The organism is Nonomuraea sp. LPB2021202275-12-8 (genome assembly GCF_037044575.1).
Classification (GTDB): Bacteria; Actinomycetota; Actinomycetes; order Streptosporangiales; family Streptosporangiaceae; genus Nonomuraea.
The window spans coordinates 1-57,671 of the sequence record NZ_JBAHWD010000041.1; the positions used below are offsets into that span (position 1 = coordinate 1).

A 57,671-nucleotide genomic window follows, 5' to 3' on the forward strand; every position below is an offset into this window, starting at 1 on the left:
TCCCAACTCCGGCTCTTGTCGAATCGGACTCCCGCGGACATGAACATCCGCGGAACGGAAGTGGTTGGAGGAGGCGCCCTGGCGAGACCGGCGATCAAGCCGCCCTCGCGGGACTGGTGAACTCTATGTACGCCTCCGGGAACCGTCAAATCGACCCACCCGTGCGCTGCGAACCCGCAGGCAGGGGTACGTACCTCCCGTGAATGATCAATCCTTGCCAAGAGCGCTCATCGTCCTGGTAGGGATCTCCGGCGCGGTGGTCGTGCTCTTCGGACTCCGCGAGGTCTCGTCCATCGCCGGGCCGTTCATTCTCGCCCTGGTGCTCGTCATCGCCGTGTCCCCGGTGCGGGCCTGGCTGGCGGCCCGGAGAGCGCCCGTCTGGGTGCAGGTCACGGTGCCGTTCCTGATCCTGGTGCTGGTGCTGCTGGCCATGGCCGGAGTGCTGACGGTGTCGGTGGTGCAGCTCGGCTCGCTCGTGCCCGCCTACACCCGGGAGTTCGAGGCGCTGCTCGTCGACGCCCAGAACTTCGCCGTCAGCCACGGCATCAGCAACGAGCAGATCGACAGGGCACTGGAGAGCTTCGATCCCGAGCGGGTGATCGGGATCGCGCAGAGCCTGCTGGGCGGCGCCATCGGAGTCCTGTCCGGACTGTTCCTCATCGTGATCCTGCTCCTGGCGATGTGCCTGGACGCGCCCAACACGTCCAGGGTTCTCGCCACCAGCGAGAGCAGGAAACCGCGGGTGGTCACCGCTCTGGACGTCTTCGCGCACAAGACCCGGCGCTATCTGATCGTCTCCACCGTCTTCGGGCTGATCAGCGCGGTCCTGGACGTCGTGGCCCTCACGTTGATCGGAGTCCCTCTCCCGCTCCTGTGGGGCGTCCTGGCCGTGATCGCCAACTACATCCCCAACATCGGCTTCGTGCTCAGCCTGCTCCCGCCGGCGACCCTGGCCCTCCTCGACGGAGGCGTACAGGAGATGTTTCTGGTGATCGCCGCCTACAGCGTCATCAACGTCGTCACCCAGTCCTTCATCCTGCCCAAGTTTCTGGGCGACGCCGTGGGCCTGTCGACCACGATGACCTTCATCTCGCTCATCGTCTGGACCTTCGTGCTCGGCCCGCTGGGAGCCATCCTCGCCATCCCCCTCAGCCTGCTGACGAAGGCCCTGCTGATAGACAGCGACCCTGCCGCGAAGTGGGCCGGGGCGCTCGTCTCCAACAGGCCGCCACCCTCGTGACGCAGCTACGCGCCGTGCACCAGGTGGCGCAGGGTGACTCCGCTCAGGCGCTTGACGTCGTGTGACAAGTGCGCCTGGTCGGTGTAGCCCGCCGCCGCCGCGACGTCCGCCGACGCGATGCCCGAGCGGGCCAGCCGCAGGGCCCGCTGGAACCGGACCACGCGCTGCAGGGTCTTCGGCGCGTAGCCGAAAGCGGCCACGGTCCTGCGGTGCAGGTGCCGCTCGCTGAACCCCAGCTCCCGCGCCACCTCCCGCACGGCGCGCCCCGCACGCAGGGCGGTGACGATGGCGGGTGCGGCCGGGTCGGGGGCGGGGATCCGCCCCAGCCGGGCCTCGACCGCCGCCCGCATGGTGTCCAGCGGATCGGCCGGAGACTCCGACGCGAGCACCGCCAGGAGCGGAACGGCGTCGAAGGACGCGAGGGGGACACGCTGGTCTCGCAGGTCGGCGAGCGGGACGCCGAAGAACTCGCCCACGGCTCCCGGTCTGAAGCGGACGCCGGACAGGACTTCTCCGGCGCGGACCCTGCTCGGAACGGGACCGGTGTCGGGGCCGGCGACGAAGGGGCCCTCCGGCCCCCAGATCAGGTCGACGCAGCCGTCGGGAACCACGAGCTGGGTGCGGTCGGACTCGCCGACCCGCCGCCACAGGCAGGCCACGCGCCCGGCCAGTGCCGGATCCGGCGACCACTCCGCATACACACTTCCACGCTACGCCCCGCCCCCGACAGAACTGGCCGGCGGAACCGGCCAGGCGGAACGCCGCAGGTCAGCCCGGCAGGCGACCGTACGCGCGCAGGGTCCTGAGCCGATGCACGGTCAAGTAGCCGCCCCATTCGTGCTCCACGACCGGCGTCCACATGCCCCAGTTGGCCTGCCAGCCGCCCTCCGGCGACTGTGACGCCACCTGCGCGTCCAGGTGGCGGTCGAGCACCTCGTCGTCGAACAGCGGCAGGCGCAGCGGCTCCGGCGCGAAATCCAGCGGGAAGTGCGCGTCCCCGGGCGCGTCCGGGTCGAGCGAGACGTTCGCCAGGATCGCCTCCTTCAGCCGGGAGAACTCGGCCTGTGCCCGCTCCCGGTCCGGGACCAGGTTCAGGAAGGTCACCACGGCCCGTGCCTCGTACGGGCCGGTCTTGTCGATCGCCGCGATGGCGGTCCAGCAGAAGTCCGTGGCGGGTCCGAGCCAGGGGTGCTCGACGCCGTGCTTGTGCAGCAGGCCCGCGATGGAGGCCGTCGGGACGAGGCTGCCCGGCGGGTCGTCGGCGGTCTCCCACCAGGGCGCTCTCGGGGTGTCACGGACGCTGGGCAGGACGAACGGCACGCCGCCGTCCGCGGTCGTGACGCCCGCGAGATAGTCGCAGGCGGCGGTCACCATGGGGCCGGAAAGGGCGTCGAGCTCGTCCAGGATCCAGAACGCCACCTCGACCGGCTCCGGCTGGCTGCCCGTCCCGCGCAGGTCGGGTTCGAGCGCGTTGCCGAACCCTCCGTCGGGGTTCTGGTAGCAGCGGAGCAGGTCGAGGACCCGGTCACGCGAGCCGCCGGCGAACAGCGCCTCGAACCTGAGCCTGTCGATCAGCCGCGCGTGCAACTGCAGGTATTGGTGTGCTCGGTGAAGAACGTCCATGCGCACGACGGTACGCGGGTGCCCGCGCCGTCCTCTTGTAAGAATCGGACGTGTACGACGCGGGCACCTCGCTGCCGGGTCACGTCGCGGCCAGCGCCTCCGTGGGAGACATACGCGCGGCCCGCACGGCCGGATAGAAGCCGGCGATGCCACCGATGACGAGAGTGGCCAGCACGCCGCCGGCCATCGCCCACACGGGGACGATCGCGGGCCAGCCCTGGAAACTCGCGTACGCGGCCGTGACGCCGATGCCGAGCGCCACCCCGCCGATGCCCCCGATGGCCGACAGCAGCAGCGACTCGGCCAGGAACTGCAGCCTGATCTGGCCCCGGGTGGCGCCGAGCGAGCGGCGCAGGCCGATCTCGGCCCGCCGTTCCAGCACCGAGATCACCATGGTGTTGGCCACGCCGACGCCGCCGACCAGCAGGGCGACGCCGCCGAGGCCGAGCAGGAGCGCGTTGAGCGTGGCATCGGTGGCCTGCTTGGCGGACAGCACGTCCGACGGCCTGGAGACCTCGACCTCGTTGGCCGCCTCCGGGTTGGCGGTGGCGGCGAGCACGTCACGGACCGCGATCACCGACTCCTCCTCCGCCCTGGTGTAGACGGTCGTGGGGTAGCCGTCGAAGCCGAGCCGTTCCTCGGCGACGGGCCAGCCGACCAGGGCGGCGGTGTCGAGCTCCGGGGCGAGCGGCACCGGGGCGAGCACGCCGACGACGGTGAACCACCGCTCGCCCAGCCAGACACGCTGCTCGGGGCCGGCCCGCACGACGCCGAGCCGGTCGGCGGCCTTGGCGCCGAGCACTACGGCTGGATAGCGGTGGGTGGCCCCGTTCAGCCAGGCGCCGCTGGCGACCTGCGCGCCCACGTCCCGCGGCAGGTCGAGCCGGGCGGCCAGGACCGCGATGCTGCCGGATTCGGCTTCGGGGATGTGGTCGTTGCGGTAGACCTTCGCCGAGGTGGCCCCGGTCGCGGTGACCGCGGTGACCGGGGCGATCTGGCCGATCATCCCTTCGGCCTCGCTGGGCAGGTGCGAGTCCTCGCCGAAGAGGGTGTGGCCGGGCGCGACGGTGAGCAGGTTGGTGCCGAGCGCTTCGAGCTGCCGGTTCAGGTCCTCCTGGCTGGAGGCGGAGATGCCGACCACGCCGAGCATGGCGGCGATGCCGATGGCGATGCCGAGCGCCGACAGGAACACCCGCAGCGGCCTGGCACGCAGGCCCGAGCCGCCGGCCCTGACGACGTCGCGGGGCCGCATCCGGGCGCTTTCCAGGACGGTCACAGCCGCGCCCCTTCCACTACCCGGCCGTCGAGCATCTCCACCTGCCGGGACAGGGAGGCGGCGATGTCGCGGTCGTGGGTGATGATGACGACGGTGGTGCCGGCGGTGTTGAGCTCGCGCAGCAGGTCCATCACGCCGGCTCCGGATCGGGAGTCGAGGTTCCCGGTCGGCTCGTCGGCCAGCAGCAGGTGCGGATCGCCGACGACGGCTCGGGCGATCGCCACCCGCTGCCGCTCGCCCCCGGACAGCTCGTGGGGGCGGTGGTCGAGCCGGTGCCCGAGGCCGACCCGTTCCAGCGCAGCGGCGGCGCGTTCGCGCCGCTCGCGCAGTGCCGGCCCGGCATACAGCAGGCCGTCGGCCACGTTGTCCAGCGCCGGCACTCCCGCGGCCAGGTGGAACTGCTGGAAGACGAAGCCGATGACGTTCGCGCGCAGGGCGGAGAGCTGTTTGTCGCTGAGCGAGCTCACGTCGTGCCCGGCGATGCGTACGGTGCCGCCGGACGGGCGGTCCAGGGTGCCGATCATGTTCAGCATGGTCGACTTGCCGGAGCCGGAGGGGCCCACGATGCCGACGAGCTCGCCGTACCTGATGGTCATGGAGGCGCCGCGCAGCGCGGCGACGTCTCCGTACTCCTTGCTCACGTCCCGGAGCTCGACGATCACTTGGGCACCGCCACGGTCGTGCCTTCGTCGAGGCCGGTGATCTCGACCTGGCCGTCGGCGAACATGCCGGTCTCGACCGCGGCGTAGCCGGTGGTGCCGCCCTGGACGACCTGCACTCCGTAGCCGCCTTCGGCCAGGGCGAGCAGTGCGCCGACGGGCACGGCGAGCACGTCCTCGCGCCGCTGGGAGACGACGGTGACGTCCACGGGGGCCGCGTCGAAGGACTTCTTCACGCCGCTCACCGAGATCCTGACCTCGACCGTGGTGGCGGTCTCCTCGCCTGCGCCGGTCTCGGTCGCGACCTTGCCGACGCCGGTGACCTTGCCCTTCACCTCGGTGCCGTCGGGCAGCTCGACCGTGGCGTTCATGCCCTTGCGCACGAGGTGGCCGTCGGCCACGTCGAGGTCGACGAGCACCTGGCGGGTGGTGCCGGTCGCGGTCAGGACCGGGCCGGTGGCCGAGGCGCCGAGCGTGGTCTTGAGTTCGGCGACCCGGATCTGCCCGTCGGCCACGACCACGTCGGCCGGCTGCACCTTGCCGGTGACGTCCAGGCCGAGGTCCTCCTGCCAGTCCTCGACGGCCTCTCTGGTTGCCCAGGTGTAGGCCTCGTCGACGTCGAAACCGGTGTAGCCGAGCTTGGCCAGGTTCCGCTCCAGGAGTTCGACGTCCTTGCCCTCGACGCCGTCCTGGAGGGTGCGGTAGAGCGGCATGCCGCCGTACAGCAGGGGGCGGCGGTCGGCGTCGACGCTGTAGACGGCCTTGCCTCTGGTGATGGTGGCGCCTTCGGCGGGCAGCCAGGTGATCGTGCCCTGGGCCTTGGCGGAGACGGTGACCGTCTGGCCGTAGCCGAGGGTGCCGTCGACGGTCTTCGTCTCGATGAGCGTCGTCCTGGTCACCTTGGCGGTGGCCGGGGGCGTGCGGGTGGCGGTGGCGGTGCCCGAGCCGCCGCCCCCGAAGCCCACCGCGGCGGCCGCCACGGCGGCGGCGAGCAGGGCTGCGCCGCCCGTCCACGCGGCCAGGCGCAGGGGCCGGCGTCTGCGTGGCGGCAGGGCCCGGCCCTGGAGCGTGCTCTCCTCCTTCAGCTGGGTCACTTCTTCCCACCTCTTCCGGGCATCTTGTCCTCGCACGCCTTGAGGGCCTCCTGCAGCTTGGGGTCGTCGCGCCGCACGGCGCTCTTGCCCCCGATCTTCAGTGCGCCGTTCGGTTCGGGGTCGGGCATGTCGATGCCGTTGTCCCGCATGCACTGGGCGAACTGGCGCATCTTCTCCTGGTCCTCCGGGCTGGCCGGCCCGCGGTCCTTGAACGGGGCGAGGGACTGGCAGGCCTTCATCGCCTTCTCGACCTTGTCCTTGTCGGCCGGTCCCTTGCTCATGATCCGGACGTTGCCCTCGGGGCCGGGGTCCGGCATGTCGACGCCGTTGTCCCGCATGCACCGGGCGAACTTCCTGCCCTGTTCCTCCGGGTCCACGGTGCCGGTGGGCGAGGCGGACGCGGTCGGCGCGTTCGAGGTCTTCGCCACCGAGGCGACGCCGGTGGCGCTCGGCTGGGCTCCGCACGCCGCGACCGTGACGAACGTCGCGGCGGCCAGCAGGATTCGTTTCATGCTCCGACTGTGGCCAGCCCCGATCAGAGCGAGCTGGGAGCCGCCTAGGAGCCGGGTAGGAGTACGCGGAAGGTCGCTCCGTTGCCGGGCTCGGTGTCGAGCTCGACCTTGCCGCCGTGGGCGTGCACGATGGCGGCCACGATCGCCAGGCCGAGCCCGGCGCCGCCGACGCTTCTGGACCTGCCGGGGCTGACCCGGTAGAGGCGGTCGAAGATGTACGGGACGTGCTCCGGCGACAGGCCCGGCCCGGTGTCGGCCACCTCCAGCACGGCCAGGCCCGCCCGCCTGCCCACCCTGACCGTGACGGCGGCGTCCGGCGGGGTGTGCGCGAGCGCGTTGCCGACGAGGTTGGCGGCGACCTGGCGCAGGCGGGCCTCGTCGCCCACGACCGAGACGGGGACGAGTGTGTCTTCGAGGCCGGAGAGCCGCACCTGCCGGTCGGGGACGCGGACGCGAGCGTCGCGGATCGAATCGGCGGCCACCTCCAGCAGGTCGACCGCCTGGCGGTCCAGGGGGCGCTCCTCGTCGAGCTGGGCCAGCGTCATCAGGTCGTTGACCAGGACGCCCATCCTGGCGGCCTCGTCCTCGATCCGGCCCATCATCTCGCCGGTGTCGCCGCCGCCCCTGCGGTAGAGCTCGGCGAAGCCGCGTACGGAGGTGAGCGGGGTGCGCAGCTCGTGGGAGGCGTCGGCCAGGAAGCGCCGCATCCGTGACTCGGAGGCGGTCCTGGCGGCGATCTCCGACTCGACGCGGTCGAGCATGACGTTCATCGCCGCGCCCAGGCGTCCCGCCTCGGTGTGCCGGTCGGGTGCGGGCACGCGGCTGGCGAAGTCACCTCTGGCGATGTGACCCGCCGTACGCTCCATCCGGGTCAGCGGGCGCAGGCCGAGCCGTACCACGGCGTCGGCCGCCAGCCCGAGCAGGAGCAGCATCAGCAGGCTCACCGAGGTGGCGATGGCGACGTTCGAGTTCTGGGTCTGCTCGACCTCGGCCAGCGACTGCGCGAACATCCACGTGGCGCCGTCGACGGCGGGCACGGCGAGGACACGCCAGGAAGGTCCCTCGGAGCCGGGGACGGTGTACGGGGTCCCGTAGCGGACGTCGTCGAGCACCGGACCGGGTCCGTCCGGCCTCGGGACGGCGCTGACGACGCTGCCGTCCGGCCCGAAGACGTAGATCCTGATCACGGAGGCGATGCGCTTCTCCAGCACGCCGCCCATCGCCCCGGGCTCCGGAGGGTCGGGGCGGATCGCCATGACCCGCTGCTTGGTCACCTTCGTCAGGCTCGTCAGCTGGTCGTCCACCCGCTGGATCATGTTGTCGCGCAGCAGCGCGATGCCGAACACGTTGGCCAGGGTCAGCGCGAGCGTGGTGAGCCCGAGTATGGCCATGACCAGGCGGGTGCGCAGCGTCCAGGTGGCGGGCCTCAACGCGGGATCCTGAGCGTGTAGCCGACGCCGCGCACGGTGTGGATGAGCTGCGGCTCCCACTTGTCGATCTTCTTGCGTAGGTAGTAGACGTACGACTCGACGATGCTGGAGTCGCCGTCGAAGTCGTAGCGCCAGACGCTGTCGAGGATCTGCGCCTTGCTGACCACCCGTCCGGCGTTCGTCAGCAGGTACGCGAGCAGGTTGAACTCGGTCGGCGACAGGTCTACGGGCACGCCGCCGCGGCGCACCTCGTGCGCCGCCTCGTCCAGCTCCAGGTCGGCGTAGCGCATGACGTCCTCGCGCCGGCCTCCGCCGTGGCTGCGCCGCAGGATGGCGCGGATGCGCAGCACCACCTCTTCCAGGCTGAACGGCTTGGCCACGTAGTCGTCGGCGCCGAGCGACAGCCCCTGCACGCGGTCCTCGACGGCGTCGCGGGCCGTCAGGAAGAGCACCGGGACGCGCTCGCCGAGCCGCTTGGCCACCTCGAACCCGTCGATGTCGTCGAGCATGACGTCGAGCACCACGATGTCGGGGGCGAACTCCCTGGCGGCCGACACCGCCTCCGCCCCGGTCTCGGCGGTCCTGACCTCGAAAGAGACCAGTCGCAGGGTCTGCGAGAGCAGGGCGCGGATGTTGGGCTCGTCGTCGACGACGAGCACCCTGGCCGGTCGGTCCATGCCTCAAGGATTACCTAGCCACCTCAAGGCCAGCTCAAAGCGCTTTTAATCGGTTGCCGCCGCCGGACGTCTGCGCCTAGCGTCGGCGGCATGTGTTCCTGCTTCTACGCGGTACGCATCCGTCACGGCCGGCCTCTGGCCCGCCTGCGGACGCGATGACATCCGGATGACCGTCTGAGCTAGTCCGCGGCGCGCCCGGGGCCTTCGAGATCTCCATCGACTCGAGGACCCGGAAGGGCAGCTGTGGCGCAGAACTTCGCGCACGGAAACTATTCACACACCCAGAAGAAGGCCGGCGGTCGCACGCCCAAGGACAGGGCCAGGCGCGTCCTGTCGCAGAACTTCCTGGCCGACGGCCATGCCGTGGAGCTGGTGGTCAAGGCCGCCCGCCCTGAAGGGCTGGTGCTGGAGCCCGGTGCGGGCCAGGGGGTGCTCACCAGGGCGCTGGCCGAGGCCGGGGCCCACGTCACCGGCTACGAGATCGACCCGCGCCTGGCCGGCCGGCTGGCGTCCATGACCCGCGACGATCCCCGGATCGACGTGGTGCGGGGCGACTTCACCACCGCCCGGCCGCCGCGCGAGCCGTTCGCGGTGGTGGGCAACATCCCCTACTCGATCACGTCGAAGATCGTGAGCTGGTGCCTGCGGGCGCCGTCTCTCACCTCGGCGACCCTGCTCACGCAGCTCGAGTACGCCCGCAAGAGGTCGGGCGACTACGGGCGCTGGAGCCTGGTCACCGTGGAGTCCTGGCCGTGGTTCCGCTGGCGGCTCGGCGACAGGATCGGCAGGCACAGCTTCCGGCCGGTCCCGTCGGTCGACTCGGCGATCCTGCGCGTCGAGCGCAGGCCGGAGCCGCTGATCCGGTCCGGGCGGCACTATCAGCAGCTGGTCGAGCTGGGGTTCAGCGGAGTGGGCGGGTCGCTGCGCGCCTCGCTGTGGACCCGCTACGACGGAGTGGACGCGGCGCTGGCGGCAGCGGGCGTCGCTCGCGACACGGTGGTCGGCCACGTGCATCCCGACCAGTGGATCACGGTGTTCGATCGGCTACACCACTGAGTTGAGGCGCGCCGGGCCCGTCGGGTTGACCGGCTCGGCGAGCTCCGGCACCCGCGGGTCGCGCCGCTCCCACGGCATCGCCAGGAACAGCACCGGCAGCAGCACGATCGAGGCCCGCGACCAGTAGGTGTGCTGCAGGAACCAGCCGGTCTGGTCGTACTGGGTCATGTAGACGTAGCCGTAGGCCGCCCAGAAGGAGGTGCCCAGGATCGCCGGCCAGGCGAACCTGGTGGGCCGGGCGATCAGGAACGGCATGAACCACAGCAGATACTGGGCGCCCAGCCGCGGCGTGACCACCATGAAGATCAGCAGGATGGCGAGGGTCATGTCGATCGGGTCGGCCCGCCGCCAGATCAGCACGGCCAGCACCACGCAGACGTAGATCAGGTTGGTGCCGAACGTGGCCAGCTCCGGCCGCAGATCCCAGTTGCCCTCGGTGAACCAGGGAGTCCAGCCCCACTCGCCGACGATCGGCCTGATGTCCTGGATGACCCGGATGACCTCGGGGATCTGGTCGAGCGCGGTGCCGGCGAAGACGGGCAGCGTCACCAGGAAGAACAGCGGCACCGCGCCCGTCACGAACAGCGCCACGATCCTGGCCCGCAGGTGCGGCAGGAGCAGCAGGAAGCCGGGGATCAGCCAGATCGGCCAGCTCTTGGCGCACAACGCCAGGCCCATGAGCAGCCCGGCCAGCGCGGCCCGCTTGAAGTCGGCCCGGTCGCCGGGCACCGGCTTGAGTGCCTGGAGCAGCAGGGCGAGCGCCCGTGCCGGGAGTGCCCGCCAGCCGTGGGCGGCCAGGCCCTGACGCGCCTTGGCGACGAAGTCCGTCGTGATGCCCGCCCGCTCCGGCGAGCCGGGACCGCGGGCGACGACGAACGCGGCCACGCCGAACACCAGCGCCACCGGCTCGACCTGGCCGTGGATGGAGGCGACCAGCAGGGCCAGCGGGCTGAGGGCGTACTGGAAGGCGCGCAGCGACGCCTTCGGGCCGCCTGCGAGCTTGGCGACCAGCGGGATCAGCACGATGTCGGCGACCACGGTGACCAGCCGGCCGGAGTACTCCCAGGGGATGCCGAGCCACAGCAGGATCCCGTACACGTAGGGGATCGTCGGCAGGAAGTGCCAGCCGCCCTCGCTGGCCAGGACCGGGTCCTCGCCGCGCAGCACGGCCTCACCCGCGGGCTTGAAACTGTGGATGAAGTCGACCGGCTGCCAGGCGTCGTCCGCCGCGGTGAAGAGCAGCAGCACGCGCACCGCGATGCCCACGAGGACGGCTACGTACAGCGGGGGTCGCCAGTCGCGCCACTGGGCGATCAGAGCGAGTGCGACACCGGTGACGAGGACTATCCCCGTGAGGACTGCGTATTCCATGGCGGCATCTAGATTGCCGTACGGGAATGAGTGCCGCCACTTGGGCTGCCGATTCTTATCTCGACATGCGGGGTCGTAACGCGCCAGAACATGACCGTCTGTGCTGAACTCTTCGCATGGGGGGATCGCAAGTCAACCAGGCGCTGGTCAGGCTCTACTTCGAGGTGCGTGAGGGAATGCGCGACCCGGTAGCCGCCTGGGCGAAACTCACAGCCAACTCGGAGGTGTACCGCCAGGCGCGGGGTGGCCGGCGGGTCCCCCTCGACGACGGCACAGCGGCCGAGCTGGCCGCCGCCGCGATCGTGCACACCGCGGCCGAGCACGGCGCGGACCAGGTGGCCGCGCTGGCGACCTCGCCGCTGGCCGGGCTGGTCGGCGGGATGGGCGGCGCGGTGCTGACCGAGCAGTCCAGCGCGTCCGAGCAGGTGCTCGGCCCGCGCTTCCGCGGGCCGCGGACCGAGGACTGGGCTCAGGCGGCCTACGTGCTGCTGTGGGGCGAGAACAACCGGACCGTACGGGCTCCCGGCACGCCGTGGGTGATCGCCGGGCGTTACAAGGGTCAGAAGGTGGTGGCGATCGGGCCGCATCCGACACGGCTGTCGGACGAGACGCTCGTGGTGCGTCCCGGCGCCGACGGCGCGCTCGCCATGGCGGTCGGGCACGTGCTGCTGAAGGAGTTCTACCTGGACAGGCCCGCCTTCGCCGGGCACGCGATGGAGTGGACCGATCTGCCGTTCCTGGTGCGGCTGCACGATCGCGCCGGCGCGCTGGTGCCCGGCGGGCTGCACGGGGCGGCCGCGGACCGGCTCAGCATGTACGGCGCCGACGGCTGCGAGGAGGCCGAGGTGCTGCTGCCGCGCTTCGACGACGGGCCCGGCGTGCTGCGCCGTGGCGTGCCGGCGATCCGTGACGGCGAGCACCTGGTGACGACCGTCTTCGACCTGCTGCTCGCGGCGTACGGGGTGGCCAGGCCGGGGCTGCCTGGCCGCTGGCCGACCGGCTACGACGACCGGGCCGAGCCGTACACGCCCGCCTGGCAGGAGGCGTACACGGGGGTCGCGGCGTCACGGACGCTGAAGATCGCGCGGGAGCTGGGCGTGACGGCCGAGAAGACCGGCGGGCGCTGCATGGTCGTGCCGGGGTGGCTGGACACGCCGCACGCCGACACCGCCTACCGGGCGATGCTGGCGCTGCTGGTGCTGACCGGCTGCCGCCAGGGATGGGCGCAGGCGTCGGCCGGATCGGACATCCCGCTGGTGCCGTACCTGTGCCTGCACGCCTGCGGCGAGGACCGCTCCGACGTGGGCGCGCTGAGCTGGGCGCTCGGCGAGGGGCTGTTCGAGCACCGGACGTCGCGGTCGGTGCTGCTGGAGGCGGTGCGTGGCGGGCTGCCGATGGCGCCGCCGCCCAGGGTGCTGGCGCTGCCGAGGTGGATCTACCCGCTGCCGCCCGAGGTGGACCTGCTCATCGGGCCCGACGACCGGTGCGACCTGGCCCCGCCGGACGCGCACCTGGTCGCCGACGCGGTCGCCAAGCTGTCGGCCGCGCACGTCGAGCCGGCCTTCGCCGAGCCCGAGCCGGGCGAGCGGCGGATGCGGATGCTGATCGACCACGCCTGGATGCACGAGTACGGCGAGGCGCTGCCGGTCTACCGGCCGCCGGGCGTCGGCATCCCGCTGAAGCCCACCCAGCTCGTGCGGGTGCCGTGAGGCCCGGGGCGGCGACGCCACCGCCCCGGGCCGCTCACCGCTAGAAGCCCGCGGTGATCCTGGTGAACTCCCACTCGGCCTGTGCGATGCCGCTGCAGTGGGAGACCACTCCGCCGCCGGGGCAGGGACGGTCACGGTTGACGCCCCAGTAGGCGAGCCTGGTCAGGCCCCTGGCCTTGGCCCAGTCGCGGATCTGCGTCCACGTCTGCGGGGTGGTCAGCTCCTGCTGGTCGGAAAGTCCGTTCATGCCGGAGATGCCCATGCGCGCGTACGCCTGCGCGTCCGACCAGCCGTACGCGTTCTTGAGGGCGTTCTTCAGGCCCTCGGCGGCGTTGACGGTGTCGGTGTAGATGTTGGAGCTACCGAAGTCGAACGGCATGATGGTGAAGTTGTCGATCGGCACGCCGAGCGCCCTGGCCTGGTTGATCAGCCGGACGCCGTGCGCGTTCGGGCCCGTGGTGGAGGTGCCGAAGGTGACGACGACCTTGACGTTCGGGTTGTTCTGCTTGACGATCTTGAGGCCGTTCAGGATCCGATCCTGGACGGTGTAGTTCTCGAACTCGTCGTAGTTCTCGATGTCGAAGTCCACCACTGCCGGGCCGACGGCGTTGATGACCTGCTGCACCGCGCCGGCGAAGGCGGCCGGACCGGAGCAGTTCGGGCCGAGCTTGTTGCCCTGCCAGCCGCCGAACGAGATCTGCACGCTGCCGCCCTTGGACTTGATCGTGTTGATCGCCTGGGCGTCGGCGCCGCCGGTCAGCGGGCGCTGGCCGTCCCACGCCGGGTTGCAGCCGCCGCTGGACAGGATGAACGCCATGGTGAACGACCTGACGCCGGTGGCGTCCATGACGGGCCCGGGGTTGGGCGGGCTTCCCCAGCCCATCCAGAGGTAGGGCGCGCCCGGCATCCTGGACGGGTTCGGGTCCGGGCCGGGGCCGCTGCCCGAGGTGGCGGCGGTGACGGAGTTGCTGACTCCCGACAGGTTGCCGGCGGCGTCGCGGGCCCGGGCCGTGTAGGTGTAGGCGGTGCCGGCGGCCCGGCCGGTGTCGGTGTAGGAGGTGCCGGGGACGGTGGTCACCAGGGCCGAGCCTCTGTAGACGTTGTAGCCGGTGACGCCCACGTTGTCGGTGGAGGCGTTCCAGGCCAGCGAGACGCTGCTGGAGGTGACGCCGGTCGAGCGGAGGTTGCCGGGCACCGTGGGGGCGCTGGTGTCTCCGCCGCCTCCGCCGCCGGCCACCTTCCACAGGGCCGGGACGACCGACGGCTCCCAGCCGGGCTGGGAGGTGTGGCTCTGGAGGCACTCGTAGTCGACGCCGTTGTGGGTGACGCGGGTGCCGGCCGTGTAGGAGGTCCACGCCGTCCACGCCGGGTAGGCGGCGCTCACCGTGCCGTGGGCGGCCGGCGCGACGGTGGCGAGCCCGGAGCCGGCCAGGGCGAAGGAGGCGAGCAAGGCAAGGAACATTCGACGTAATTTCATGACATTCCCTGGAGGTGCGGCTTGATGGTCCGGGAGAAGTTCCAGTTGTTGCTGGCGTCCCAGTTGATGGACCACGTCATCGCGCCCCGGATGTCCGGGTAGGCGCGCGGTGGCACGAAGGTCCCGCAGCGGGTCCGCTTGGCCAGGCAGTCCAGCGCCTGGGTGACGAGTGCGGGCGTGACGACTCCGCCGCCCGCGGCCCCCGGCCCGGCAGGCAGGCCCAGGGCCACCTGGTCGGGACGCAGGCCGTTCTCCAGCTGGATGCAGGCCAGCGCGGTCATGAAGTCGACCGTTCCCTGCGAGTAGGCCCACGTCCGGTCGCAGCCGAGCATGGAGCCGGAGTTGTAGAACTGCATGTGGACGACGGTGAGGATGTCCTTGATGCTCAGCGCGAGCTTGAAGTACTCCATCTGCGTCGACTGCATGTCGATGGTCTGGGGCGCCATCGTGATGATCAGGCCGGCGCCCGCCTTGGCGCGCAGCGATCTGAGCGCCTGGGCCATGTAGGTGGCGTTGAGCCCGTTCTCCAGGTCGATGTCCACGCCGTCGAAGCCGTAGCTCCGCATCAGCGCGTGCACCGTGTCGGCGAACCTGGTGGCGGCGGCGCTGTCCGCCACCTGCACCCGCCCGGCCTCGCCGCCGACCGACAGGATGACCTTCTTGCCGCGGGCGTGCAGGGCCTGCACGTCGGCCCTGAACTGGGCGTCGGTGTAGCCGCCGAGCGCGCTCGCCAGGCCCGGGTCGACCCCGAAGACGACCTCGCCAGGCGTCCCGGTGGCCTCGCCGAACGCGATCGCCACCAGGTCGTACTCGGCGGGCACCGCCGAAAGCCTCAGCTCGGTCGCGGCGTTGACGAAGTTGTGCCAGTAGCCGGTGAGGAAGTGCTTGGGCAGCTGCCCGCCGGGCTCGCCGGGGTCGCAGCCGGTGGTGGTCGCCGTGACCGGGTCGCCGGCCGGTGACTCCCCCACCGCGTTGTAGGCCCGGACCGTGTAGGTGTGGGTCTCGCAGGCGCCGAGCCCGGCGATGGTCGCGCCGGTCGTGCTGACCGTGGCCTTGACAACCGAGCCCTCGTAGACCCGATAGCCCGTGACGGTGCCACCGGCGGCGCCCCACGACAGCGCGATGGCGCCGCTCGAGGGATCGGCCGTCGCCGGCCCCGGCTTGCCGGGGACGCCGGGGCCAGGGTCGGAGCCGCCTCCGCAGGACGCTCCGTTGAGCGTGCAGTTGGAGATGCCGGGGAAGTTGCCCGGACTGCCGTTGAAGCCGAAGCTCGCGCTGGCTCCGGGTGCGAGCGGGCTCGCCCAGCCGGGGTTGGTGAAGGTGTACTGCTGGCCGTTCCTGGACAGGACGGCGTCCCACGCGGAGGGGATCGTGAAACCGGACGGGATGTCGAACCGGACGTTCCAGCCGGTCATCGGGGTGGACGTGGCGTTGGTGACGGTGACCTTGCCTTCGAAGCCGGTGCCCCAGTCGCTGACCTTGACGAAGGTCGCGGTGGCGGAGGCGGCCTGAGCGGGGAGCGCGATGAGGCTGAGGGCGAGGGTCGCGAGCGTTACTAAGATCACGCGAACTTTCACATTTCATCCTTTGCTGGGCGCGCCGTACGGCTTGCGCCTGGGGGGCGGAGCGCAAGCCGCACGGCACGGCCCGCGGAGGCGACGCGGGCGCTGGGGGGTCAGCAGAGATCTGTTAGGAAAGTTTCCTAAGAGTTGTCGCGATCGTAGCCTTGACACCCAGGGCTTACAAGGCCCAATAACGCCGGGACGCTTTCACCCGCGCGAGCCCGCCTCCAGTGCCCCGCCGTACGACGACGGCGGGGCACGAGTCGTTACGGCTGCTGGGTGATACGGACGTCGTCGACCCCGGCCTCGACCAGCGAGGCGCCGGAAGCGTCGGCTGCGTCGACGAGGATGCGCACCGTCTGCCCCGCGAAGGAGCTCAGGTTCGCCGTGGCCACGCTCCACGCGCCGTTGCGGTTGGACGCCGCGCCCGGCTGCTGGAAGACGGTGGTCGTGGTGGCGCCCACCACCCTGACCCTGAAGTAGTCCGCGCTGGAGGCGTTGGAGCCGTGCGCGAGGTACCACGACAGCGACAGGCTGAGGTTGCCGGAGGCGGGCAGCGTGATGGGCGGCGACTGGATCGAGGTGATGCCGCCGTCGATGTCGTACGCGCCGGCCGCGCTGCCCGCCAGCCTGCCGGTCACCAGGTCGTTGACGCCGCTGACCGTGGTGCCGAGCTGCTTGGCGCCCGACGAGGTGGTGGCCGCGGGATCGCCGCGCTCCCACTGCCCGAGCGTGGCCGTGTCGGTGCCGTTCGGGTTGACCGTCCAGCCGGTGGCGGTCTCGAAGGTGTCGGAGTAGACGGTCACCGGCGGCGTGCCCGTGCCGCAGTACTGGGACTCCTTGCCGATGGCCCGGTAGACGCAGTCGGAGTATTCGAGGAAGCGGAGCACGGCCTCCCTGTTACGGGTCGTCTGCGGCACGATCTGCTCGTCCGGCGGGTAGAAGCCCGGGTTGGAGCCCACCGGATACATCTCGAAGGTGTAGCTGAAGATCTTGTAGGCGCCCCACATCCAGTCGTCGATGGTGCCGTCGGTGATGTACAGGTCACTGGCCTGCTCAGGGGTGTAGCCGTTGGTGGAGGCCATGTTCTGCCCCAGCGTGGCGTGCGCGTCCCGGTCGTCCTGCGTCAGGCCGGGCGCGGTGTCGTTGAACGTGAACCCGTACGGCCAAAGGATCAGCTGACCGTAGGTGTGCCAGTCGATGTGCGCCTTGAGCTGCTGCACGCCGCCGACGACGCGGCTTCGCACCCAGTTCGCGGCGGCACTGACCTCCGGCGCCGACTCGGCGGACGGGCCCCGGTAGGTCTCACTGGACGTCGTGCCCGACGAGCCGCCGCAGCAGCCCCAGTTGTAGGCCCAGTTGCGATTCAGGTCCGTGCCGACGGCCGACGAGCCGCTGTTCGGCTGCCTGTTCTTCCGCCAGGACCGGTAGCTGCCGGTGGCGATGTCGTACTCGCCGCCGTCGGGGTTGAGGTCAGGCATGATCCAGATCTCCCTGGAGTTCACCAGGTTCGTGATCCGGGAGTCGGTACCGTGGCCGTCGGTGAGCAGGTCCATGATGTACAGGGCCATCTCGACGGTGAGGTGCTCGCGGGCGTGCTGGTGCGCGGTGAAGAGCACCTCCGTCTCCGCCTCGTCCGCCCCCACGTTGTCGCTGATCTTGACTCCGATCAGCGGCCTGCCCTCGTGTGAGGCGCCGTACGTGAACTTACTGGCGATCGCCGGATGATCGGCGACCAGGTCGTCCACGTACGCGGTCATCTCCGCGTAGTTGTGATAGCCCGAGTCCGATGGCGGGAAGTCAGCTGCCGCGACACCGGACGGGGGCAACGGGCGCGGGACCTCCACCACCCGGTAGCCGAGCTTCCTGATCGCGGAGACCTCGGCTTCCGTGGCGGTGATCAGGACCGAGTCCTGAGTCACCTCGTCGATGGCGGCACCGGTCGAGGCGACCGCACTGCGTTCCTGCGCGTTCGCCGGGCCCTGCACGCGATACTGCTTGTTCGCCGGCGGCTCCGCGCTGGCCCCCGCCCCGGTCATGCCGGTCAGGCAGATCAATCCCAGGACGGCGAGCAGGATGACTAATCGGCGTTTCACCATGTCCTCCCAGACGCGCGGGCTCGGTGTTGACGCGCGCCTGAACTGAGAGTGAAGACGCGAGCGGGCCTCGGAAAGACCCAAATATTCGGCTACTCCGTCAGGGGCCAGCCCTGATGCATCGAGCAGGGGTTGGGCTCGCGATACCGTGATATGTCATCACGTTTCATCTGGAGCGAGCCGGCATGTTCTTCGGGATCACCGACATCTGGACCTACGTCATCGGTGCCTTCTTCATCATTCTCCTGCCAGGGCCCAACTCCCTGTACGTCCTGGCCCTCTCCGCTCAGCGCGGGGTGCGGCAGGGGTATCGGGCCGCCGCGGGGGTGTTCGTCGGCGACACCGTGCTGATGGCGCTGGCCGCCGCTGGGGCCGCGTCCCTGCTGCAGTCGTCACTGCTGCTGTTCTCGATCGTGAAGTACGCGGGTGCGGCGTACCTCGCCTGGATCGGGTTCCAGATGTTGCGCGGCGCCTGGCGGGCGTGGCGGGAGCGGCCCGACGGCGAGATCGGCGAGATCGGCGAGGCGGCCGCCGCGCCGGTGGCCGATTCCGGCAGGGCTCCGCGGCCCTTCCGGAAGGCGCTGGGGATCAGCCTGCTCAACCCGAAGGCGATCCTCTTCTTCGTCTCGTTCTTCGTCCAGTTCGTGGACCCGGGCTACGGCACGCCGGCGCTGTCGTTCCTCATTCTTGGGGCGATCATCCAGGTCTTCAGCCTCCTGTACCTGACGGCGCTGATCTTCGGCGGGAGTTTCCTGGCCTCCCAGTTCCGGACGCGCAGACGGCTCGGCGCCGGGCTCACCTCGGGGGTGGGAGTGCTGTTCCTGGGGTTCGGGGCGAAGCTGGCCACCACATCGCTGGGCTGACGGAAAAGTTATAGCGGCCTCGACGTGGGCGAACGCCGCCGCCCGGCGGAGGGGCGCCGGCGGAACGTGTCAAAAGAGGCAGTCACCATCCAGAGGGTCAGGTACGGTAAGCCACCGGTAAGCGACCGGCAACTACCCGATGCGATCGTCATAGGCGTCAGGGTGGCCGCCAGGTGACATCGAGCGGCCCATCTGGCAAGCCTGCCAGCCCGAAGCCCGGGTAGTGCCCGGCCGATGGCCTAACTGCGGAGCAAGCCTTGAATCATCCTCCTGTGACCCTGCCCAGACTCACCGCCCTGGCTCGCCAGGCGGCGCCCCGGTTGCTCGAAGCCGTGGTGGCGCCGATGGCGGTGTTCTATCTCGCGATGGTGGTGCTGGGGCTCCAGTGGGCGCTCATCCTGACCTGCTCCTGGGTGTACGTCGGGGTGGCCTGGCGGTTGATCAGGGGTATTCCGGTGCCGGCGACGATGCTGCTGGCCGCGGCGGCGATCACGCTGCGGACGATCGTGGGCCTGTGGACGGGGACCTGGATGTGGTACTTCATCCAGCCGGAGCTCGGCACGATCTGCATCAGCATGGCCTTCCTCGCCTCGGTCCGGCTCAACAGGCCGCTCGTGCAGAAGCTCACCCTCGACTACATCCATCTGCCGAACGCGGTGCTCAAGCACGAGCGGGTGCGCAGGTTCTTCGCCAGGATCACGCTGCTGTGGGCGTTCGTGCTGCTGGCCAACTCGACGCTGAGCATCGCGCTGGCCGTGTACGAGTCGCTCGCCGGGACGCTCGGCGGATACATGGTGCTGCGTACGTCAGCGGTGGCCCTGATAAGCGGCCTGGCGATCGCCGTGTCCATCTTCGCTTTCAAGCGGGTCCTGCGCAGGCTGCACGTCGCGCACGGCTGAGCGCTCGGTGAGCAGGAACGCTCCACACATCGCCATCACGAGCCCGGTCAGCAGGCCGAACAGCTCCACGAGACTCGGCCCGCCGGAGGGGCCCCTGCTGAGCGGCCCGGCGGTGAGCGTGACGATCATCGCGTAGAGGCCCCATCCGAACATGACGCCCGAGCCGAGCCAGCCCACGACCAGCGGCCGCCAGAACGGGACGCGCCCGCGGGCCCGCACCAGCACCACGAGCGCCAGCCCGGCGGCGATGGTCAGCAGTCCCTTGAACCCCTCCTGCAGCGCGGCGACCGGCGACATCGTCGCGGCCACTTCCGGGGGCAGCCCGGCCGTGCCGCCCGCCGCCCAGTAGAGGCGGGCGCCGCCGAGCAGCGCGGTGACGAGCAGCGCTCCCCGGGCGACGACGGTCTGAAAGGATCGCGTCGGCGAGTCCGGACCGGAGCCGGTGGCGGTGGTGAAGACCGCCGGCCAGCGGTCACGGGCGTAGAGGACGAACGCCACCATGAGGCCGACGCCCTGCCCGATGAACCCCCCGTAGACGGCGCCGTACACCCACGGCTCGATCGGGCCGCCGGTGTCGAACAGGGACAGGCCCTCCAGCAGCACGCCGAGCGGCGCCATGACCATGATCACTAACAGCAGCCCGGTGCCGACCCAGAGGGGCAGCAGCACCGCCCAGGCCGGTAGGCGCATCCCCCAGCGCATGGTGAACGCCAGCGCCAGCACGAGCGCGACCGCGTCCATGCCGAACGTCATCGCGTTCATCGCGACCATCACCGAGCCGGTCATGAGGTCGGGGTCGCTGACCCCGATCGAGCTTCCGGTCAGCCAGAGCACCTTGAGAGTGAGGTAGGGCAGCATGGCGGCGATGGCCACGATCGCCGCGGTGATTCGGCCGATTCCGGCCTTCTGATCGTCCATGCTCCGAGCCTGCTCCCGCCGGCGCGGCGTGGCCTCCCGCGTCGAGGGGATCCGTCTCCCCCGCCCGGGGGAGCCTCAGGGCAGGTCGACGGCCAGCTCGAACCCGTCCGCGACGGGCCCCGCCCGCAGCGTGCCGCCTTCGAGCCGTACCCGCTCCTTGAGGCCTGCCAGCCCGAGGCCGCCGGTCAGCGCCACCGGCCGGGAGCGCGCGGCGGGCCCGTTGGCGACGGCGACGCGGTGCGGCGAGACGGTGACGGCGACCTCGGCGCCGGGCGCGTGCTTGGCCGCGTTGGTGAGCCCTTCCTGCACCACGGCGTGCGCCAGGCCCGGCACCGGCCCCGCCAGGTTCACCACGATCGTCATGCCGGAGGCGCGGGCCCGGTCGACCAGCGCGGTCACGTCCTCGTGCACCGGCAGCAGCGGGGCGGCGTCGGCGTCGTCGCGGAGCACGCCGATGATCTGGCGCAGCCGCTCGGTGGCGTCCGCCGCGGCCTCCCGCAGCTCGCCGGCCGCCTTGACCTGCGCGGGCTCCAGGGTGGGCGCCAGCTCCAGTCCGGCGGCCCGGACCGCGATGAGGGCCAGGTCGTGGCCGAGCGAGTCGTGCATGTCCCTGGCGATCCTGGCCCGCTCGCGCAGCCTCGCCTGTGCCTCGGCCGAGTGCCTCGCCTGCTCCCGCTGCAGCAGCAGCCTCCTGCGGAGCACGCCCAGCAGGTACGGCACCGCGTAGGTGCCCACGAGACCGGTGATCATGGTGGTCCACAGGGCGACCGTGCCGCCTTCCGACAGCACCAGGCGCACTCCGATGAGCGAGGTCAAGCAGGCCAGCACCAGGACCGGCCAGAGCTTGCGCGACCTCCGCCCGGACAGGTAGGCGTACCAGATCACGAACGGCGTGGTCACCGGGAAGGGGAAGATCTTCACCTCGGCGGCGGGCGGGGAGAGCCAGGTCAGGTCGGAGGTGGCGAGGCCCTCGCTGAAGTCCCACGGACCGAGTGGCAGCAGCAACGCCACCGCCGCCAGCGGCCACTCCCTGCCGACGAACACGGCCAGCCCGGCCAGCGCGACGCGGGGCACGGTGACCCACGCGAAGGCGGCCGGGTCATCGAGCGGATCGGGACCGATGGCGGACACCGCTATGGACAGCAGGACCCACAGCAGCACGTCCTTGACCACCTGGCGGCGGTTCTCGCGGCGCGGACGTCTCACGTACACGACGGTATAGGCCCCGCCCGGCACCCCGGAGCGGCCGAACGTCGATCACCGACCCTGACGAAAGTCGGGGTGGGGCACGCTCCCCCGCCGGGGTAGTGCTGGCTCCACCGCAAAGGCGGATATCTGCACTCCTGTGCTGGGCGTCGCCGGCCGCTTTGATCGAAGGGTGGCAGATGGGAGTCGTAGGCCCCCTGACGAAAGTCGGGGGTGCCGCGTGCCGATCGACCGATGTGCCATGACCTGCGGGGTTCGAAGCTGGAGACGGTACGGGCCCTGACCCCGCTAGGGGGAGGGTCCGCGTTCGACCGGGGAAATCCCCGATGTCTCGTGGCACCTCTCGCCGACAGGCTGTGAGGGCGCCCCAACGATCGGAGTACACGCTGATGTCGCACGCCGTCCTGGAGTTACTCCAGCAGGTGATGTCGTCCCCATGGCTGTATCTGGCGCTGTTCGGGCTCGCGGTGCTCGACGGGTTCTTCCCCGTCGTGCCCGCGGAGACCTCGGTGATCACCGCAGGGGTGTTCGCGGCGACCGGGCAGACGAACCTGGCGCTGGTGATCCTGGTCGCCGCGCTGGGCGCGTTCGCCGGTGACCACATCTCCTACCTGATCGGCTACAAGGCCGGTGGCAGGCTCCGCCGGCGCAAGGCGTTCGTGTGGGCGCAGAGCGCACTGGCCGAGCGCGGCGGGCTGGTCCTGGTCGTGGCCCGCTACATCCCCGGCGGCCGGACCGCGACGACGCTCACCATGGGCGCCGTCCGCCATCCGCTGCGCTCGTTCACCTTCTTCGACGCGATCGCGGCGGTCTCCTGGGGCGTCTATTCGGGCCTGATCGGGTTCTTCGGCGGGATGGCGTTCGAGAACGACCCGATCAAGGGCCTGCTGCTCGGGCTCGGCATCGCGCTGTCCGTCACCGCGATCGTCGAGATCGTCCGGTGGGCCAGGAAGCGACGCGCCATCAAGGCTTCTCCCCCGCGCCTTCCGGTGGACACATCCGTTTGACCCTGCCCGGTGACCATCCAGCTTGAAAGGAGTCGGCATGACTGTGCTGGCCGCGGCGATCGCCCTCATCGGCTCGCTGTTCTTCGCGCTCGGTGCCGCGTTGCAGCAGTTCGAGGCGTTCGGCACGGCCAAGCCGGGCCTGCTGGCCCTGCTGCGCAGGCCGCGCTGGCTGCTCGGGGGGCTGTCCATCCTGGCGGGTGGCGGTCTGCACATCGTCGCGCTCGGCCTCGGCCCGCTGACCGTCGTGCAGCCGATGGGCGTGGCCAGCCTGCTGTTCGCGCTGCCGATCGCCGCCACGCTGCACGGCCGCAGGCCCGCGCGGGGCGAGCTGGCCGCGGCGGGCGTGGTCGCGGCCGGGCTGATCTGCCTGGTGCTGATGGTGCCCGCGTCGGCCGGGCCGACCCGTCTGAGCCCGGACGGGGTGCTCCTCCTGCTCGGCGTGGCCGGGATCGCGGCGGTGCTGCTGTGGGCCGGCTCGAAGGCGGCCTCCCCGGCAGGCCGGGCCGCCCTCCTGGCGACCAGTTCGGGCGTGCTGTACGGCGCCACCGCCACGCTCGTGCGGGTCCTGGTGGACGGCGGCTGGAACTGGTGGTACCTGCTGGCGCTGCCCGTCCCGGCGCTGCTGGCGCTGGTGATGCTCCAGCGCGCCTACGCCGTCGGCCACTTCGGCGTCTCCTTCGCCTCCCTGCAGATCGCCGACCCGCTCACCGCGGTCGCCTTCGGCGCGCTGCTACTCGGTGAGCCGCTGCCCACCGGCGTGCTGCCGATCGCGGCGGCGGCGCTCACCGCGGTGGGCACGGTCGCCCTGGCGCGCACCACCCCGCTGGAGGCGCGGCACTGACCTTCCGCTGACCGCTGCCACCGCTCATCTCTCGAACACGGAGTCACCACCATGGCCATGCCGATGCGCACCATCGAAGCCCCCGCCGAACTCGCCCCCGTCCCGAACCGCCCCCGGCGGATCATGATCTCCAGCGACACCTACCCACCCGACGTGAACGGCGCCGCCTACTTCACCCACAGGCTGGCCACGGGCCTGGCCGCACGCGGCAACGAGGTGCACGTGGTCTGCCAGTCGGACCTGGGCCCGGCCACGGCCGACGTGGTCGACGGCGTCATCGTGCACCGGCTGCGCTCGGCGCCCCTGCTGGTCCACCCGACCATGCGCGTCACCGTTCCCGCCCGGCTGGACCGGCTGGTGGCCGCCATCGACCCGGACGTGCTGCACACCCAGGGCCACTTCGTCGTCGGCAGGTCCGCCATCGCCGCGGCCCGCCGCCGTGGCGTGCCGGTGGTGGCGACCAACCACTTCATGCCTGACAACCTCTTCCAGTTCGGCCACATCCCGGCCCGGCTGCGGGAGAAGGCCGGGCGGCTGGCCTGGCGCGACTTCGGTCGCGTCTTCGCCAAGGCCGACCGCATCACCACGCCCACCCCGCTGGCCGCCGGGCTGCTGGCCGCCCAGGGCTTCGGCCACGAGGTCGAGCCGGTCTCCTGCGGCATCGACCTGACCCGCTTCCACCCTCACGCCGAGCCGAAGGCCTGGGCCCGCAAGCGGTTCGAGCTGCCCGACCGCCCCACGGTGCTGTTCGTCGGCCGGCTGGACGAGGAGAAGCGGCTGGACGAGATCGTGCGGGCGCTGCCGTACGTGCTCAACGAGACCGACGCGCAGGTCGCGCTCGTCGGCAAGGGTAACCAGCGCGGTGAGCTGGAGAAGCTGGCCAGGCGCATCGGCGTGGCCGAGCGGGTGTTCTTCCTCGGGTTCGTGCCCGACGAGAGCATGCCGCAGGCGTTCGCCGCCGCCGACGTGTTCGCCATGCCGGGAGTCGCGGAGCTGCAGAGCATCGCGACGCTGGAGGCGATGGCCAGCGGGCTGCCCGTGGTCGCGGCCGACGCGATGGCGCTGCCGCACCTGGTCGACGGCAACGGCTACCTGTTCGAGCCGGGCGACGTGATCTCCCTGGCCGGACATCTGACCCGCGTGCTCACCGACGACGCCCTGCGCGAGCGCCTCGGCCGGGCCAGCCGCGAGCTGGCCCTCACCCATGACGACCAGAACTCGCTGGCCCGTTTCGAGCAGATCTACGATGAGGTGACGCGATGACCGAGAAGGCGACGGGCGCCGTGACCGTCACGGGCGCGCTGGTCGCCGTCCTGGCGCTCGGCTACGCGCAGCTCGCGCTGCCCGCGCAGCCGCTGCTCAGCGACTACGCGCTGGTCTCCGGCGGGCTGCTGCCCGTGCTGCTCGGCATGCTCGCCCTCGCGGTGGCGTGCCTGTCCCTCGCGTACGGTCTCGCCGCGGCCGGTGATCCGGGACGCACCGCGGCGACCAGGGTGCTGCTGGTGGCCGCGGCCGGCGGTCTGATGATGAGCGCGATGTTCCCCACCGACCCGGGCAACTCCCCGATCGACTCGCTGTCCGGCGAGATCCACCGCTGGGCGGCGGCGGTCGTCTTCACCACCCTGCCCGTCGCCGGGTGGACCCTGGCGCGCGGGCGCGCGGCGCTGCCTCGCTGGAACGCCGTCAGGGCCATGAGCGTGACCTCCGTGCTGGCCCTGGCCGTCTACCTGGCCGCGCATCCGGCCTCCTTCACCTCGCCGTGGATCGGCGGCGACGCCTACTACGGGCTGCTCGAGCGCGCCCTGGTGCTGGCCGAGATCGCGCTGATCGTCACCATGGCCCTGGCCTGCCGGCAGCGTCCGGCCGCGACCGCCTCGACGACGGTGACCGAGTCGTCCGCCCGCGACGAACGCCTGGCCGCCTGAGGCGCGGGCATGCTTCGACGCCCGGCGAACGGAAGCCGTTCTAACGTGAACCCATGCTCATCACCCGCCACGCCGAAGCCCGCGCGCTGCTCGCGGACCCCCGCTACGTCCCGCCGCCGGTGCGCCAGGACGCCGAGGCCGGAACGCTCGCCTGGCTCCGCGCGCAGGTGTCGCGCTTCAGCTCCGGGCAAGTCCACGCCGAGCGGCGGCGGCTGCTGACCGCGCTCCTGGCGACGCTCGACGCGGGCACGCTGCGAGCGGCGGCCAGGGCGCTGACGCTGGAGCGGGAGGGCGCGTGGCGGGGAGTCCCCGCGACGGTCCTCGGTGTGGCGCTCGGCTTCGACGGCGACCGCCGCCTGGCCGAGGCGGTGCGGGCCGCCGCGACCGGATACCTGTCCGGCGAGGAGAGCCCGGAGGCGGACGCCGCGGTCACCGAGCTGGTCCGCCTGGCCGCTGCGGCCCCGCCCGGCCCCGTCGCGCGGATCTCACTGCTCCTGCAGGCGCACGCCGCCACCGAGGGCCTGATCGCGGGCGCGCTCGCGCACGCCGGACCCGGCGGCGGGGTGGACGCCCTGCTGCACGAGACGCTCCGGCACGATCCGCCGCTGACGGCCACCCGCAGGGTCCATCGGGAGACCGGGGCCGAGGTGGTGATCGATCTCGTGGCGGCCAACCGCGACCCGGACGTGTTCGGCGCGCCCGAGGCGTTCGACGCGTCGCGGGGCGAGACGCCGCATCTGACGTTCGGGGCCGGGGTAAGGCCCTGCCCGGCGTCCCGGCACGGGCTCGCGCTCGCCGCGGGCGTGCTGGAGGCCCTGCTGACCTTGGAGGAACGATGAGCGTGGCCTTCCGCGAGCTGCACCGGCCCGGCGACCCCCTGCTCCTGCCCAACGCCTGGGACTACGGCTCGGCGGCGATGCTCGCCCGGCAGGGCTTCGCCGCCATCGGCACCACCAGCCTGGGCGTCGCCGCCGTGCACGGCAAGCCGGACGCCGCCGGCACCACCGAGGCCGAGACGGTGGCGCTCGCCAGGGCGGTCCGGGATCTCGGCGTGCTGGTGACCGTGGACGTCGAGGGTGGCTTCAGCGACGACCCGGCGCAGGTGTCGGAGCTCGTCGCGACGCTGAGCCGACTCGGGGTCGTGGGAGTCAACCTGGAGGACGGCCGCGCTGACGGCACGCTACGCCCCGTCGAGGCCCACCAGGCGATCATCGAGGCGGCGAAGGGCCACGGCGTGTTCGTGAACGCCAGGACCGACACCCGCTGGCTCGGGACGGGCGACACCTTCGAGCGGGTGCGCGCCTACGGGCACGCGGACGGCATCTTCGTGCCGGGGCTCAGCGATCTGGACGAGATCGCGCGGCTGGTGGAGAGCACGCCGCTGCCGGTGAACGTGCTCTACCAGCCGGGCGGCGCGACTCTGGCCGAGCTCGCCGCGGCCGGCGTGGCCAGGGTGAGCACCGGGTCGCTGCTCTATCGGGCGAGCCTTCGGGGCGCGCTGGCGGCACTGCCCGGCGTAACCGGAGAACCCGGACTGCCCAGCTACGCCGACATCGCCGACATGCTGCCCAAGCCGTGATAATCGAGGCATGCGCTTCGAGATTCTTGGGCCCACCGAAGTGCTGGGCGACGGCGGAGCACCGGTGCCGCTCGGCGGCCCCCGGGTGCGCGCGCTGCTCGCCCTGCTCGCCCTGGAGGCCGGGCGGATCGTCGGCGCCGAGCCACTCGTCGACGGCCTGTACGGGCCGCGGCCTCCCGACGGCGTGGCCAACGCGCTGCAGTCGCAGGTGTCCAGGCTGCGCAGGGCGCTGGGGCGCGACCGGGTGGAGTTCCACCCCTCGGGTTACCGGCTGGTGGCCGATCCGCTCGACGTGGACGCGCACCGGTTCGAGCGGTTGGCCGCCGAGGGCAGGCAGGCGCTGACCGGCGGCGATCCCCGGCGTGCCGCCGGGCTCCTGCGCGAGGGCCTGGAGCTGTGGCGGGGCGCGCCGCTCGCCGACGCCCCGCACGCGGAGGCCGCCGCCGCCCGGCTGACCGAGCTGCGCCTGGCCGCCATCGAGGACCGTGTCCAGGCCGATCTCGACCTGGGCCGCCACCGCGAGCTCGTCGCCGAGCTGAGCCAGCTCACCGCCGCCCACCCGCTGCGCGAGCGGCCACGCGCCCAGCTCATGCGGGCGCTCTACGGCAGCGGCCGGCAGGCCGAGGCGCTGTCCGCCTACGAGGACGGGCGGCGCGTCCTGGACGAGGAGCTCGGCGTCGAGCCGGGAGCGGAGCTGGCCGCCGCCCACCTCGCGGTGCTGCGAGCCGACCCGGCGCTCGGCGCGCCGGCCGCGAGCGCGGTCCGGCAGGGCATGCGCGCCCAGCTCACCAGCTTCGTGGGCAGGGCGGAGGAGCTCCGCCAGGTGCGCGCCGAGCTGGCACGGGCCAGGCTGGTCACGCTGATCGGCCCGGGCGGCGCCGGAAAGACCCGGTTGTCCGTCGAGGTCGCCGAGCGGACCGAAGGTGACGTGTGCCTCGTGCAGCTCGCGCCCGTCACCGACGGCTCGGAGGTGGCGCTGGCCGTGCTGGCCGCGCTCGACATCCGCGACCGGACGCACGCCAGGGACCTGCCGACCGCGGAGCCGGCAGCGCGCCTGGCGACCGCACTCGCCGACCGCGAACTGCTGCTGGTGCTGGACAACTGCGAGCACCTCATCGAGGAGACCGCGGCCCTGGCGGACACGCTGCTGGCCGCCTGCCCCGACCTGCGCGTGCTGACGACCAGCCGCGAGGCGCTCGGCATCACCGGCGAGTCCATCGTTCCCGTCTCCCCGCTGCCGCTGCCGCCGCCCGACGCCGCCGACCCGCTGGACTACCCCGCCGTCCGGCTGTTCGCCGACCGGGCGGCCGCGGTACGGCCGTCGTTCGAGGTCGGACCGGACAACGCGGCGGAGGTCAGCCGCATCTGCCGCGCGCTCGACGGGCTGCCGCTGGCCATCGAGCTCGCGGCGGCCAGGCTGCGCACGCTGTCCGTGTCGGAGGTGGCGGCCCGGCTGGACGACCGCTTCAGGCTCCTGGCCCGCGGCAGCCGCACGGCGCTGCCCAGACACCAGACGCTGCGCGCGGTGGTCGCCTGGAGCTGGGACCTGCTGGACGACAGCGAGCAGCGGCTGGCCAGGCGGCTGACGGTGTTCGCGGGCGGCGCGACGGCGCAGGCGGCCGAGCGGGTGTGCGGGCTGCCTGAGGAGGTGCTGTTCTCGCTGGCGGAGAAGTCGCTGGTCGAGAGCGTCGACGGGCGCTACCGGATGCTGCGGACGATCCGGGCGTTCTGCGCCGAGCAGCTCGATGCGGCGGACGAGGGCGAGGCGATCCGGCACGCGCACGCCGCCTACTACCTGGATTTCGTACGCACCGCCGATCCGCACCTGCGCAGCGCCGAGCAGCTCGACTGGCTGGCCCGTCTGGACGAGGAGAGCGACGACGTCAGCGCGGCCGTGCGCTGGGCCACCGAGTCGGGCCCGAGGGAGCTGGCGCTGCGGCTGCTCGCCCAGGCGGCCTGCTACTGGTGGATGCGCGGCCACCGCGTCGCCAGCGCCAACCTGGCCGCCGACCTGCTGGCGCGGCTCGACGGCTCGCCGCCGGACGGCCTGGACGAGGAGTACGTCATGTGCGTGCTGGTCGCCGCGTGGGCCGGCCACGTCGGCGAGGAGCTCGCGACCCGCCTGCGCACCCTCCAAGGGCTGCTGCCCGAGGAGTATCTGCCGACGCGGCTGGAGGTTCTGACGCTGCTCCTTCCCATGTTCACCGGCCCTCCCTCCAACTACATGGTGATGGAGGACACGCGCGCGATCATCGACGCCCTGCCGCCGTGGCCGAGGGCGCTCACCCACTGCGGCACGGCGTTCGTCCACCAGATCGAAGGCAGGCCGGAGGACGCCAGAGTCGAGTTCGAGCTGTCGCTGGCCGCGTTCCGGGCGATGGGCGAGCGCTGGGGGAGCATGATCGTCCTGGCCGGGCTCGGCGACCTCGCCTTCGAACAGGACGACTACGCCGCCGCCCACGCGATGGCCGACGAGGCGCTGAGACTGTCGCGTGAGCTGGGCGCGATGGCCGACATCGCCGAGAACCTGTGCCGCCGAGCCGACGCGGTCGCCCGCACCGGCGACCCGGCCGAGGCGCGGGAGGACTACCGGGTCGCCGCCGAGCTGTCCCGCCGGATCGGCTCACCCGACACCCTGGCCAGGGCGGACTGCGGGCTGGGCGAGGTGGCGCTGTCCGAGGGCGACTTCGGTGAGGCGCGCCGCCGGCTGGAGCAGGCCCGCGCCGAGTGCCCCGACCAGTGGTACAGCACCGGCGAACTCGCCGACCGCATCCAGGCCGGGCTGACACGGCTGGGAGCGCTCGTCAGCGGGCGGTAGGCCACCGGTCAGCGCCCGCCTCGAAGGTGGTCGCATGACAAAGAAATGGTCCAGCCTGGCCATCGCCTGCGTGGCCACCCTCCTGCTGTCACTGGATCTCACGGTGCTGCACCTCGCGTTGCCGAGGCTGGTCGCCGACCTCGGCGCCAGCTCCACCCAACTGCTGTGGATCGGCGACATCTACGGCTTCGCGCTCGCCGGCCTGCTCATCACCATGGGCAACCTCGGTGACCGCATCGGGCGCAAGCGGCTGCTGCTCATCGGCGCGGTGGCGTTCGGCGCGGCCTCCGCGGTCACCGCGTACGCGCCCACGCCGGAGTTGCTCATCGCGGCCAGGGCGCTGCTGGGGGTGGCCGGCGCGACGATCATGCCGTCGACGCTGTCGATCATCCGCAACGTGTTCACCGACCCGGGCGAGCGGACCGCGGCCATCGGCATCTGGAGCGGAATGAGCGCGGCCGGGTTCGCCGTGGGGCCGGTGGTCGGCGGGCTGCTGCTGGACCACTTCTGGTGGGGGTCGGTGTTCCTGATCAACGTGCCGATCATGGCGATCGTGCTGGTGGGCGGCATCCTCGTGCTGCCCGAGTCCCGCAACCCGGACGCGGGCCGCATCGACCTGCCGAGCGTGGCGCTGTCCTTCACCGGCATCATCGCGGTCATCTACGCCATCAAGGAGGCGGCGCACGACGGCCTGGGGCACGCCGACGTGGCGGTGGCCGCGGTGCTGGGGATCGCCTGCCTGGTGGTCTTCGGCCTGCGGCAGACCCGGCTGGCCGAGCCGCTGATCGACGTGCGGCTCTTCAGGCGTCGGGCGTTCAGCGCGTCGATCGGCACCAACCTGCTGGCGATCTTCACGATGATGGCCATGTCGCTGATCTTCGCGTGGTACTTCCAGCTCGTGCTCGGCTGGTCGCCGCTGCAGGCAGGGCTGGCCGGCCTGCCCGGAGGGCTGAGCGGCGCCGTCGGCGGGATCCTCGCGGCCAAGCTCATCAACCCCCTCGGCAGGAACGGGGTCGTGGCACTCGGGCTCGCCCTGAACGCCGCCGCGTTCCTCTACTACAGCACGCTCGGCCTCGATCTCAACTATCTGACCATGGTGGGCGCCATGATGATCGGCGGCATGGGCATCGGGCTGGCGTTCACCGTCAACAACGACAACGTGCTCGCCACGGTCCCCGCCCAGCGGGCGGGGGCGGCGGCCGCGGTGTCGGAGACGTCGTTCGAGCTGGGCGGGGCGCTCGGCATCGCCATCCTGGGCACCCTGCTGAACAGCACCTACAGCAGTGCCCTCCAGCTACCCGCCGGGATCCCGGGCGAGGCGGCCAGGGAGTCGATCGCCGGAGCGCTGAACACGGCCGAGTCGCTGCCCCCCGAGCAGGCCGGGCAGCTCATGGGGGCGGCCCGGTTGGCCTTCGTCGAGGCCGTGCACGTCACCTCGCTGACCACGGCCGCGATGCTGGCCGTCGTCGCCGTGCTCGCTCTGGTGGGGCTGCGCGGCGTGCCCAAGGTCATCCCCGAGGAGGTGCTGGCACGCGCGCACTCGTGACAGCAACGGCGTCCCGGCGGCGCCGCGTCATCGCCGGCTCGCGCAGGGGGCGGCGCGCCTGCACGGCTCGGCGCTCATGGCGGCCTGCATCCGGCCCGCAGCCTGGGAGCCGATCGGCGCCGACTACCGCAGCGACCTGGTGGTGCTCCGGCGGATGAGCCCCTGATCCTCAGGTGGTGGGATGGGCGGCACAGGGGCGGGTCCGCGACGGCGAGAGCTCGCCGAGGCGGGTGCCGATGAGCCGTGACAGACCCTCGATCGCCTGGATGCCCCGGCCGTGGCTCGGCTGCTGGTCGGTCTGCACCGACAGCAGCAGGTCCCTGCCGGGGCCGGCGATGCGGCCGTAGCTGGTCACCGCCCAGGTGTTGTGTACGAACGGCCGGGGCGTCCAGCCGTTCTTGAGCGCCACCCGGTCGCCTCGCCGTGCGGCGGCGCTGACGCCCCAGGCCTGCTCGCGCTGGACACGTCCCATCAGTCCGAGCACCAGGTTCCGATCAGCCTCGCCCAGCCCTCTGCCACCGCTGACCAGGAGCTTCAGCAGCCGGACCCGGTCGGCGGGGCTGGTGCTGGTGCCGCCCCAGTAGCGGCTCGGCCCCGGCGTCGTCTCCCGCAGCCCGATCTTCCGGTAGAAGGCGGCCATCCCGGCTCCCGCGCCGACCCGCCCCCACAGCGCGTCGGCGGCGCGGTTGTCACTCTCGCGGATCATGCGGGAGGCGAGGTCCCGCTCCCCCGCGCTCAGCCGTTCACGGCGCGCCAGCAGCGCCAGGAGGATGTCGACCTTGGCGCCGCTGGCCGTGATAATCGCGTTCTCGTGCTCCGCGTGCCCCAGTCTCACCCCGCTGACCAGGTCGAGCGCGCTGTAGGCGAGCCGCCCCGGCTGCCTGCCCAGATAGCGGTCGGCCTCCCGCGACAGGCGGGCCCGCGCCACGGCGGCGGCCTTCACGTCGGGCAGGGTCAGCAAGCAGCGGGCCGCGACGGCGGGCAGTCGCGCCACCTCGGGGACGCTCCTGGCCGCCTCGCTCTCGCAACCGCCCATGAGCACCAGGGCCAGCCCTGCCCACCATCTCCCACGCACGCGCCAACCCCCGTGTTCTCACTGGGGGTATGACGCTTTCCTGCCCAACCGCCTCACTTGTCACACATGCCCCGGCAGCAGCACCAGCTTGCCCACCGTGCGCCGTTCGGCCAGGTCGGTCAGCGCGCGGGCGGCCTCCGACAGCGGGTAGGTGCCGCCGGTCAGTGGCCGGATCCGGCCCGACTCGGTCAGCTCGATGAGCTCGCGCATCGGGTGCCCGGCGATGCCGTGCTCGACGATCAGCGGTTTGAGCCAGAACCCGACGACGCCCGCGTTGATCGCGGTCAGCATGCCGGGGTCGACCGGCTGCGCCGGCTCCCCCGAGGACGTGCCGTACGTCACCAGCCGGCCGAAGGCCGCCAGCGTGCCGAGGGCGGCCTCGAAGACGGCGCCGCCCACCGCGTCCAGCACGATGTCCACCGGCCGCCCGCCGTTGGCCTCGAGGACCCGCTCGGTGTAACCCGTCGCCGCGCCGTCCACCGCCTCGTCGGCGCCCAGCTCGACGGCCAGTTCCCGCTTGTCCGCGGTGGAGGCGGTGGCGATCACCCGGCCGGCGCCGAACACCTTGGCGAGCTGGACGGCCAGGCTGCCCACCCCGCCCGCCGCCGAGTTGACCACCACGCTCTCGCCCTCGCCCAGCCGGGCCGCCGACCGGAGCAGGTGCCAGGCGGTCAGCCCCTGCACAAGCAGCGCCAGTGCCTCACCGGGCGGGAGGTCGTCGGGCACGCCCACCAGATGATCCCGTGCCAGCACCGCCTTGGAGGCGAAGCCGCCCGCGGTGAACGCCATCACCCGCCGCCCGTCCGCCGCCCGGCCGAGCACCTCGTTGCCGGGGATGAACGGCAGCCGGTCAGGAGCGGAGTAGACGCCCGCGATCTGGCGCACGTCGGCGAAGTTCACCCCCGCCGCCTCGACCTCCACGAGCACCTGTCCCGGCCCCACCACGGGATCCGGCACCTCGACCTCTTCGAGCACCTCCGGCCCGCCGAAGCGGGCGAACTGGACGGCACGCATGACTCCCCCAAGTCTCGAAGCCCTCCCACCGCTCACGATAGCGGTGAGCGACCGAGACCTGACTAGAGGTGCTCGCCCAGGAACTCGGCGGTCGCGTCGACGGCCTGCGTGACGTACGGCTCGCGGTCGTACAGGTCGATGTGCTGCTTGGCGTCCAGCCACACGATCCGCTTCGGCTCGTCCAGCCGCTTGTAGGCCTCCTCGGCGCCCTCGGGCGAGCAGAACCGGTCGACGACCCCGTGCACGATCAGGGCCGGCCGGGGCGACAGGAAGTCCGCGCCCATCATGTTGTCCATCGTGATCAGCTCGCGCACGCTGGCCCGGGTGACCTGGTTGGCCCAGTGCGGGGAGGCCGACCTGTCGGTGCCGTAGTAGGCGTACGGCTCGTCTCCCGGCATGGCGGCCTCGCCCCCCTCCGCCACGGCCGGCAGGTATTCGACCGGCCCGCCCTGGTCCTGCCGCTCCAGCACCTCGGTGAACGAGCCGAGCGCCGCCTGGTAGTCCATGCCCGACCGCATGCTGTAGGGGTTGTTGTAGGCCCCCGCGATGCCCGCGAACGCCTTCACCCGGGGGTCGAAGGCGGCGAACTTCAGCGCGTAGCCGCCGCCCAGGCAGATGCCGATCGCGCCGATCCGGTCCCCGTCGACCTCCGGCCTGGCGCGCAGGAACGACACCGCGGCCCGCAGGTCACGCAGCTTGCCCTCCGGGTCCTCGTGGCAGCGCGGCTGCCCGCCGGACTCGCCCCAGTTGCGGTGGTCGATGGCCAGGGTGACGTATCCGCGCGCGGCGAGCCGCTCCGCGTAGAGCCCCGTGACCTGGTCGCGCACCCCCGTGAACGGTCCGGTGAACACCAGCGCGGGACGCGCCCCGGAGCCTTCGGGCACCCGCAGATCTCCCACCAGCGTGACGCCGTCAGCGGCGAACTCAACCTTCATGGCCCTAGTCTGCGCGAAACGCCCGCGGCACGGTATACCGCGGGCGTTCCCGATCAGGAGTCGAAGCCGAGGCCCATCCGGTCCAGGGCGCGCAGCCACAGGTTGCGCCTGCCCTGGTGCTGGTCGGCCTGGGCGATCGACCAGCGGGTGAACTGGATGACCCCCGAGCGCACCGGCTCCGGCGGGAAGGGGACGGGCTTCTCCTTCACCATGCGCAGCTCCGTCCGCTCCGTGGGCTCGCCCGAGAGCAGGTCGAGCATCACGTTGGCGCCGAAGCGGGTGGCGCCGACGCCCATGCCGGTGTAGCCGACGGCGTAGGCCAGCCGCCCGCCGTGCGCCTGCCCGTAGAAGGCGCTGAACCGGCTGCAGGTGTCGATCACGCCGCCCCAGCGGTGCGTGAACCGCACCGGCTCCAGCTGCGGGAAGGTGTCGTAGAAGTGCCCGGCCAGCTTGACGAAGGTCTCGTCGCGCTGGTCGTACTCCGGCTTGACGTGGCCGCCGTTGTAGTAGACGGCGTCGTAGCCGCCCCACAGGATGCGGTTGTCGTCGGTCAGCCGGTAGTAGTGGAACTGGTTGGCCGAGTCGCCCACGCCCTGCCTGTTGTGCCAGCCCACCTCGGCGAGCTGCGTGTCGCTGAGCGGCTCGGTCATCAGGGCGTAGTCGTACACCGGCACCACGAAGTGCCGCAGGCGCCGCAGCAGCGGCGGGAACACGCCGGTGCCGAGCGCCACCCGGCGGGCTGTGACGGACCCCTGCGGGGTGCGCAGGCCGATCGTGACGCCGTCGTCGTGCAGCGAGCGGACCGGGGTGCGCTCGTGGACCCGCACGCCGAGCCGGACGCACGCCTCGCGCAGGCCCCAGGCCAGCCTGGCGGGGTCCAGCATGGCGCAGCCGCTGCGCTCCCACAGCCCGCCCAGATAGGTGGGCGAGTTGACCTCGGCCCGCACCTGGTCCTGGTCGAGCGGCAGGTAGTCGAGGCCGAGCTGCTCGATCAGGTCGAGGTGCTCGTGCAGCGCGTCGAGCTGCCACGGCTCGGTGGCGACGTTCAGCTCTCCGGTGCGCTCGAAGGAGCAGTCGACGCCGTAGCGCTCCAGCGTCCGCTCGATCTCGTCCAGGTTCTCGACACCCATGCGCTCCAGCCGGTCGATCTCGTCCGGCCAGCGCTCCAGCCCGTTGGCCAGGCCATGGGTGAGGGTCGCCATGCAGAATCCGCCGTTGCGGCCGGACGCCGCCCAGCCGATCCTGCGCCCCTCCAGCAGGATCACGTCCTGCGACGGGTCGCGTTCCTTGGCCATCAGGGCGGTCCACAGCCCCGAGAAGCCGCCGCCGACGACCACCAGGTCGGCGCTGGTGTTTCCGACGAGCCGTGGTCGCGGCTCTGGCCTGGCCGGACTGTCCAGCCAGTACGGCTTGCGCTCCGCGTCAGCAAGCGCCTTCAGCGGATCCACAAATCCCACATCCCTTACGGTGACTGTTTTTCGAAAATCGCGGGACCAAAATGGTGATCACGCGCGGGTTCCCCCCGCCGGAATCCGATCTCGCCTCCCTGTTCTTTGCCGGACGACACCGAGCCCCCGCTCGCGCGGGGGGTCTTACGGGTGGTTTCAGATGCGCCGCCGCGCCACGACCGCGTTGGCGATCGCGATCAGCACGCCGATACCGAAGATCAGCGTACCCATGACGTTCACCTGTGGAGGAATGCCCGTCTTGACCGAGCCGACGATCCACAGCGGGAAGGTGAGCGTCGAGCCGTTGACGAAGCTGGTGACCACGTAGTCGTCGATGGACAGCGCGAACGCCAGCATCGCGCCCGCCAGCACGCCGGGCAGGATCGTCGGCAGCGTGACCTGCCTGAACGTGGCCCAGGGGCCCGCTCCCAGGTCCTTGGCCGCCTCCTCCAGCGCCGGGTCCAGCGTGACGACCCGGGCCCGCACGGTCACGGTCACGAAGGACAGCGAGAACAGCACGTGCGCGATCGTGATGGTCACCGCGTCGCGCGGCAGGTTGGCCGAGACGAACAGCGACAGCAGCGAGGCGCCCATGACGAGCTCGGGCGTGGAGATGGCGGCGAAGACCAGGAAGTTCGTCGCCCCCTGGCCGCGGAAGCGATAGCGGCCGAGCGCCAGCCCCAGCATCGTGCCGATCACCACGGTGATGACCGTGCTGGCCGCCGCGATGAGGATCGAGTTGCGCAGGGCCGTGGTCAGGTCTGGGATCGCGAAGAGCTGCTCGTACCACTTGAGGGTGAAGCCGTGCCACCTGGTGTTGGACTTGCTCGGCGTGTCGTTGAAGCCGAACAGGATCATCACGGCGATCGGTGAGGAGAGCCAGATGATGACCAGCCAGGTGTAGCCGTGCAGCAGCCGGTCGCCGAGCCGTGCGCGCCTCATCGGGCCGCCGCCTCTAGCACGTTCTCGGTGCCGAGCACCCTGGCGTAGATGAAGATGCCCACCAGCAGGACCGCCATCAGCGTGAACGACAGCGCCGAGGCCGTCGGGTAGTCGGCGTTGACCAGATACTCCGTCTGGATGATGTTGCCGATCATGGTGTTGCCCGTGCCGCCGAGCACCTGGGCGTTGATCGGGTCGGCCGTGGCGGGCACGAACGTCATCAGCACCCCGGCGAACACTCCCGGCAGCGACAGCGGCAGCACCACCTTGCGGAAGGCCGCCCCCCGCGTGGCGTAGAGGTCGTGCGCCGCCTCCACCACGCGCGGGTCCACCCGCTCCAGCGACACGTAGATCGGCAGGATCATGAACGGCAGCCAGTTGTACGCCAGTCCCGCCACCACCGCGAACGCCGTGGCCAGCACGTGGAAGTCGGCGGGCAGCAGGCCCCAGCCCTTCAGCGTGCCGAACAGGATCCCGTCGTCGGACAGCAGGAAGCCCCACGCGATGGTCCGCAGCACGAACGACACGAAGAACGGCAGCAGCAGCAGGAACAGGTACATCGACTTGCGGCTGCCGCCCTTGAAGGCGATCCAGTAGGCCACCGGGTAGCCGATCAGCAGCATGGCGACGGTCGCCAGCCCGCCGTACACCAGGGAGCGCGCGAACTGGGTGCTGTAGCCGCTGATCGCGTTGCTGTAGTTGGAGACGCTGAACGTCATGACGAAGCCGTCGATCACGTTGCCGGTCTGCAGCGACACCGACGCCATCGCCGCCAGCGGCACGACCAGGAAGATCGCCAGCCACATCCAGCTCGGCAGGGCGAGCAGGTAGGGGGTGAGCCGTCTCATCGGCCTACGCCTGGGTGATCGACTGGAAGATCGGGTTGAACACCTGCTCCTGCGCGGTGGTGAGCTTGGTGTAGCTGTGCAGCTTGGCGTAGTCGGCGTCGGTCGGGAACATCAGCGGGCTGTCGACCATGTCCAGCAGCGCCTGCTTGTCCTCGCCGGTCGCGCTGTCGGCCTTCTTGCGCAGCAGGTCCTGCACCGCGGGGACCGGGGTGACGAACTGGATGAACTCGTCCAGCTCCGCGGCCACCTCAGGCTTGTACAGGAAGTCCATGAGCATCATCGCGTCCACCGGGTTGGCGGCGCCCTTAGGGATGAGCATGTTGTCGGTCCAGATCGTGCCGCCCTCCTGGGGCACCACGAACTTGACCGGCTCCCCGGCGAGCTGGCGCTGGAAGACATCGCCCGACCAGGCCATGGTCACCCAGACGTCGCCCTTGGAGACGGCGTCGATGTAGTTCTGGTCGTAGTACTTGCGCACGATCCCGGCGTCACGCTGGGCCTTGAGCTTCTCCCCCGCCTTCTTCCACTCGGCCTCGGTGGAGTTCTCGGGGTCGATGCCGAGGGCGATCATGCCGAAGTTGGCGATCTCCTGGGCGTCGCTCATCATGCCGACCCGGCCCTTGTACTTGGGGTCGAACAGCGCCTCGATGCTGGTGACGTCGTCCTTGACGTACTTGGTGTTGTACGCGATCCCGGTCACGCCCGAGGTGTACGGCATCGTGTGGACGTTGCCCGGGTCGTAGGAGCGCTCCTTGTACTTGGCGCCGGCGTTCGCCAGGAAGTTCGGCATCTTCGACTGGTCGAGCGCCACCACGTAACCGAGCTCGATCATGTGCTGGAGCTGGATGCCGTTGGTCATGACGACGATGTCGTAGCCCAGCGACTGGCCGGCGCGGAGCACGGGGTCGGCCTTCCCGAAGAACTCCGCGTTCTCGTTGATGACCTCCTTGTACTCGTAGGAGATCCCGGTTGCCTGCTTGAACTGCTCCAGCGGGGCCTTGTCCTCCGGCATGTACTCGGGCCAGTTGGCGAAGACGACCTTGCCGTGCTTCTGCTGCTTGGCCCAGTATTCCTGGACGGCGTCGGCCTTGGGCGGCGCCGCCTTCTGGCCCTCCACGCCACAGGCGGCCAGGGCGAGCCCGGCCGCTGACAGACCGGCGATCCTGAAGGCTTCGCGTCGGGTTCGGGGCTGGGTCATCCCTCTGACGAGTGCAGGGGTGTACAGGCGGTTCATGAGGAGCTATCAACTTCCAATCACGTAAGAATGCTGCGCCTGCCACGACAACCAGACGGAGTCGCCTCGCTCGGCCGTGATCGTCGAGTCGTGCGCATTCTGCTGGAACACCGTGATCTCGGCCCCGTCGGCCAGGCTCACCGCGTAACTGTTGTAGGTACCCAGGTAGACCACCTCGGCCACGGTCCCCCGAACGGCGCTCATGCCACCGCCGGGTTCCTCCGTGGTGATGGTGATCTTCTCCGGCCTGACGGTCACCGACACCTCGCCGTCGTGCTCGGGCACCAGCACCCGGCCGTTCCCGATCTTCAGGACGCCTCCGGTGGCGGTGCCGGCCATCAGGTTGGAGGTGCCGATGAATCCGGCCACGAACGTGGTCGCGGGACTCTCGTAGATCTGGCGCGGCCTGGCGAGCTGCTCGACCAGGCCGTCCTTCATGACCGCGATCCTGTCGCTCATGGTCAGCGCCTCGTTCTGGTCGTGCGTCACGTACACGAACGTGATGCCGACCTCGCGCTGGATGCGCTTGAGCTCGAGTTGCATGGCCTGGCGGAGCTTGAGGTCGAGCGCGCCGAGCGGCTCGTCGAGCAGGAGCGCCCTCGGCTTGTTGACCAGGGCGCGGGCCAGGGCCACGCGCTGCTGCTGGCCGCCGGAGAGCTCACGCGGCCGGCGCTTCTCCCGGCCGGTGAGGTCGACGATCTCCAGCATCTCGCCGACCCGCCGCCGGAGGTCCTCCTGCGGCGTCTTCCGCTGCTTCAGCCCGAAGGCCACGTTGTCCCAGACGCTCATGTGCGGGAACAGCGCGTAAGACTGGAAGACCATGTTCACGTCACGCTTGTTGGGCGGGACGTTCGTGACATCCTCGCCGCGCAACCGGACCACGCCCTTCGACGGCTCCTCGAAGCCGGCGATCATCCGCATGGTCGTGGTCTTGCCGCACCCGGACGGGCCGAGGAGGGAGAAGAACTCCCCCTCGGCGATGTCCAGTGTCACGCCCTTCACCGCCTGTACGACCTCGCCATGCGAGACGTACTCCTTGACGACGTCCTCCAGCTCGATCGCGCTGTCGGTCAATCCTCGCTCGGCCATACAGGAAGTTTCCCTTTTGTGCGCTATTCGCCGATGTAGTGCATGACGTGCTTGACCCGCGTGTAATCGTGCAGACCGAATACCGACAGGTCCTTGCCGTACCCGGAATGCTTGAACCCTCCGTGCGGCATCTCCGACACGAACGGGATGTGCGTGTTGACCCAGACCACACCGAAGTCGAGCCGGTTCGACATGCGCATCGCGCGGCCGTGGTCGGAGGTCCAGATCGAGCCGCTCAGGCCGTAGCGGACACCGTTGGCCTTGGCCAGCGCGTCGGCCTCGTCGGAGAAGGTCTGGACGGTGATGACGGGGCCGAAGACCTCGTCCTGCACCATCTCGTCGTCCTGCTTGAGCCCGTCGACGACGGTGGGGGCGAAGAAGTAGCCCTTGTCGCCGACCCGGTCGCCGCCGGTGAGCACCTTGGCGTGCGCCGGGACCCGCTCGATGAAGCCCCGGACCTTGGCGAGCTGGTTGTCGTTGTTGAGCGGCCCGTACAGGGCGTCGTCGTCGGACAGGTCGCCGGTCACGGTCGCCGCGGCGGCCTGGGCGAGCGCGGCGACGAACTCGTCGTGCACGCTCTCCTGCACCAGCACCCGGCAGGCGGCGGTGCAGTCCTGGCCGGCGTTGTAGAAGCCGGCGACGGCGATGTCCTCGGCCGCCTTCTTCAGGTCCTTGACGTCGTCGAACACCACGACGGGCGCCTTGCCGCCGAGCTCCAGGTGGACGCGCTTGACGTCGTCGGCGGCGCTCCTGGCCACCGACATGCCCGCGCCGACCGAGCCGGTGATCGCCACCATGGCGGCGGTCGGATGGCCCACCACGAGAGCGCCGGTCTCGCGGTCACCGGTGACCACGTTGAAGACACCGGGAGGCAGCACGCTGCCGAGGATCTCGGCGAGCTTGACGGTGGAGGCGGGGGTGGTGTCGGACGGCTTGAGCACTACCGTGTTGCCGGCCGCGAGCGCCGGGGCGATCTTCCACACGGCCATCATCATCGGGTAGTTCCAGGGCGTGACCTGCCCGACCACGCCGATCGGCTCGTGCCTGATGACGCTGGTGTGCTCGGCGAGGAACTCGCCTGCCGTCGGGCCCTCCAGCGTGCGGGCGGCGCCGGCGAAGAAGCGGAAGTGGTCGGCCGCGACCGGGGTCTCGTCCTCGGCCATGCGGGCGCGCGGCTTGCCGGTGTTGAGGCACTCGGCCTCGTTGATCTCGTCGGCTCGCGCCTCGATCGCGTCGGCGACCTTCAGCAGCAGGTTCCCCCGCTCGCCCGGGGTGGTCCGTCCCCACGACTCGAACGCGGCGGCCGCGGCGGCGTAGGCGATGTCCACGTCTTCCACTCCGGAGATCGGGGCCTGGAGGTAGGCCTCGCCGGTGCAGGGATCGATGACGTCGGAGAATCGGCCGCTCTTGGCGTCCACGAACTCACCGTTGATGAAGTTCTGCAGACGGGTGGTCATGCGACCTCCTGTTGGTGGCTGAGATGCCGCGACTCTTACAGAGCAGATGCACCCGGACAAGTGATTTCGTGGTGATTTTATCAAATTGCTACGAATTCGCTTGACAGAACGCCGAGAACTGACAACATGTCGCACCAGGAAGGCAATCCAGCGGGAACGCCCCCGTAACGCCGGACCGCTAGGAGGGTTCCTCTCAATGACGACGCCGCCGCGCGTACGCCGGAGCAACGACGCCGCGCCCGGGCAGTTCGTTCTCGACGATCTCGCCAAGCAGATCATCGAGCAGCTCCAGTCCGACGGCCGCAAGCCCTACGCCGCGATCGGCAAGGCGGTGGGCCTGTCGGAGGCCGCGGTGCGGCAGCGCGTCCAGCGCCTCCAGGACGCCGGAGTCATGCAGATCGTCGCGGTGACCGACCCGCTCACGCTCGGCTTCCCCCGCCAGGCCATGATCGGCGTCACCTGCGAGGGCGACCTGGAGGCCGTGGCCGACGAGCTCGCCGCGATCGAGGAGATCGACTACGTGGTGCTCACCGCCGGCTCCTTCGACGTCATCGTCGAGGTGGTGTGCGAGGGCGACCGCCACCTGCTGGAGATCCTCAGCAAGATCCGGGCCATCCCGGCGGTGCGGGCCACCGAGTCCTTCGTCTATTTGAAGCTGCGCAAGCAGACCTACTCCTGGGGCACCCGCTGACCCAGCCGGGCCACCGCCCGCACGGGAGCGCCGTCCGCGCCTGACAGCCGGATCGGCAGCATCGACACCTCGATCGGCCTGCCGTCCTCCTGCGCCCGGAGCAGGCTGCCGAGCCCCGTCAGGTTCTCGGCGATCACCGCGTGCGCGCCGCACAGCACCCGGTGCGCGGGGAAGTCCTCCGCCGGGGTCGGATCGACGCTCAGCGCGTCGATCCCCACGGTCCGCACGCCGCGCTCCACCAGCAGCGCCGCCGCCTCCTCCGTCAGGTACGGATGCCGCCGGTACTCCTCGCCGCCCCAGTGTCGCGACCAGCCCGTGGCCACCAGCACGATCCGCCCTGCCTCGACCCCCGCGAAGCGATCGGCGCCGATGGCCGAGCGCGGCTCCAGCCCACGGGCGTCCACCACGAAGCCCGGGCCCACGAACCGCTCCAGCGGCAGCGCGTCCAGGTCGGGCAGCTCGTCGCCGAAGTGGTACGGCGCGTCCACGTGCGTGCCCGACTGGGAGCCCAGGTGCAGGGCCAGCACGTTGACGCCGTCACGCGCCACGGTCAGCGCGGGGCCGATCGAGACCTCCGGATCACCCGGATAGACCGGCATCCCGGTCGCGATCGGCACCGACAGGTCGACGAGCTCCATGGCGGCCATGCTCACACAGTCTGTCCGGCGACCGGCTCGGCGCCGACGATCGGCGGCACCGGGGTGTCGGCCGAGCGGACCAGGCGCGGCCCCTCGGGGCCGTACACCTCGCGCGGCTCGGGGAAGGCCGACAGCAGCAGCAGGTAGAGCACCGCCGCCACGGCCAGGCCGACGGGCAGCGAGACGTCCACCCCGCCCGCGAGGTCGCCGAGCGGGCCGACGAACTGGCCGGGCAGGTTGACGAACATCAGCGCCAGACCCGCCGAGACGATCCAGGCGGCCAGGCCGCGGAAGTTCCAGCCATGGGTGAACCAGTAGCGCCCGCCCCGCTGGCGGCGGTTGAAGACCTGCAGCGCGTCCGGGTCGTACCAGCCCCTGCGGGTCACGTACCCGATCATCATGATCACCATCCAGGGGGCGGTGCAGGTGATGATCAGGGTGGCGAAGGTGGAGATGCTCTGGGTGAGGTTCGCGGCGAAGCGGCCGACGAAGATGAACACGATCGACAGCGTGCCGATGAACACCGTGGCCTGGACCCTGGAGAAGCGCGGGAAGACGCTGGAGAAGTCCAGGCCGGTGCCGTAGAGCGAGGTGGTGCCGGTGGACATGCCGCCGATCAGGGCGATCAGGCAGACGGGCACGAAATACCAGACGGGGGCGACGGCCAGCAGGCCGCCGACGTAGTTGGGGGCGGCCGGGTCCATGTACTCGGCGGCCTTGGCGGCGATGATCGAGGCGGTGGCCAGGCCGAAGAAGAACGGCAGGATGGTGGCGATCTGCGACAGGAACGCCGCCGCCATCACCTTCGAGCGCGGGGTGTCGGCCGGGATGTAGCGCGACCAGTCGCCGAGGAAGGCCCCGAACGAGACCGGGTTCGACAGCACGATCAGCGCCGCTCCGATGAACGACGGCCAGAAGAGCGGGTCGCCGGCGGCGAGGGTGCCCGCGTACGACGGGTCGAAGTCCCCGGCGAACGCGACCGCGCCCAGCACGAACAGCACCGACGCCGCCGCCACCGCGATCTTGTTGACGAACAGCATGAAGCGGAACCCGTACACGCACACCACCAGCACCAGGCCGGCGAACAGCGCGTAAGCAAGGCCGTAGGTGAAATCGGTGTCAGGCAGGCCCACCAGCCGGTGCGCGCCGCCGACGAGCGCGTCGCCGGAGGACCACACGGAGATGGAGAAGAAGGCGATCGCGGTCAGCAGCGACAGGAACGAGCCGACGACGCGGCCGTGCACGCCCAGGTGGGCGGAGGAGGAGACGGCGTTGTTGGTGCCGTTCAGCGGCCCGAACAGCGCCAGCGGGGCCAGGATGAGCGCGCCGACCACCAGGCCGAGCACGGTCGCGGCCAGCCCCTGCCAGAACGACAGGCCGAACAGGATGGGAAAGGCGCCCAGGACGCAGGTGGCGAAGGTGTTCGCGCCGCCGAACGCCACCCTGAAGAGGTCGAAGGGCCGGGCGCTGCGCTCGGCGTCGGGGATCCGCTCGACGCCGAAGGTCTCGATCTCGGTGATGCTCGTGGTCATGGCTTCTCCCGCAGGGCCAGCAGGCTGACGAGGTCGTAGGCGACGTGGGAGGCGGCGATCGAGGTGATCTCGGCGTGGTCGTAGGCGGGGGCCACCTCGACCACGTCCGCGCCGACGAGGTCGCACCCGGCCAGACCGCGCAGGATCTCCAGCAGCTCCCGGCTGGTCAGGCCGCCCGCCTCGGGCGTGCCTGTGCCGGGGGCGTGCGCGGGGTCCAGCACGTCGATGTCGACCGAGACGTACAGGGGGCGGTCGCCGATGCGCTGCCTGAGCGCGTCGACGACCTCGGTGACGCCGCGCCGCAGCACGTCGGCTGCCGTGAGGATGCCGAAGCCGAGGCGACGGTCTTCCTCCAGGTCCCTCTTGCCGTACAGCGGGCCGCGGATGCCGACGTGGCTGAGCGCCTCGGTGTCGAGCAGCCCCTCCTCGACGGCACGCCTGAACGGGGTGCCGTGGGTGTACTCGGCGCCGAAGTAGGTGTCCCAGGTGTCCAGATGGGCGTCGAAGTGCAGCAGCGCCACCGGGCCGTGCCGCCTGGCGGCGTCGCGCAGCAGCGGCAGCGCGATCGTGTGGTCGCCGCCGATGGTGACCAGCCGGGCGTCGAGCGCTCCGGCCGCCGCCTCGATGCTCTCGATCGCCTCCCCGATGTCGAACGGGTTGGCCGAGATGTCACCGGCGTCGGCGACCTGGACGCGCTCGAACGGGGAGACGTCCAGGCCCGGATGGTACGGCCGCAGCAGCCGCGACGCCTCGCGCACCGCCGCCGGGCCGAACCGGGCGCCGGGCCGGTAGGACACGCCGCTGTCGAACGGCACTCCCACCACGGCCACGTCGGCCCGCTCCACCTCGTCCAGGCGGGGCAGGCGGGCGAAGGTGGCGGGCCCGGCGAAGCGCGGGACCGTGGCTGAGTCGACGGGACCTCTGTTCATGCCCGCAGTCTTCGTCACCTGTCTGACCTGCGACAATTGGCTCAGCCACAAAGTACTACGGTGTGTCTTGTGGCAGAGCACAAGATGACGGTGGAGGACCTGCTGCGCTCGCCCGCCCTGCAGCTGCGGCTGATCGCCGGCGAGGCGGGGCTGGGGCGGTCGGTGTCGTGGGCGCACGTCAGCGAGCTGGACGATCCGACCCCGTGGCTGCTGGGCGCCGAAGTCATCATGACGACCGGCATCGGAGTCCCCCGCTCGGCCGCCAGGCAGCGGGCCTATCTGGAGCGGCTGGACGACGCGGGCGTCTCAGCGCTGGCGCTGTCCGCCCAGCTCCATGTGCCGCCGCTGCACCAGACGTTCCTCGAGGCCGCCGAGGAACGCGGCATGCCGGTGCTCGAGGTGCCGCTCGCCGTGCCGTTCATCGCGATCGCGCAGGAGGTCGCCGCGGCGGTGCAGGAGGACGCCAGGCACCGGCTCGGCGCGCAGTTGCAGGTCTTCGGGGCGCTGCGGTGGCTGGCGGCCGAGGACCTCGACACCGCGACGCTGTTCGGGCGGCTGGAGCGGCTGTCCGGCTACGACGTCTACCTGTGCACCCCGCAGGGCCGCCCGCTGCTGCCCGGCGTCCCGGTGCCGTCGCTGGACGTGCTGCCGTCGGAGCCGGACGCGCCGCCGACGATCCCCGGCGGCTTCGTCCTCCCCGTCCCCGCGCCGGGCGGCCCGGCAGGGTTCCTGGTGGCGTTCGAGCGCGAGGGCGCCCGGCCCGCCGGGCTGGCCGTGGTGCAGCACATCGCCACCGTGGCGGCCCTGCAGGTGGCCATGGCCCGGCATGAGCGCGAGACGCTGCGCCGGGAGGGTGCCGAGACGCTCGCCGAGCTGCTCCAGGACGTGCTGGAGCCGGCCACCGCCCGGCGCCGACTGACCAGACTCGGCCTCCCGCTCGACGCCGGGACCGTCCTGGTGGTGGTGAAGGGCGCCCCGGACGCCGCCCTGCGGCGCGCGCTGGCCGAGCACCCGCACCTGATGCTGCGGCGCGGCGACGACCACTACGTCCTCGGCCCGCCCGAGCTGCGCTCCCCGATCACCTCGCTCCCCGGCGCGCACGCCGGGATGAGCAGGCCGTTCGCGCCCGGCGGCTCGACCCGGATGGCCAGGCGGGAGGCCGTCTGGGCCGCCACCAGGGCCGTCGAGTCGGGCCAGGCGCTGGTCCACTACGGCGACGACAAGACCGGGCGCTGGCTGCCCGAGGACACCGAGACGCTGGCGGCGCTGGTGGAGGACGTGCTGGGCGAGGTGCTCGCCTACGACGAGGCGCACGACTCGCGCCTGCTCACCTCGGCACGCACCTGGATGGAGCGCGACCGCCGCACCGACGACGCGGCCGCCGCCCTGCACATCCACCCCAACACGCTGGCCTACCGCCTGCGCAGGTTCGCCGCGCTGACCGGCCGCGACCTGTCGTCGAGCGACTCCTTCGCCGAGGTCTGGCTGGCCATCCAGGCGGCCCGCCAGCTGGGCCTGCACGACCCGGCCCCCTCGTGAGAGCTCTCAGGCGAAGAGCTCCTCCACGGAGTTCACGAAGGACGCCCGCTGGATCCACCGCTCCAGCACGGCCGTGTCCGTGGTGGCCATGAGGCGCTCCATCTCCTTCTGAGGACTACCCGTCAGCGCGACAGGTCGTCGGATCGATGCTGCCCAGGGCCCCGATTGAGGCGACTGGGCAGGTCGAACGACTTCAATACCTCAGTCGGCCAGCTGGATGGTGGCGATCTCCCAGGCTCGAAGCGGCAGGCGGAGGACGCCGTCCGTGACGGGGAGCGGCTCGCCGGGGCGGCCGCGCAGGTCGGCGTGCCGAGCCTGCGTGAACGCGCCCTCGATGACCGCCTCGGTGCCGGTGTCCGTGAGTGCCACGACGCGCAGCTCCTGCCGGTCGTCGCGGGCGCGCAGCGAGGTCATGACCACGCCGTCGCCCGACACCGACAGCCCGGAGGCCGCCGCCGGCAGCGGGAGCGAGGGGGAACCGGTGCCCGCGACCGTCAGCATGTCGTGCCTGAACGTCTCGGCGGCGGACGGCACGGCCGCCCACGTCCCGCTGTAGGGCATCAGCGCCAGGCCGACCGAGCGCAGGCCCCTGGACTGGGCGGCCGGGGTCGCCAGCTGGGGGCCGGCGGGCTCGGGGCGGAGCGCGTGGCGGTTGCGCGACAGGTAGCCGATCGAGCGCAGCAGGGTGAGCGCGAGCTCGCCGCCCTCCTCCACCAGCTCGTACTCGGTGACGTGCTCCAGCAGCGCCGCCACCCCGCCGGCGGCCACCCACCCGGACGCCGGGAAGGTCGGCAGCGGCTCCTCGCCGCAGCCGCCCTCGGCGGTCAGGCCCCGGGTGACGACCGCGAACTGCCCCTCGGCGTGCGAGACGGTCGCCCGCTCGGGCAGCGGCACGTGCAGCCGCACCCGGTGGTCGGCGCAGCGGTTGTCGAACTCCACGTTCAGCCGCACGTACGGCTCGCCCGCGCGCAGCTCGACCCGGGTGCGGACGGCGATCTCCTCGGTCGCCTCGGTCCGCGACGGCGCGGGGATCTCAGGAGTGCCCTCGATCCCGTCGCCCGCGCCGGGCCACCGGTAGGTGCGCCAGACGTCGAACGCCGCCACCAGCGGCCCGGAGCAGACCTTGCTCACGTGCACCGACTCCGGCTCGGAGACGAACCGGTCGTCGGCCGGAGGCGCGTAGTTGTAGCTGTCGCCCACGTCGCCGCCGTCGACGATCCGGCCGGCGCCGGTGAGGGTCACCCCGTCGGCGCCGGTCAGCGTCAGCGTGCCGTCGCGCGCCACCTCGACGCGCAGCAGGCCGTTGTCGAGCACCCGCTCCTCGGCCCGCACGCCGGCGACGGCCGGGGCCGCTCCCGTCGCGCTGTCGTACGGCGCGGGCCGCACGCTGGTGTGGCCGAGCGGCGGCGCCTCGACCAGCGCGGCCACGGTGCGGCGGGGTTCGGCCAGGATCCGGACGCGGGTCACGCCGTCCAGCGCCCCGCGCACCTGGCCCACGTTGAAGGCCACGGACGGCTCGCGGGCGACGGTGAAGGTGAGCACGCCGTCCTCGACCGACCAGCCCGTGATGTGCTGGCCGTAGAGCTCGGTGCCGTGGATGAACGTCAGCGCCGTGGCGGGGTCCATCTCCTCGTCGAGCAGCAGCGTCGGAGCGTACTCCAGCGGCTGGACGGGAATCTTCGCGCCCGTCGGGTCCACCAGCGGGTCCTCGCCCGCCACGTCCACCAGCACCACGCCGCTGCGCGCGGCGGGCGTCGGGTTGACGACGAGCACGCCGTCGGACGGCACGGCGGCGGCGAGCTTGGCCGTCACCATGTCGCGCACGGCCTGACCGAGGTGCTCGGCCTCGGCGATGCGGGCCGCCACCTGCTGGGCGGTCTCGTCCACGCCGCAGCCGGTGACCGAGTCGTGGCCGCTGGCATCGACGAGCCGCCACCAGGCCATGTCGAGGAAGCGGCCCGGCCAGTCGTCGCCCCAGAGCGTGGCGAGCGGCTCCGCGTAGCGCTCGACCATCCGCTCGGCGCGGCCCATGGCCTGCTTGACGTGGGCGCGCACGGAGATGACGCCGGGCAGGATGTTGGCCCGGGCGTGGGAGCGCAGCTCTCCGGCCACGCGGGGCAGCCCCGCCACGTCGCCGAAGTGGGCCTCGATGTATCCGGACAGGGTGTCCATGCGGGCGCCGAGCTCGGACACCATCTCCGGCAGCCCGCGCACCGGCGCCGAGTGGTCGGTGCCGTACATCGCCAGCAGCGCCCCCTCAGGGCCGTGCCAGCGGCGCATCGTCTCGACGAAGGCGGCGCCGCGCTCGGCGAGCTGGCCGGCGTCCTCGAACAGGTGCGCCCCGTTGCCGTAGCCGCCCGCCGGCAGGTACTGCGTGCGCAGCGCCGTCCCGTCGGGCGCGACCCAGGCGAAGGCGTCGGTCGTCACCGAGGACGGCACGCCGCGATAGACGCAGGCGTGCAGGAGCCCGGCCCGCCGGAGGATCTGCGGCATCTGCGCGGTGTGCCCGAACATGTCAGGCAGGTAGCCGACCGCCATGCCCCCGCCGAGCTTGTCGGCCCGGTCCATGCCGAGCTCCAGGTTGCGGACGATGTTCTCGCCCGAGCAGAGGAACTCGTCCAGCAGGATCTGCCACGGCCCCACCGCCAGCCGCCCGGACTCGACCAGCGCGGCGATCCGGTCGCGGTTCTCCGGCCGCACTTCCAGGTAGTCGTCCACGCAGGCGAGCTGGCCGTCGAGGGTGAAGTGGTAGCGGGGCTCGCGCTCCATCGTGTCGAGCACCTCGTCCAGCAGCGCGACCAGCCGCAGCCTGAACCGCTGGAACGGCTCGTACCACTCCCGGTCCCAGTGCGTGTGCGGGACGACGACGATCTCCGTGGACTCTGCGGTCACGCTGCTTCCCCTCCGATCTGCAGGTCGTGCTGTACGGCGAAACGGGCGGCGATGCGCTGGGCGGTGACGATGTCCTCAAGGGCGCCGGCCGCGCCCGTGAGCGGCGGCTTGCCGTCGTTGACGAAGGCGTGGAAGGCGGCCAGCTGCACCTCGAACGCCTCGGTCACGTCCCGCCACTCCGTGCGGCTCTCGGCGCCCGCGCCGGACACCACGGTCAGCGTGGTCGGCGCGTTCATCAGGTAGGGCGCGGGGAAGACCAGCTCAAGCGAGCCGCGATCGTGATGGATGACCACGGTCTCGCGGTAGGCCGGATAGTCCTCCAGGTAGTGCCAGCGGATCCCGAACCGGCCCCCGGCGGGCAGCGGCCCGGAGATCTCGACGGATCCGGGGGCCGCCCCCCACGTCTCGACGTGCGAGATCTCGGCGGGCGAGCCGGTGAAGCGCCGCAGCAGCGACAGGTCGTGGCAGATCGAGCCGAGCGCCACCCCGTACAGGGCGCGCACCTCGTCCGGCGCCGACTCGCCCAGGGCCTGAGAGACGAGCCCGTTCTCGGCCTCCCGGAGGGACGCGAGCAACTCGGGGTCCACGTCGCGAGCCTGCGTCAGGTTGGCGAAGGCGAGCTGCGACTCCCCGCTGGGATGCAGCACCGTCACCTCGACCGACCTGATCACGCCCGGCCCGCCCAGCTCCGCCAGCAACTCCTCGGCCCGGCGGACTGCCGGGTCGTACTGCTTCATGTAACCCACCATGAGGCGGCCCTCGGGCAACGCCGCCACCTCGGCACGCGTCAGCGCCAGCGGTTTCTCGCACAGCACCGCGTAACCGGCCGCGAGCGCCTGCCGTACGGGCTCCCCGTGGGAGCCGGACGCCAGCATGAGCACGGCGTCGAACCCGCCGGCCTCCAGCATGTCGCCGACCGCGGTGTAGCGGCCGGGCGCGCCCAGCCGGTCTCCCACCGCGTCGGCCAGGGTCTGCGACAGATCGCAGACGGCCGTCACCTCGAACAGGTCACGGCGGCGCGACAGCAGCGGCACGTACACCGCCTGCGTGACGGCTCCGCACCCGACAAGCGCGATCTTCAAAGCCCGCTCCTCCAGCGTGGTCCCACCAGCCAGCCCCTCCGGCATGGCCCCAAAGTCCGGCTCAAAGTCCGAGTTCCCTCAGCTTCTCGCGGTTGGCAGCTTGATCGGCGATGTTCTGCGCAACTGAGCGCCGCCCGGGCAGGGTGTCCTGCTCGATGATGACCCAGCCCTGATAGCCGATCTCCTCCAGCGTGCGCACCACCCCGGGCAGGTCGAGCTCACCCTGGCCGAGCGGCGCGAAGCCGCCCCTGCCCATCAGCTCGCGCAGGTCCACGCCGTCGGCGAGCGCCTGGGCGAGGATGCTCCGGTCGCCGTCCTTGATGTGCACGTGGCCGACCCGGCCGGACCACTCGCGCAGTGCGGTCACCGGGTCTCCCCCGGCGAGCAGCAGGTGGCCGGTGTCGAGGCAGAGCTGCACGTCGGTCAGCTCCAGGAGCCGCTCGACGTCCTCCGGAGTCTCGACGTAGGTGCCGAGGTGGTGGTGGAAGGCGGGCTCGAAGCCCGCGTCGCGGCAGCGCTGGGCCGCCTCCTGAACCCGCGAGGCGTAGCCGGCCCACTGCGACGGCTCCAGCCCTGGAGCGTTCCCGCCGGGGCGGGCGAAGCGGGCCGGCGAGCCGGAGCAGCCGAGCGTCGGCCGGGGGGCCAGGTGCTCGGGGGCGGCGGGCGCCGCCGCGAACACCTCCAGCGTGGCGTCGAGCGCGGCCAGCCCCCGCTTGAACTCCTCGGGGTCGCTGTAGCGCAGGTCGGCCCAGCCGCCGGCGAGCAGCAGCCCGCCCAGGCGCTCGGCCAGATCGTCCTTGGTGCCGAGATAGCCGATGGGGCCGAGGTCGATGCCCTCGTAGCCGGCATCGGCGATCGCGCGCACCATCTCGTCGGCGGCCAACGGCGGCGGCGCGTCGCTCAGCTCGAACACGCCGAAGCTCACCGGGGCGTTGGCGACACTTGTCAGGCGCATAGCGCCATCACCTCGTTCTCGTAGGTTTCCAGACGGTGCCGCCCCTCGGCGGCGGGCAGCAGCACCCGGTCGCCGCGCACGACCTGGCGGGCGCCGCCGGGGCGCACCAGGACGAGACCGTCGGCGTTCAGGGCGAGCAGCTCGTCACCCAGCCGCAGGAGCAGCGGTGCATCGGGCCCGGCGGAGATCGCCGTGCGGCCCGCGGCCACGGCGTCGAAGACGGCGCCGGTGTCCTCGGCCAGCACCCACGTGGTGGGCGAGCCGGGCAGGCCGTCCTGGCCGTGCCGGTGGAAGTCGCTGGCGCCGATCCAGACCAGATCGGGCCGCCAGGCGTCGGCCCAGGCCAGGGGCGCGCCCCAGCGCCGGTCCCACCAGCCGGAGTGCCAGACCTCGGCGACGCGAGGCCGCTCGGTCAGCGGCTGGAGCCAGGCGCAGTCGCCGCCCAGCGGATGGTTGATCGAAATCAGGCCGCCCTCGCGCGCGGCGTGCTCGACCCAGGAGTCGGCCGGCTGCCGGAAGTCCACCCAGCCGACGTCGCCGAACACGTTGGCGTGACCGCGGTCGGTGGTGACCTCCTGGCCGGGCAGGAGCGCGATGCCCCGGTCGGTCTTGGCCAGCTCGGGGTGGTGGCTGACGGTGTTGTGGTCGGTGACGGTCAGGAAGTCCAGGCCGCGCCCTCTGGCGAGCTCGGCGAGCTCGGCGATGGTCAGCGAGCCGTCGCTGTGCAGGGTGTGCGCGTGAAAGTCACCGGCGAACCACCGCAGGCCGTCGATGTCGGGGATGTCCCTACGGGGCGGGCGCTCGCCCGCGGGCGGCTCCTCGACGGCCGGCCGCGCCGGCGGCGCGGTCTCAGCGAGGATCTCCAGCGTGTAGTCGAGCCCCTGCGGAGGGATCCGGTGCAGGCGCACCCACACGTTCCAGACGCCCGGCTCGGGCTCGCCCGGCAGGTAGCCGGGCGTCGCCCAGTCCCCGGTGATCGTGTACGTGTCCCGCGCCCCGCCGGACCAGCCGCGAAAGCCGTCAGGCGCGCCGCAGCCCAGGTCGAGGACCCCCTGCGAGCGGTCGTAGGCCAGCCGCACGGTCACCGCTGCGGTGCCCGCGGGCACCTCGAACGGGACCTCGCGCAGGATGCGCTCCAGCCGGTCGTCCAGGCTCCAGCGACCACGGATCACCGTCATGCCGACACCAGCTCACCGTCGCGGTAGGCCAGCGCGCGGTCGCGCCTGGGCACCGCGAACCCCTGCTCGCCGAGCTCCGGCTCCCGTCCTTCGGGCACCACCGCCTGCACGAGCACGTCGGCCACCTCCAGGGTGACCAGGTGGGAGGCGCCCAGGTTCTCCACGATGACCACGTCGCCGGACAGGCTGCCGTCAGCGGGCTCGGCGGTGTAGGACATGTATTCGGGACGCACGCCGTACACGATCTTCTCTCCGTCGACCAGGAGGCCTTCCGCCGAGGCGGGGACGGGCACCTTGCACCCGGCCACCTCCAGCGTGTCACTCCTGACGACGGCGTCCAGCAGGTTCATCGGAGTCGAGCCGATGAAGGAGGCCACGAAGGTGTTGGCGGGCCGCTGGAACACCTCGGCGGGGGTGCCGATCTGCCGGATGTGCCCGGCCTCCATCACCGCCATCCGGTCGGCCATGGCCAGCGCCTCGGCCTGGTCGTGGGTGACGAAGACGGTGGTGACGCCGAGCTCACGCTGGAGCTTCTTCAGGAACGTGCGCGCCTCCAGCCGGAGCCGGGCGTCCAGGTTGGACAGCGGCTCGTCGAACAGGAACGCCTGCGCCTGCGTGGCCATCACACGGGCCAGCGCGACGCGCTGCTGCTGGCCGCCGGAGAGCTGGCCGGGCCGGCGGTCCATGAGGAGCTCCAGGCCCAGTCTGGCGCCGACCGCGGCGGCCTTGCGCTGGCGCTCGGCCTTGGCGACCTTCTTGATGCGCAGCGGGTAGGCGATGTTGTCGGTGACGTCCATGTGCGGGAACAGAGCGTAGTCCTGGAAGACCATGGCGATGTCCCGGGCGCCCGGCTGGATGCCCGTGACGTCGCGGTCGCCGATCACGACCGCGCCGCCGGTGGCGGTCTCCAGCCCGGCGATCGTGCGCAGCAGGGTGGTCTTCCCGCAGCCCGAGGGGCCCAGCAGGGCGAAGAACTCTCCGTCGGGGATGTTCAGGTCCAGCGAGTCGAGCGCCTTCACTCCACCGGGATAGACCTTGGTCAGGCCCCGAAGTTCGATTGCGGCCATTTCAGCGCTTTATCCCTCCGTGGAAGCGGAAGCCGTACTTTTTGCTGACGAAGAGGTACATGAGCACCACGGGGATCGAGTAGAGCAGCCCGAACGTGGACAGCACCTTGAGGTTGGCCTGGCCGCCCTCGGTGTAGAGGGTGTACATGATCACCGCGGCGGGCTGCTTCTCGACATCGCTGAGCAGCAGGTACGGCATCAGGAAGTTGCCCCACACGTTGGCCACGGTCCAGACCGCGATGGTCGCCAGGCCCGGCCGCACCAGCGGGACGACCACGTGGGCGACGATCTGCAGCGGCGAGGCGCCGAAGACGCGGGCGGACTCCTCGTAGGACTTCGGTGTGGAGTCCATGAAGTCCTTGATCATGAAGATCGCCGCCGGGAGCAGGCCGCCGCTCAGGATGAGGATCAGCCCGGTGTGCGAGTCGATCAGGTTGAGCTCGATGGCGAGCTGGAACAGCGGCACCATCGCGGCCGTGCCGGTGATGATCGAGGAGAGCAGCAGCAGCGCGTACAGCAGCGCGTCGCGCCCCGGCAGCCGCACGCGGCTCAGCGCGTAGGCGGCCAGGGCGGAAAGGACCACGACGAGCAGCGCGGTGCCGATCGACAGCACCAGCGAGTTCACCAGCGACCAGAGGGCGTACGGATGATCGATGATCATCTGGAAGTTCTCGAAGGTGAAGTCGGGCACCCGGACCTCGTAGGTCGGGTCCGAGGTGAACGGCGCCGTGGCCAGCCACAGAAGCGGGATCGTGAAGAAGGCCAGCAGCACCGCGATCAGCGTGTAGAAGCCGATCCGGCCCGCGACGAACCGCGTCATTTCTTGCTCCTGAGCAGCCGCAGGTAGAACACCGCCACGACCAGGTTGATCAGCAGGATGACCGTGGAGATGGCCGCGCCGTAACCCAGGTCGCCGCTCTGCAGCGCGGTCTTGTAGACGTGCACCGCCAGCACCTCGGACTTGCCGTCAGGACCGCCCGCGGTGAGCAGGAACGGGCTGAAGTCGTTGAACGTCCACAGGCTGATCAGCAGCAGGTTGGTCAGGATGTGCCCTCTGATGTGCGGGAACACCACGTCGCGAAGCTGCTGCCAGCCGGAGGCCCCGGCCAGGCGGGCGCTCTCCAGGTGTGAGGGGGGCACGTTCCCGAGCGCCGCGCCGTACAGCATCATCGAGAACGCGGTGCCGCGCCAGGTGTTGAAGATGATGATGGACAGCATCGGGTGGTCGAGCAGCCAGGCGAAGCCCTCGATGCCGAGCAGCGCGTTGAGCGTGCCGCTGTCGCGGTCGAGGAGCGCCACCCACAGGAACGACACCACGGCGCTGGGCAGGATCCAGGCCAGGATGACCAGGCCCTCGACGATCCGCTTGAGCGGGCCGCGCCAGTCGCGCAGCATCCAGGCGATCGTGAAGCCGAGCACCACCTGGCCGATGACGGCCGAGCCGAGCACGAACTGGAACGTCAGCCAGGTGGAGTCCCAGAAGTTCGGGTCGGTGATCGCCTGGAGGAAGTTGTCCAGCCCGACGAACTGGGGGTCGGCGGCGGCCAGGCCGGTGAGCCGGTAGTTCATCAGCCCCAGGTAGATGACCCAGAGCGCCGGGAACACCAGGAACACGGCGATGAGCGCCAGGGCGGGCGCCACGAAGGCGCCCGCTCTGAGCCGGCCCAGGCCCGCCGCGTCGGAGCTGTAGCGGCGGCGGGCCGTCGTCGTGTCGTCGACGACCTTCACGGGGTCAGGAGGCGACGTTACCTGCGCCACCGACGATTCCTTCGAGCTTCTTGGCGTACTCGGCCGCCGCCTGGTCGGGCGCCGTGCCGCCGACCACCGCGGCGGTGGCCTCCTGCAGCGCCACCGACACCTGCGGGTAGACCGCCACCGGCGGCCGGTAGGCCGTCAGCGGGAGCACCTCGTCGGAGATGTAGGTCAGCAGCGGCTCGCCGGCGAGGATCTCCTTGTTGACGTCGGTGCGCGGGGTGATGCGCACGTTGCCGTCCTTGGTCTCCTCCTTCAGCGCCTCGGGTGAGAGCGTGAAGGCGAGCAGCTCGAAGGCTTCCTTCGGGTGCTTGCTGCCGGGGTTGACGGTGCGCAGCGCGCCACCGGACATGCTGACGAAGTCCTGGCCGCGCACGCCCTTGCCGGCTTCGATGGCCGGGATCTTGGCGTAGCCGACGACCTGGTCGCGGTCGGCCATCTTGGCGACGCCGTCCTTGGGGTTGACCACGCCGCGCCAGAAGTAGTCGCCTTCCATCAGGATGCCGATCTTGCCCTCGGCGAACTGCTGGAACGACTTGTCGCGGCCCTTGGCCTCCTGCTGGAGCTTGGGGTCGCCGAGACCGCCACCGTAGATCTTCTGGTAGAGGCCGAGCGCGTCCTTCATCGGCTGCGAGGCGCCGGACCACTTGCCGTCCTGCTGGACCTCGCCGCCCGCGCCCGCGAGCAGCGGCAGCACGCCCTGCATCGAGGTGGCCTCGCCCATGGCGGTGCCCGCGTTGATCTGGATCGGCACCGGGACGCCCGAGGACTTCAGCTTGGCGCCCGCGTCCAGGATCTCCTGCCAGCTCTTCGGCTGCCAGTCGGCCGGCAGCCCGGCCTTGCCGAACAGCGTCTTGTTGAAGTAGAGGACGCGGCCGTCGGTGCCGACGGGCAGCGCGTACTTCTTGTCCTCGAAGGTGGCCAGGCCCTGGACGGCTTCGGGGATCTGCTGCCAGCCCTCCCAGCTCTCCGCCTCGGGACCGACCACGTCCGCCAGCGGCTTGATGTAGCCGGCCTCGGCGAACTCGCCGGCCCAGATGCCGTCGATGTCGATCACGTCCGCGCCCTTGCCTGACTTGAGGTCCAGGGAGAGCTTGGTCTTGTACTGCTCGTCGTCGACGCCGCTGGGGACGAACTTGACCGAGACGTCCTTCCCCTTAGCCTTCTGGGCCTCCACGAACTTGGGGATGACCCAGTTGGCGATGTGGTCGGCCGCCGCCGCGTTCTTTCCGCCGGCGATGGCGTTCTGGGTGATCGTGAGCTCGATCGCGTCACCGCCGCCGCCACCGCTGGACGACTGCCCGCAGGCAGCCAGTCCCAGCGCGGACACGGCGACTACCGCGGCCACACTCATCGACCTTTTGCGCAACACCATGCAAACCCTCCGACACGTCCTAAAAGGGAGGAAGTCAGGGCCAATATGTCATGACATCCATATGACGTAAAGACCTGGCTATGTTTCGGGAGCGTGCCCACATGCTGCGACTTTGCCCGCGGGGAGAACGGTCAACAGACCGACACTATGCGATGTGCGGGCGAGGTCGCTCCACCGGTATTCGGCCGGGGCACAATGAGTAACATAGCGGACATCCGAATGTCATGACAATATGCCATAGTGGTTGCCGAAGGCTCCGTCTCTGGAGGTGCGTTGTTCGACCTGATCACGATTGGCCGCTGCGGCGTCGACATCTATCCGCTGCAGACCGGCGTGGGCCTGGCCCACGTCGAGACCTTCGGCAAGTTCCTCGGCGGTAGCCCGACCAACGTCGCGGTGGCGGCCACCCGTCACGGGTTGCGCTCCGCCGTGGTCACCGCCGTGGGCGCGGATCCCTTCGGGGAGTGGGTGCGGCAGGCGATCCGCAGCTTCGGTGTGGACGACGCCTTCGTGGGCACCGTCGCCGGTCCGCCCACGCCGGTCACGTTCTGCGAGATCTTCCCGCCCGACCACTTCCCGATCTACTTCTACCGCGGCGAGCATCCACCCGATCTG

Annotated in this window: 50 protein-coding genes (1 of these 50 running past the window's edge); 16 read left to right on the top strand and 34 right to left on the bottom strand. The window is 71.2% G+C overall.

The annotated features are described in order from the left end of the window. Positions 1-214 precede the first annotated feature (214 nt). Positions 215-1,240: an AI-2E family transporter gene (locus tag V5E28_RS42255; RefSeq protein WP_336215604.1), complete on the top strand. Its 1,026-nt coding sequence runs from the start codon at positions 215-217 to the stop codon at positions 1,238-1,240. Between the two features lie 5 nt (positions 1,241-1,245). Here the strand turns inward: V5E28_RS42255 and V5E28_RS42260 are convergent, their stop codons facing one another. From V5E28_RS42260 to V5E28_RS42295, 8 genes are all read right to left on the bottom strand, one after another. Then, positions 1,246-1,941 (bottom strand): DUF6597 domain-containing transcriptional factor, encoded by a 696-nt coding sequence (locus V5E28_RS42260; protein WP_336215606.1) that lies wholly within the window; start codon positions 1,939-1,941, stop codon positions 1,246-1,248. 67 nt (positions 1,942-2,008) lie between these two features. Then, positions 2,009-2,863, bottom strand: a complete 855-nt coding sequence (locus V5E28_RS42265) for a hypothetical protein (protein ID WP_336215607.1) — start codon at positions 2,861-2,863, stop codon at positions 2,009-2,011. Positions 2,864-2,942: 79 nt separating this feature from the next. Next, the gene (locus tag V5E28_RS42270; RefSeq protein WP_336215608.1) at positions 2,943-4,139 is read right to left on the bottom strand and encodes an ABC transporter permease; all 1,197 of its coding nucleotides are present in this window, start codon (positions 4,137-4,139) and stop codon (positions 2,943-2,945) included. Beyond that, on the bottom strand, positions 4,136-4,798 hold the full coding sequence (locus tag V5E28_RS42275; protein WP_336215694.1) for an ABC transporter ATP-binding protein: 663 nt from the start codon (positions 4,796-4,798) through the stop codon (positions 4,136-4,138). The genes V5E28_RS42270 and V5E28_RS42275 overlap by 4 nt, the downstream gene beginning before the upstream one ends. Continuing rightward, entirely contained in the window at positions 4,798-5,892 is a 1,095-nt protein-coding gene (locus V5E28_RS42280) for a peptidoglycan-binding protein (RefSeq protein ID WP_336215610.1), read from the bottom strand. Before V5E28_RS42280 ends, V5E28_RS42275 begins: the two co-directional genes overlap by 1 nt. Further along, positions 5,889-6,404 carry a hypothetical protein gene (locus V5E28_RS42285; protein WP_336215611.1) on the bottom strand — a complete coding sequence of 172 codons (516 nt, stop codon included), beginning with the start codon at positions 6,402-6,404 and terminating at the stop codon, positions 5,889-5,891. Before V5E28_RS42285 ends, V5E28_RS42280 begins: the two co-directional genes overlap by 4 nt. Before the next feature lie 44 nt (positions 6,405-6,448). Continuing rightward, positions 6,449-7,834 (bottom strand): sensor histidine kinase, encoded by a 1,386-nt coding sequence (locus tag V5E28_RS42290; protein WP_336215612.1) that lies wholly within the window; start codon positions 7,832-7,834, stop codon positions 6,449-6,451. Then, entirely contained in the window at positions 7,831-8,511 is a 681-nt protein-coding gene (locus V5E28_RS42295) for a response regulator transcription factor (protein ID WP_336215614.1), read from the bottom strand. The genes V5E28_RS42290 and V5E28_RS42295 overlap by 4 nt, the downstream gene beginning before the upstream one ends. A gap of 243 nt (positions 8,512-8,754) precedes the next feature. On the opposite strand from V5E28_RS42295, the gene erm reads away from it, so the two are divergent. After that, positions 8,755-9,567, top strand: coding sequence for an ErmE/ErmH/ErmO/ErmR family 23S rRNA (adenine(2058)-N(6))-methyltransferase (erm, locus tag V5E28_RS42300; RefSeq protein ID WP_336215615.1), 813 nt, complete (start codon positions 8,755-8,757; stop codon positions 9,565-9,567). On the opposite strand, the gene V5E28_RS42305 is transcribed toward erm, so the two are convergent. Beyond that, positions 9,556-10,938 (bottom strand): hypothetical protein, encoded by a 1,383-nt coding sequence (locus V5E28_RS42305; RefSeq protein WP_336215616.1) that lies wholly within the window; start codon positions 10,936-10,938, stop codon positions 9,556-9,558. The genes erm and V5E28_RS42305 overlap by 12 nt on opposite strands. 116 nt (positions 10,939-11,054) lie before the next feature. Here V5E28_RS42305 and V5E28_RS42310 point away from each other — a divergent pair, with 116 nt between their 5' ends. Further along, entirely contained in the window at positions 11,055-12,647 is a 1,593-nt protein-coding gene (locus V5E28_RS42310) for a molybdopterin-dependent oxidoreductase (protein ID WP_336215618.1), read from the top strand. Between the two features lie 40 nt (positions 12,648-12,687). Here V5E28_RS42310 and V5E28_RS42315 read toward each other — a convergent pair whose 3' ends face one another. From V5E28_RS42315 to V5E28_RS42325, 3 genes are all read right to left on the bottom strand, one after another. Continuing rightward, a complete protein-coding gene (locus V5E28_RS42315) occupies positions 12,688-14,124 on the bottom strand; it encodes a carbohydrate-binding protein (protein ID WP_336215619.1) in 1,437 nt (478 codons plus the stop codon). Further along, entirely contained in the window at positions 14,121-15,701 is a 1,581-nt protein-coding gene (locus V5E28_RS42320; RefSeq protein ID WP_336215621.1) for a chitinase, read from the bottom strand. The genes V5E28_RS42315 and V5E28_RS42320 overlap by 4 nt, the downstream gene beginning before the upstream one ends. Positions 15,702-15,952: 251 nt before the next feature. Then, entirely contained in the window at positions 15,953-17,782 is a 1,830-nt protein-coding gene (locus tag V5E28_RS42325) for a M14 family zinc carboxypeptidase (RefSeq protein ID WP_336215623.1), read from the bottom strand. Positions 17,783-17,967: 185 nt separating this feature from the next. Here V5E28_RS42325 and leuE point away from each other — a divergent pair, with 185 nt between their 5' ends. Together leuE and V5E28_RS42335 are read left to right on the top strand one after the other, a co-directional pair. Further along, positions 17,968-18,645: a leucine efflux protein LeuE gene (leuE, locus tag V5E28_RS42330; protein WP_336215625.1), complete on the top strand. Its 678-nt coding sequence runs from the start codon at positions 17,968-17,970 to the stop codon at positions 18,643-18,645. A 272-nt stretch (positions 18,646-18,917) separates the two neighbouring features. Further along, positions 18,918-19,544, top strand: coding sequence for a VC0807 family protein (locus V5E28_RS42335; RefSeq protein ID WP_336215627.1), 627 nt, complete (start codon positions 18,918-18,920; stop codon positions 19,542-19,544). Here V5E28_RS42335 and V5E28_RS42340 read toward each other — a convergent pair. Further along, a complete protein-coding gene (locus tag V5E28_RS42340; protein WP_336215629.1) occupies positions 19,452-20,462 on the bottom strand; it encodes a hypothetical protein in 1,011 nt (336 codons plus the stop codon). The genes V5E28_RS42335 and V5E28_RS42340 overlap by 93 nt on opposite strands. Positions 20,463-20,537: 75 nt before the next feature. Then, positions 20,538-21,668, bottom strand: a complete 1,131-nt coding sequence (locus V5E28_RS42345) for a sensor histidine kinase (RefSeq protein WP_336215631.1) — start codon at positions 21,666-21,668, stop codon at positions 20,538-20,540. 389 nt (positions 21,669-22,057) lie between these two features. On the opposite strand from V5E28_RS42345, the gene V5E28_RS42350 reads away from it, so the two are divergent. From V5E28_RS42350 to V5E28_RS42385, 8 genes are all read left to right on the top strand, one after another. Then, positions 22,058-22,675 (top strand): DedA family protein, encoded by a 618-nt coding sequence (locus V5E28_RS42350; protein ID WP_336215633.1) that lies wholly within the window; start codon positions 22,058-22,060, stop codon positions 22,673-22,675. Between the two features lie 37 nt (positions 22,676-22,712). Then, a complete protein-coding gene (locus V5E28_RS42355) occupies positions 22,713-23,516 on the top strand; it encodes a DMT family transporter (protein ID WP_336215634.1) in 804 nt (267 codons plus the stop codon). Between the two features lie 63 nt (positions 23,517-23,579). After that, positions 23,580-24,779, top strand: a complete 1,200-nt coding sequence (locus V5E28_RS42360) for a glycosyltransferase (protein WP_336215636.1) — start codon at positions 23,580-23,582, stop codon at positions 24,777-24,779. Next, positions 24,776-25,441, top strand: a complete 666-nt coding sequence (locus V5E28_RS42365) for a DUF998 domain-containing protein (RefSeq protein ID WP_336215637.1) — start codon at positions 24,776-24,778, stop codon at positions 25,439-25,441. The genes V5E28_RS42360 and V5E28_RS42365 overlap by 4 nt, the downstream gene beginning before the upstream one ends. A gap of 53 nt (positions 25,442-25,494) precedes the next feature. Next, on the top strand, positions 25,495-26,280 hold the full coding sequence (locus tag V5E28_RS42370) for a cytochrome P450 (protein WP_336215638.1): 786 nt from the start codon (positions 25,495-25,497) through the stop codon (positions 26,278-26,280). Further along, the gene (locus tag V5E28_RS42375; RefSeq protein ID WP_336215640.1) at positions 26,277-27,020 is read left to right on the top strand and encodes an isocitrate lyase/PEP mutase family protein; all 744 of its coding nucleotides are present in this window, start codon (positions 26,277-26,279) and stop codon (positions 27,018-27,020) included. The genes V5E28_RS42370 and V5E28_RS42375 overlap by 4 nt, the downstream gene beginning before the upstream one ends. A gap of 10 nt (positions 27,021-27,030) precedes the next feature. Beyond that, on the top strand, positions 27,031-29,838 hold the full coding sequence (locus V5E28_RS42380; protein WP_336215642.1) for an ATP-binding protein: 2,808 nt from the start codon (positions 27,031-27,033) through the stop codon (positions 29,836-29,838). Between the two features lie 34 nt (positions 29,839-29,872). After that, a complete protein-coding gene (locus tag V5E28_RS42385) occupies positions 29,873-31,384 on the top strand; it encodes an MFS transporter (protein ID WP_336215644.1) in 1,512 nt (503 codons plus the stop codon). A gap of 169 nt (positions 31,385-31,553) precedes the next feature. Here the strand turns inward: V5E28_RS42385 and V5E28_RS42390 are convergent, their stop codons facing one another. The 9 genes from V5E28_RS42390 to V5E28_RS42430 all read right to left on the bottom strand — a co-directional run bounded on the left by V5E28_RS42390 (position 31,554) and on the right by V5E28_RS42430 (position 41,426). Further along, complete coding sequence (locus V5E28_RS42390) at positions 31,554-32,459, bottom strand: serine hydrolase (RefSeq protein ID WP_336215645.1); 906 nt, start codon at positions 32,457-32,459, stop codon at positions 31,554-31,556. A gap of 60 nt (positions 32,460-32,519) precedes the next feature. Continuing rightward, a complete protein-coding gene (locus tag V5E28_RS42395; RefSeq protein ID WP_336215646.1) occupies positions 32,520-33,473 on the bottom strand; it encodes a quinone oxidoreductase family protein in 954 nt (317 codons plus the stop codon). A 62-nt stretch (positions 33,474-33,535) separates the two neighbouring features. After that, entirely contained in the window at positions 33,536-34,408 is an 873-nt protein-coding gene (locus V5E28_RS42400; RefSeq protein WP_336215648.1) for an alpha/beta hydrolase, read from the bottom strand. A gap of 53 nt (positions 34,409-34,461) precedes the next feature. After that, positions 34,462-35,856 carry an NAD(P)/FAD-dependent oxidoreductase gene (locus V5E28_RS42405; RefSeq protein ID WP_336215696.1) on the bottom strand — a complete coding sequence of 465 codons (1,395 nt, stop codon included), beginning with the start codon at positions 35,854-35,856 and terminating at the stop codon, positions 34,462-34,464. 156 nt (positions 35,857-36,012) lie between these two features. Then, complete coding sequence (locus V5E28_RS42410) at positions 36,013-36,798, bottom strand: ABC transporter permease (RefSeq protein WP_336215650.1); 786 nt, start codon at positions 36,796-36,798, stop codon at positions 36,013-36,015. Continuing rightward, positions 36,795-37,646 carry an ABC transporter permease gene (locus V5E28_RS42415; RefSeq protein WP_336215651.1) on the bottom strand — a complete coding sequence of 284 codons (852 nt, stop codon included), beginning with the start codon at positions 37,644-37,646 and terminating at the stop codon, positions 36,795-36,797. Before V5E28_RS42415 ends, V5E28_RS42410 begins: the two co-directional genes overlap by 4 nt. Before the next feature lie 4 nt (positions 37,647-37,650). Next, a complete protein-coding gene (locus V5E28_RS42420; RefSeq protein ID WP_336215652.1) occupies positions 37,651-38,844 on the bottom strand; it encodes a polyamine ABC transporter substrate-binding protein in 1,194 nt (397 codons plus the stop codon). A gap of 45 nt (positions 38,845-38,889) precedes the next feature. Next, a complete protein-coding gene (locus V5E28_RS42425; protein ID WP_336215653.1) occupies positions 38,890-39,969 on the bottom strand; it encodes an ABC transporter ATP-binding protein in 1,080 nt (359 codons plus the stop codon). A gap of 23 nt (positions 39,970-39,992) precedes the next feature. Beyond that, positions 39,993-41,426: a gamma-aminobutyraldehyde dehydrogenase gene (locus V5E28_RS42430; RefSeq protein ID WP_336215655.1), complete on the bottom strand. Its 1,434-nt coding sequence runs from the start codon at positions 41,424-41,426 to the stop codon at positions 39,993-39,995. Between the two features lie 196 nt (positions 41,427-41,622). Between V5E28_RS42430 and V5E28_RS42435 the strand changes: the two genes are divergently transcribed. Next, complete coding sequence (locus V5E28_RS42435) at positions 41,623-42,117, top strand: Lrp/AsnC family transcriptional regulator (protein ID WP_336215657.1); 495 nt, start codon at positions 41,623-41,625, stop codon at positions 42,115-42,117. Here the strand turns inward: V5E28_RS42435 and V5E28_RS42440 are convergent. The 3 genes from V5E28_RS42440 to speB are packed head-to-tail and all read right to left on the bottom strand — an operon-like array spanning position 42,096 to position 45,216. Beyond that, positions 42,096-42,764 (bottom strand): cyclase family protein, encoded by a 669-nt coding sequence (locus V5E28_RS42440; RefSeq protein WP_336215659.1) that lies wholly within the window; start codon positions 42,762-42,764, stop codon positions 42,096-42,098. The two genes, V5E28_RS42435 and V5E28_RS42440, sit on opposite strands and share 22 nt — an antisense overlap. Before the next feature lie 2 nt (positions 42,765-42,766). Next, complete coding sequence (locus V5E28_RS42445) at positions 42,767-44,287, bottom strand: purine-cytosine permease family protein (protein WP_336215660.1); 1,521 nt, start codon at positions 44,285-44,287, stop codon at positions 42,767-42,769. After that, the gene (speB, locus tag V5E28_RS42450; protein ID WP_336215661.1) at positions 44,284-45,216 is read right to left on the bottom strand and encodes an agmatinase; all 933 of its coding nucleotides are present in this window, start codon (positions 45,214-45,216) and stop codon (positions 44,284-44,286) included. Before speB ends, V5E28_RS42445 begins: the two co-directional genes overlap by 4 nt. A gap of 69 nt (positions 45,217-45,285) precedes the next feature. Between speB and V5E28_RS42455 the strand changes: the two genes are divergently transcribed. Next, positions 45,286-46,755: a PucR family transcriptional regulator gene (locus tag V5E28_RS42455; protein WP_336215662.1), complete on the top strand. Its 1,470-nt coding sequence runs from the start codon at positions 45,286-45,288 to the stop codon at positions 46,753-46,755. A 201-nt stretch (positions 46,756-46,956) separates the two neighbouring features. On the opposite strand, the gene V5E28_RS42460 is transcribed toward V5E28_RS42455, so the two are convergent. From V5E28_RS42460 to V5E28_RS42495, 8 genes are all read right to left on the bottom strand, one after another. After that, on the bottom strand, positions 46,957-49,647 hold the full coding sequence (locus V5E28_RS42460) for an alpha-mannosidase (RefSeq protein WP_336215663.1): 2,691 nt from the start codon (positions 49,645-49,647) through the stop codon (positions 46,957-46,959). Then, complete coding sequence (locus V5E28_RS42465; RefSeq protein ID WP_336215665.1) at positions 49,644-50,729, bottom strand: Gfo/Idh/MocA family protein; 1,086 nt, start codon at positions 50,727-50,729, stop codon at positions 49,644-49,646. The genes V5E28_RS42460 and V5E28_RS42465 overlap by 4 nt, the downstream gene beginning before the upstream one ends. A gap of 61 nt (positions 50,730-50,790) precedes the next feature. Next, the gene (locus V5E28_RS42470) at positions 50,791-51,684 is read right to left on the bottom strand and encodes a TIM barrel protein (RefSeq protein WP_336215667.1); all 894 of its coding nucleotides are present in this window, start codon (positions 51,682-51,684) and stop codon (positions 50,791-50,793) included. Continuing rightward, positions 51,675-52,862 (bottom strand): CehA/McbA family metallohydrolase, encoded by a 1,188-nt coding sequence (locus tag V5E28_RS42475; RefSeq protein WP_336215668.1) that lies wholly within the window; start codon positions 52,860-52,862, stop codon positions 51,675-51,677. Before V5E28_RS42475 ends, V5E28_RS42470 begins: the two co-directional genes overlap by 10 nt. Beyond that, positions 52,859-53,929 (bottom strand): ABC transporter ATP-binding protein, encoded by a 1,071-nt coding sequence (locus tag V5E28_RS42480; protein ID WP_336215669.1) that lies wholly within the window; start codon positions 53,927-53,929, stop codon positions 52,859-52,861. Before V5E28_RS42480 ends, V5E28_RS42475 begins: the two co-directional genes overlap by 4 nt. A gap of 1 nt (position 53,930) precedes the next feature. After that, entirely contained in the window at positions 53,931-54,749 is an 819-nt protein-coding gene (locus tag V5E28_RS42485; RefSeq protein ID WP_336215670.1) for a carbohydrate ABC transporter permease, read from the bottom strand. Then, on the bottom strand, positions 54,746-55,687 hold the full coding sequence (locus V5E28_RS42490) for a carbohydrate ABC transporter permease (protein ID WP_336215672.1): 942 nt from the start codon (positions 55,685-55,687) through the stop codon (positions 54,746-54,748). The genes V5E28_RS42485 and V5E28_RS42490 overlap by 4 nt, the downstream gene beginning before the upstream one ends. After that, complete coding sequence (locus V5E28_RS42495; protein WP_442945959.1) at positions 55,662-57,029, bottom strand: extracellular solute-binding protein; 1,368 nt, start codon at positions 57,027-57,029, stop codon at positions 55,662-55,664. Before V5E28_RS42495 ends, V5E28_RS42490 begins: the two co-directional genes overlap by 26 nt. Before the next feature lie 300 nt (positions 57,030-57,329). Between V5E28_RS42495 and iolC the strand changes: the two genes are divergently transcribed. Next, a protein-coding gene (iolC, locus tag V5E28_RS42500; RefSeq protein ID WP_336215673.1) for a 5-dehydro-2-deoxygluconokinase crosses the window boundary here: on the top strand, positions 57,330-57,671 show its 5' end (the start). The gene runs 603 nt beyond the window's last position; only the first 342 of its 945 coding nucleotides appear in the window; it begins with the start codon at positions 57,330-57,332; its stop codon lies beyond the right edge, outside the window.

Coding starts and splice junctions, on each gene's coding strand:
- V5E28_RS42265 (WP_336215607.1), bottom strand. CDS start 2,863: ATGGACGTTCTTCACCGAGCACACCAATACCTGCAGTTGCACGCGCGG.
- V5E28_RS42285 (WP_336215611.1), bottom strand. CDS start 6,404: ATGAAACGAATCCTGCTGGCCGCCGCGACGTTCGTCACGGTCGCGGCG.
- V5E28_RS42295 (WP_336215614.1), bottom strand. CDS start 8,511: ATGGACCGACCGGCCAGGGTGCTCGTCGTCGACGACGAGCCCAACATC.
- V5E28_RS42305 (WP_336215616.1), bottom strand. CDS start 10,938: ATGGAATACGCAGTCCTCACGGGGATAGTCCTCGTCACCGGTGTCGCA.
- V5E28_RS42310 (WP_336215618.1), top strand. CDS start 11,055: ATGGGGGGATCGCAAGTCAACCAGGCGCTGGTCAGGCTCTACTTCGAG.
- V5E28_RS42315 (WP_336215619.1), bottom strand. CDS start 14,124: ATGAAATTACGTCGAATGTTCCTTGCCTTGCTCGCCTCCTTCGCCCTG.
- leuE (WP_336215625.1), top strand. CDS start 17,968: ATGTTCTTCGGGATCACCGACATCTGGACCTACGTCATCGGTGCCTTC.
- V5E28_RS42340 (WP_336215629.1), bottom strand. CDS start 20,462: ATGGACGATCAGAAGGCCGGAATCGGCCGAATCACCGCGGCGATCGTG.
- V5E28_RS42350 (WP_336215633.1), top strand. CDS start 22,058: ATGTCGCACGCCGTCCTGGAGTTACTCCAGCAGGTGATGTCGTCCCCA.
- V5E28_RS42355 (WP_336215634.1), top strand. CDS start 22,713: ATGACTGTGCTGGCCGCGGCGATCGCCCTCATCGGCTCGCTGTTCTTC.
- V5E28_RS42360 (WP_336215636.1), top strand. CDS start 23,580: ATGCGCACCATCGAAGCCCCCGCCGAACTCGCCCCCGTCCCGAACCGC.
- V5E28_RS42365 (WP_336215637.1), top strand. CDS start 24,776: ATGACCGAGAAGGCGACGGGCGCCGTGACCGTCACGGGCGCGCTGGTC.
- V5E28_RS42370 (WP_336215638.1), top strand. CDS start 25,495: ATGCTCATCACCCGCCACGCCGAAGCCCGCGCGCTGCTCGCGGACCCC.
- V5E28_RS42375 (WP_336215640.1), top strand. CDS start 26,277: ATGAGCGTGGCCTTCCGCGAGCTGCACCGGCCCGGCGACCCCCTGCTC.
- V5E28_RS42380 (WP_336215642.1), top strand. CDS start 27,031: ATGCGCTTCGAGATTCTTGGGCCCACCGAAGTGCTGGGCGACGGCGGA.
- V5E28_RS42385 (WP_336215644.1), top strand. CDS start 29,873: ATGACAAAGAAATGGTCCAGCCTGGCCATCGCCTGCGTGGCCACCCTC.
- V5E28_RS42395 (WP_336215646.1), bottom strand. CDS start 33,473: ATGCGTGCCGTCCAGTTCGCCCGCTTCGGCGGGCCGGAGGTGCTCGAA.
- V5E28_RS42400 (WP_336215648.1), bottom strand. CDS start 34,408: ATGAAGGTTGAGTTCGCCGCTGACGGCGTCACGCTGGTGGGAGATCTG.
- V5E28_RS42410 (WP_336215650.1), bottom strand. CDS start 36,798: ATGAGGCGCGCACGGCTCGGCGACCGGCTGCTGCACGGCTACACCTGG.
- V5E28_RS42415 (WP_336215651.1), bottom strand. CDS start 37,646: ATGAGACGGCTCACCCCCTACCTGCTCGCCCTGCCGAGCTGGATGTGG.
- V5E28_RS42420 (WP_336215652.1), bottom strand. CDS start 38,844: ATGACCCAGCCCCGAACCCGACGCGAAGCCTTCAGGATCGCCGGTCTG.
- V5E28_RS42425 (WP_336215653.1), bottom strand. CDS start 39,969: ATGGCCGAGCGAGGATTGACCGACAGCGCGATCGAGCTGGAGGACGTC.
- V5E28_RS42430 (WP_336215655.1), bottom strand. CDS start 41,426: ATGACCACCCGTCTGCAGAACTTCATCAACGGTGAGTTCGTGGACGCC.
- V5E28_RS42435 (WP_336215657.1), top strand. CDS start 41,623: ATGACGACGCCGCCGCGCGTACGCCGGAGCAACGACGCCGCGCCCGGG.
- V5E28_RS42440 (WP_336215659.1), bottom strand. CDS start 42,764: ATGGCCGCCATGGAGCTCGTCGACCTGTCGGTGCCGATCGCGACCGGG.
- V5E28_RS42445 (WP_336215660.1), bottom strand. CDS start 44,287: ATGACCACGAGCATCACCGAGATCGAGACCTTCGGCGTCGAGCGGATC.
- speB (WP_336215661.1), bottom strand. CDS start 45,216: ATGAACAGAGGTCCCGTCGACTCAGCCACGGTCCCGCGCTTCGCCGGG.
- V5E28_RS42470 (WP_336215667.1), bottom strand. CDS start 51,684: ATGCGCCTGACAAGTGTCGCCAACGCCCCGGTGAGCTTCGGCGTGTTC.
- V5E28_RS42475 (WP_336215668.1), bottom strand. CDS start 52,862: ATGACGGTGATCCGTGGTCGCTGGAGCCTGGACGACCGGCTGGAGCGC.
- V5E28_RS42480 (WP_336215669.1), bottom strand. CDS start 53,929: ATGGCCGCAATCGAACTTCGGGGCCTGACCAAGGTCTATCCCGGTGGA.
- V5E28_RS42485 (WP_336215670.1), bottom strand. CDS start 54,749: ATGACGCGGTTCGTCGCGGGCCGGATCGGCTTCTACACGCTGATCGCG.